Source organism: Frondihabitans sp. PhB161 (genome assembly GCF_003814635.1).
Lineage (GTDB): Bacteria > Actinomycetota > Actinomycetes > Actinomycetales > Microbacteriaceae > Frondihabitans.
This window is the reverse complement of the sequence record NZ_RKQW01000004.1, coordinates 1-55,860: the sequence shown is the minus strand read 5'-3', so window position 1 is coordinate 55,860 and position 55,860 is coordinate 1. Positions and strand designations below refer to the sequence as shown.

General features: G+C 67.8%; 56 protein-coding genes, 1 tRNA gene and 1 pseudogene. 26 read left to right on the top strand and 32 right to left on the bottom strand.

Annotated features, from left to right (window positions below):
• Positions 1–15: 15 nt before the first annotated feature.
• Both EDF39_RS14975 and EDF39_RS14970 read left to right on the top strand, forming a co-directional pair.
• A complete protein-coding gene (locus EDF39_RS14975) occupies positions 16–231 on the top strand; it encodes a hypothetical protein (RefSeq protein WP_123944350.1) in 216 nt (71 codons plus the stop codon).
• A complete protein-coding gene (locus tag EDF39_RS14970) occupies positions 228–767 on the top strand; it encodes a hypothetical protein (RefSeq protein WP_123944348.1) in 540 nt (179 codons plus the stop codon). Before EDF39_RS14975 ends, EDF39_RS14970 begins: the two co-directional genes overlap by 4 nt.
• Positions 768–911: 144 nt before the next feature.
• Here EDF39_RS14970 and EDF39_RS14965 read toward each other — a convergent pair whose 3' ends face one another.
• The 5 genes from EDF39_RS14965 to EDF39_RS14945 all read right to left on the bottom strand — a co-directional run bounded on the left by EDF39_RS14965 (position 912) and on the right by EDF39_RS14945 (position 5,055).
• Positions 912–1,262: a hypothetical protein gene (locus EDF39_RS14965; protein WP_123944346.1), complete on the bottom strand. Its 351-nt coding sequence runs from the start codon at positions 1,260–1,262 to the stop codon at positions 912–914.
• Positions 1,263–1,412: 150 nt separating this feature from the next.
• Entirely contained in the window at positions 1,413–2,510 is a 1,098-nt protein-coding gene (locus EDF39_RS14960) for a Gfo/Idh/MocA family protein (RefSeq protein ID WP_123944344.1), read from the bottom strand.
• Positions 2,495–3,199: a ThuA domain-containing protein gene (locus EDF39_RS14955; protein WP_123944342.1), complete on the bottom strand. Its 705-nt coding sequence runs from the start codon at positions 3,197–3,199 to the stop codon at positions 2,495–2,497. Before EDF39_RS14955 ends, EDF39_RS14960 begins: the two co-directional genes overlap by 16 nt.
• A 111-nt stretch (positions 3,200–3,310) precedes the next feature.
• Positions 3,311–4,525, bottom strand: a complete 1,215-nt coding sequence (locus EDF39_RS14950; protein WP_123944340.1) for an MFS transporter — start codon at positions 4,523–4,525, stop codon at positions 3,311–3,313.
• Positions 4,525–5,055, bottom strand: a complete 531-nt coding sequence (locus EDF39_RS14945; RefSeq protein WP_123944338.1) for a helix-turn-helix domain-containing protein — start codon at positions 5,053–5,055, stop codon at positions 4,525–4,527. Before EDF39_RS14945 ends, EDF39_RS14950 begins: the two co-directional genes overlap by 1 nt.
• 234 nt (positions 5,056–5,289) lie before the next feature.
• Between EDF39_RS14945 and EDF39_RS14940 the strand changes: the two genes are divergently transcribed.
• Positions 5,290–6,180: a neutral zinc metallopeptidase gene (locus tag EDF39_RS14940; RefSeq protein ID WP_123944336.1), complete on the top strand. Its 891-nt coding sequence runs from the start codon at positions 5,290–5,292 to the stop codon at positions 6,178–6,180.
• Positions 6,181–6,559: 379 nt separating this feature from the next.
• On the opposite strand, the gene EDF39_RS14935 is transcribed toward EDF39_RS14940, so the two are convergent.
• The gene (locus EDF39_RS14935) at positions 6,560–6,838 is read right to left on the bottom strand and encodes a GlsB/YeaQ/YmgE family stress response membrane protein (RefSeq protein WP_055959223.1); all 279 of its coding nucleotides are present in this window, start codon (positions 6,836–6,838) and stop codon (positions 6,560–6,562) included.
• A gap of 138 nt (positions 6,839–6,976) precedes the next feature.
• On the opposite strand from EDF39_RS14935, the gene EDF39_RS14930 reads away from it, so the two are divergent.
• Both EDF39_RS14930 and EDF39_RS14925 read left to right on the top strand, forming a co-directional pair.
• Complete coding sequence (locus EDF39_RS14930; RefSeq protein WP_123944334.1) at positions 6,977–7,666, top strand: response regulator transcription factor; 690 nt, start codon at positions 6,977–6,979, stop codon at positions 7,664–7,666.
• Between the two features lie 180 nt (positions 7,667–7,846).
• Positions 7,847–8,470 carry a DUF6518 family protein gene (locus EDF39_RS14925; protein ID WP_123944332.1) on the top strand — a complete coding sequence of 208 codons (624 nt, stop codon included), beginning with the start codon at positions 7,847–7,849 and terminating at the stop codon, positions 8,468–8,470.
• Between the two features lie 71 nt (positions 8,471–8,541).
• Here the strand turns inward: EDF39_RS14925 and EDF39_RS14920 are convergent, their stop codons facing one another.
• Entirely contained in the window at positions 8,542–9,291 is a 750-nt protein-coding gene (locus tag EDF39_RS14920) for a hypothetical protein (RefSeq protein WP_123944330.1), read from the bottom strand.
• 175 nt (positions 9,292–9,466) lie between these two features.
• On the opposite strand from EDF39_RS14920, the gene EDF39_RS14915 reads away from it, so the two are divergent.
• Positions 9,467–10,006, top strand: a complete 540-nt coding sequence (locus EDF39_RS14915) for a hypothetical protein (RefSeq protein ID WP_123944328.1) — start codon at positions 9,467–9,469, stop codon at positions 10,004–10,006.
• An 87-nt stretch (positions 10,007–10,093) separates the two neighbouring features.
• Here EDF39_RS14915 and EDF39_RS14910 read toward each other — a convergent pair whose 3' ends face one another.
• The gene (locus EDF39_RS14910) at positions 10,094–10,759 is read right to left on the bottom strand and encodes a TetR/AcrR family transcriptional regulator (RefSeq protein WP_158613244.1); all 666 of its coding nucleotides are present in this window, start codon (positions 10,757–10,759) and stop codon (positions 10,094–10,096) included.
• Between the two features lie 101 nt (positions 10,760–10,860).
• Here EDF39_RS14910 and EDF39_RS14905 point away from each other — a divergent pair, with 101 nt between their 5' ends.
• Positions 10,861–12,039, top strand: a complete 1,179-nt coding sequence (locus EDF39_RS14905; RefSeq protein WP_123944323.1) for an FAD-dependent monooxygenase — start codon at positions 10,861–10,863, stop codon at positions 12,037–12,039.
• 113 nt (positions 12,040–12,152) lie between these two features.
• On the opposite strand, the gene EDF39_RS14900 is transcribed toward EDF39_RS14905, so the two are convergent.
• Genes EDF39_RS14900 through EDF39_RS14890 form a run of 3 tightly spaced genes read right to left on the bottom strand, consistent with a single transcriptional unit; the run spans position 12,153 to position 14,907 of the window.
• Positions 12,153–12,755 (bottom strand): DNA-binding response regulator, encoded by a 603-nt coding sequence (locus tag EDF39_RS14900; RefSeq protein WP_123944321.1) that lies wholly within the window; start codon positions 12,753–12,755, stop codon positions 12,153–12,155.
• Entirely contained in the window at positions 12,752–13,915 is a 1,164-nt protein-coding gene (locus EDF39_RS14895; RefSeq protein ID WP_158613243.1) for a sensor histidine kinase, read from the bottom strand. Before EDF39_RS14895 ends, EDF39_RS14900 begins: the two co-directional genes overlap by 4 nt.
• Positions 13,916–13,971: 56 nt before the next feature.
• A complete protein-coding gene (locus tag EDF39_RS14890) occupies positions 13,972–14,907 on the bottom strand; it encodes an alpha/beta fold hydrolase (protein ID WP_123944317.1) in 936 nt (311 codons plus the stop codon).
• 382 nt (positions 14,908–15,289) lie between these two features.
• Here EDF39_RS14890 and EDF39_RS14885 point away from each other — a divergent pair, with 382 nt between their 5' ends.
• From EDF39_RS14885 to EDF39_RS14875, 3 genes are all read left to right on the top strand, one after another.
• The gene (locus tag EDF39_RS14885; protein WP_158613242.1) at positions 15,290–16,414 is read left to right on the top strand and encodes a DUF4232 domain-containing protein; all 1,125 of its coding nucleotides are present in this window, start codon (positions 15,290–15,292) and stop codon (positions 16,412–16,414) included.
• Between the two features lie 173 nt (positions 16,415–16,587).
• Entirely contained in the window at positions 16,588–17,172 is a 585-nt protein-coding gene (locus EDF39_RS14880) for an RNA polymerase sigma factor (protein ID WP_123944313.1), read from the top strand.
• A complete protein-coding gene (locus tag EDF39_RS14875; protein ID WP_123944311.1) occupies positions 17,172–17,957 on the top strand; it encodes a hypothetical protein in 786 nt (261 codons plus the stop codon). Before EDF39_RS14880 ends, EDF39_RS14875 begins: the two co-directional genes overlap by 1 nt.
• Before the next feature lie 25 nt (positions 17,958–17,982).
• On the opposite strand, the gene EDF39_RS14870 is transcribed toward EDF39_RS14875, so the two are convergent.
• Positions 17,983–18,624, bottom strand: a complete 642-nt coding sequence (locus EDF39_RS14870) for a maleylpyruvate isomerase N-terminal domain-containing protein (RefSeq protein ID WP_123944309.1) — start codon at positions 18,622–18,624, stop codon at positions 17,983–17,985.
• Between the two features lie 115 nt (positions 18,625–18,739).
• On the opposite strand from EDF39_RS14870, the gene EDF39_RS14865 reads away from it, so the two are divergent.
• The gene (locus tag EDF39_RS14865) at positions 18,740–19,015 is read left to right on the top strand and encodes a hypothetical protein (protein ID WP_123944307.1); all 276 of its coding nucleotides are present in this window, start codon (positions 18,740–18,742) and stop codon (positions 19,013–19,015) included.
• Positions 19,012–19,623 carry a hypothetical protein gene (locus EDF39_RS14860; RefSeq protein ID WP_123944305.1) on the top strand — a complete coding sequence of 204 codons (612 nt, stop codon included), beginning with the start codon at positions 19,012–19,014 and terminating at the stop codon, positions 19,621–19,623. Before EDF39_RS14865 ends, EDF39_RS14860 begins: the two co-directional genes overlap by 4 nt.
• Positions 19,624–19,877: 254 nt before the next feature.
• Here the strand turns inward: EDF39_RS14860 and EDF39_RS17645 are convergent, their stop codons facing one another.
• Both EDF39_RS17645 and EDF39_RS14850 read right to left on the bottom strand, forming a co-directional pair.
• Entirely contained in the window at positions 19,878–20,645 is a 768-nt protein-coding gene (locus EDF39_RS17645) for a hypothetical protein (protein ID WP_199726226.1), read from the bottom strand.
• 33 nt (positions 20,646–20,678) lie between these two features.
• Entirely contained in the window at positions 20,679–21,749 is a 1,071-nt protein-coding gene (locus EDF39_RS14850) for an NAD(P)/FAD-dependent oxidoreductase (protein WP_233573155.1), read from the bottom strand.
• A gap of 48 nt (positions 21,750–21,797) precedes the next feature.
• Between EDF39_RS14850 and EDF39_RS14845 the strand changes: the two genes are divergently transcribed.
• The 7 genes from EDF39_RS14845 (at position 21,798) to EDF39_RS14815 (ending at position 30,081) form a co-directional block, all read left to right on the top strand.
• A complete protein-coding gene (locus tag EDF39_RS14845; RefSeq protein ID WP_123944303.1) occupies positions 21,798–22,373 on the top strand; it encodes a helix-turn-helix domain-containing protein in 576 nt (191 codons plus the stop codon).
• Between the two features lie 323 nt (positions 22,374–22,696).
• Positions 22,697–23,728 carry a LacI family DNA-binding transcriptional regulator gene (locus EDF39_RS14840; protein WP_233573154.1) on the top strand — a complete coding sequence of 344 codons (1,032 nt, stop codon included), beginning with the start codon at positions 22,697–22,699 and terminating at the stop codon, positions 23,726–23,728.
• Between the two features lie 105 nt (positions 23,729–23,833).
• Positions 23,834–25,120 (top strand): extracellular solute-binding protein, encoded by a 1,287-nt coding sequence (locus EDF39_RS14835; RefSeq protein ID WP_370275195.1) that lies wholly within the window; start codon positions 23,834–23,836, stop codon positions 25,118–25,120.
• Positions 25,121–25,130: 10 nt separating this feature from the next.
• Entirely contained in the window at positions 25,131–26,066 is a 936-nt protein-coding gene (locus EDF39_RS14830; protein ID WP_370275194.1) for a carbohydrate ABC transporter permease, read from the top strand.
• Positions 26,066–26,899 carry a carbohydrate ABC transporter permease gene (locus tag EDF39_RS14825; protein ID WP_055959272.1) on the top strand — a complete coding sequence of 278 codons (834 nt, stop codon included), beginning with the start codon at positions 26,066–26,068 and terminating at the stop codon, positions 26,897–26,899. Before EDF39_RS14830 ends, EDF39_RS14825 begins: the two co-directional genes overlap by 1 nt.
• Positions 26,900–26,944: 45 nt before the next feature.
• Positions 26,945–28,009, top strand: coding sequence for a glycosidase (locus EDF39_RS14820; RefSeq protein ID WP_123944299.1), 1,065 nt, complete (start codon positions 26,945–26,947; stop codon positions 28,007–28,009).
• A complete protein-coding gene (locus EDF39_RS14815; RefSeq protein WP_199726225.1) occupies positions 28,006–30,081 on the top strand; it encodes a hypothetical protein in 2,076 nt (691 codons plus the stop codon). Before EDF39_RS14820 ends, EDF39_RS14815 begins: the two co-directional genes overlap by 4 nt.
• Before the next feature lie 134 nt (positions 30,082–30,215).
• Here EDF39_RS14815 and EDF39_RS14810 read toward each other — a convergent pair whose 3' ends face one another.
• On the bottom strand, positions 30,216–31,007 hold the full coding sequence (locus EDF39_RS14810) for a glucose 1-dehydrogenase (RefSeq protein ID WP_123944297.1): 792 nt from the start codon (positions 31,005–31,007) through the stop codon (positions 30,216–30,218).
• Between the two features lie 331 nt (positions 31,008–31,338).
• Between EDF39_RS14810 and EDF39_RS14805 the strand changes: the two genes are divergently transcribed.
• On the top strand, positions 31,339–31,953 hold the full coding sequence (locus EDF39_RS14805; protein WP_233573153.1) for an HAD family hydrolase: 615 nt from the start codon (positions 31,339–31,341) through the stop codon (positions 31,951–31,953).
• Positions 31,954–32,095: 142 nt separating this feature from the next.
• Positions 32,096–32,854, top strand: a pseudogene (gene lepB, locus EDF39_RS14800) (signal peptidase I).
• A 107-nt stretch (positions 32,855–32,961) separates the two neighbouring features.
• On the opposite strand, the gene EDF39_RS14795 reads toward lepB, so the two are convergent.
• The 11 genes from EDF39_RS14795 to EDF39_RS14745 form a co-directional block, all read right to left on the bottom strand.
• A complete protein-coding gene (locus EDF39_RS14795; protein WP_055959297.1) occupies positions 32,962–33,651 on the bottom strand; it encodes a GntR family transcriptional regulator in 690 nt (229 codons plus the stop codon).
• A gap of 61 nt (positions 33,652–33,712) precedes the next feature.
• Positions 33,713–35,305, bottom strand: coding sequence for an ABC transporter substrate-binding protein (locus EDF39_RS14790; protein WP_055959299.1), 1,593 nt, complete (start codon positions 35,303–35,305; stop codon positions 33,713–33,715).
• An 88-nt stretch (positions 35,306–35,393) separates the two neighbouring features.
• Positions 35,394–36,380: an ABC transporter permease gene (locus EDF39_RS14785; RefSeq protein WP_123944295.1), complete on the bottom strand. Its 987-nt coding sequence runs from the start codon at positions 36,378–36,380 to the stop codon at positions 35,394–35,396.
• Positions 36,381–36,389: 9 nt separating this feature from the next.
• Positions 36,390–37,250: an ABC transporter permease gene (locus EDF39_RS14780; RefSeq protein ID WP_055959303.1), complete on the bottom strand. Its 861-nt coding sequence runs from the start codon at positions 37,248–37,250 to the stop codon at positions 36,390–36,392.
• Positions 37,247–39,040 (bottom strand): ABC transporter ATP-binding protein, encoded by a 1,794-nt coding sequence (locus EDF39_RS14775; RefSeq protein WP_123944293.1) that lies wholly within the window; start codon positions 39,038–39,040, stop codon positions 37,247–37,249. The genes EDF39_RS14780 and EDF39_RS14775 overlap by 4 nt, the downstream gene beginning before the upstream one ends.
• Positions 39,027–39,953 carry a polysaccharide deacetylase family protein gene (locus tag EDF39_RS14770; RefSeq protein WP_123944291.1) on the bottom strand — a complete coding sequence of 309 codons (927 nt, stop codon included), beginning with the start codon at positions 39,951–39,953 and terminating at the stop codon, positions 39,027–39,029. The genes EDF39_RS14775 and EDF39_RS14770 overlap by 14 nt, the downstream gene beginning before the upstream one ends.
• A complete protein-coding gene (locus tag EDF39_RS14765; RefSeq protein WP_123944289.1) occupies positions 39,950–41,491 on the bottom strand; it encodes an amidohydrolase family protein in 1,542 nt (513 codons plus the stop codon). Before EDF39_RS14765 ends, EDF39_RS14770 begins: the two co-directional genes overlap by 4 nt.
• Positions 41,488–42,216 (bottom strand): aspartate/glutamate racemase family protein, encoded by a 729-nt coding sequence (locus EDF39_RS14760; protein ID WP_199726224.1) that lies wholly within the window; start codon positions 42,214–42,216, stop codon positions 41,488–41,490. The genes EDF39_RS14765 and EDF39_RS14760 overlap by 4 nt, the downstream gene beginning before the upstream one ends.
• Positions 42,213–43,130: a carbohydrate kinase family protein gene (locus EDF39_RS14755; protein ID WP_158613241.1), complete on the bottom strand. Its 918-nt coding sequence runs from the start codon at positions 43,128–43,130 to the stop codon at positions 42,213–42,215. The genes EDF39_RS14760 and EDF39_RS14755 overlap by 4 nt, the downstream gene beginning before the upstream one ends.
• Positions 43,123–44,322 (bottom strand): SIS domain-containing protein, encoded by a 1,200-nt coding sequence (locus EDF39_RS14750; protein ID WP_123944285.1) that lies wholly within the window; start codon positions 44,320–44,322, stop codon positions 43,123–43,125. The genes EDF39_RS14755 and EDF39_RS14750 overlap by 8 nt, the downstream gene beginning before the upstream one ends.
• A gap of 24 nt (positions 44,323–44,346) precedes the next feature.
• Positions 44,347–45,132 (bottom strand): BtpA/SgcQ family protein, encoded by a 786-nt coding sequence (locus EDF39_RS14745; protein WP_123944283.1) that lies wholly within the window; start codon positions 45,130–45,132, stop codon positions 44,347–44,349.
• Between the two features lie 167 nt (positions 45,133–45,299).
• Here EDF39_RS14745 and EDF39_RS14740 point away from each other — a divergent pair, with 167 nt between their 5' ends.
• Positions 45,300–45,986, top strand: a complete 687-nt coding sequence (locus tag EDF39_RS14740) for a GNAT family N-acetyltransferase (protein ID WP_123944281.1) — start codon at positions 45,300–45,302, stop codon at positions 45,984–45,986.
• A 150-nt stretch (positions 45,987–46,136) separates the two neighbouring features.
• On the opposite strand, the gene EDF39_RS14735 is transcribed toward EDF39_RS14740, so the two are convergent.
• Positions 46,137–46,209 (bottom strand) — tRNA-Lys (locus tag EDF39_RS14735).
• 104 nt (positions 46,210–46,313) lie between these two features.
• On the opposite strand from EDF39_RS14735, the gene bcp reads away from it, so the two are divergent.
• Positions 46,314–46,790: a thioredoxin-dependent thiol peroxidase gene (gene bcp / locus EDF39_RS14730; protein ID WP_055959323.1), complete on the top strand. Its 477-nt coding sequence runs from the start codon at positions 46,314–46,316 to the stop codon at positions 46,788–46,790.
• 135 nt (positions 46,791–46,925) lie between these two features.
• Here the strand turns inward: bcp and EDF39_RS14725 are convergent, their stop codons facing one another.
• The gene (locus EDF39_RS14725; RefSeq protein WP_055959325.1) at positions 46,926–47,327 is read right to left on the bottom strand and encodes a hypothetical protein; all 402 of its coding nucleotides are present in this window, start codon (positions 47,325–47,327) and stop codon (positions 46,926–46,928) included.
• A gap of 223 nt (positions 47,328–47,550) precedes the next feature.
• Here EDF39_RS14725 and EDF39_RS14720 point away from each other — a divergent pair, with 223 nt between their 5' ends.
• On the top strand, positions 47,551–47,799 hold the full coding sequence (locus tag EDF39_RS14720) for a WhiB family transcriptional regulator (RefSeq protein ID WP_055959328.1): 249 nt from the start codon (positions 47,551–47,553) through the stop codon (positions 47,797–47,799).
• 362 nt (positions 47,800–48,161) lie between these two features.
• Here the strand turns inward: EDF39_RS14720 and EDF39_RS14715 are convergent, their stop codons facing one another.
• Positions 48,162–49,661 (bottom strand): sensor histidine kinase, encoded by a 1,500-nt coding sequence (locus EDF39_RS14715; protein ID WP_055959331.1) that lies wholly within the window; start codon positions 49,659–49,661, stop codon positions 48,162–48,164.
• A 105-nt stretch (positions 49,662–49,766) separates the two neighbouring features.
• On the opposite strand from EDF39_RS14715, the gene EDF39_RS17545 reads away from it, so the two are divergent.
• Positions 49,767–50,039 (top strand): helix-turn-helix domain-containing protein, encoded by a 273-nt coding sequence (locus EDF39_RS17545; protein WP_055959333.1) that lies wholly within the window; start codon positions 49,767–49,769, stop codon positions 50,037–50,039.
• A gap of 118 nt (positions 50,040–50,157) precedes the next feature.
• Positions 50,158–50,661 (top strand): Rv3235 family protein, encoded by a 504-nt coding sequence (locus EDF39_RS14705; RefSeq protein ID WP_233573152.1) that lies wholly within the window; start codon positions 50,158–50,160, stop codon positions 50,659–50,661.
• 304 nt (positions 50,662–50,965) lie between these two features.
• Here EDF39_RS14705 and secA read toward each other — a convergent pair whose 3' ends face one another.
• From secA to EDF39_RS14690, 3 genes are all read right to left on the bottom strand, one after another.
• Positions 50,966–53,833: a preprotein translocase subunit SecA gene (secA, locus tag EDF39_RS14700; protein WP_123944277.1), complete on the bottom strand. Its 2,868-nt coding sequence runs from the start codon at positions 53,831–53,833 to the stop codon at positions 50,966–50,968.
• A gap of 134 nt (positions 53,834–53,967) precedes the next feature.
• Positions 53,968–54,669, bottom strand: a complete 702-nt coding sequence (gene hpf, locus EDF39_RS14695; protein WP_055959337.1) for a ribosome hibernation-promoting factor, HPF/YfiA family — start codon at positions 54,667–54,669, stop codon at positions 53,968–53,970.
• A gap of 138 nt (positions 54,670–54,807) precedes the next feature.
• Positions 54,808–55,536 (bottom strand): ComF family protein, encoded by a 729-nt coding sequence (locus EDF39_RS14690; protein WP_123944275.1) that lies wholly within the window; start codon positions 55,534–55,536, stop codon positions 54,808–54,810.
• Positions 55,537–55,860 lie beyond the last annotated feature (324 nt).

The following is a 55,860-nucleotide window of genomic DNA, read 5'->3' as shown; positions in this document are numbered from 1 at the left end:
CCTAGGCTCTCGACCATGGCCAAAACCGCAACCCGTACCACCGACACGACCATAATCCTGTTTGGAATCGGGGTGCCACTCGGCGTCCTCGGCCTCGTCCTCGTCGTCTCCACAGCCCTCGACGGCGGTGCGGTCGTCGACTCGATCCTGGGTGGCTCGGGCTTGATTGCGGGTGCAGTCCTGATCGCTGCGTCGGCCATCGTCGGCGCCATCGGCCGCATCCGCCAGTGACGCGGGAGGTGTCGGCAGAGGTGAGTGCGGCTCCGACCGAGCCGCGCGTCATCCGCTCCCCCGTCGCGACACTCGCCTTCCGGGGTGCCCTCGTCGGCGCCCTGAGCGCGTACGGCGTCCCGATGCTGTTCGCCGAAGGGGTGTTCGTAGCGACGATCGTGACGGACGACGGTGTCGCCGCCGCCGCGCAATGGACGCTTCTCTACGCGGGGTTCGGGGTCGTGGCGGCAGTCGTCTGGGGGCTGCTGGGGGCTGGTGCGGGGGCGGTTGCCGGATCCTCGTTTTCTGGTTTTTCGCGACGACTCCCACCCAAGTCGGCTCGTCTCGCCACGGGCGCTGTGGAGGGCGTCCTCGTGGGGATCTTTACGGGGGCTGGGATCGGCGTGTTCTTCAGCCTCGACGTGGTGTCGATTCTGGTCGTCGGTGTCGCGTCCGGGCTCTTGGCGACGGGGACGGCGGCCTCGGCGCTGCGCACCCGCGATGCCGCGGTAGACGCAAGAGAACTGCACGACGCCGCGGCGGCGCAGTCGCGCTAAGCGACGCGAATCGGCCAAAGCGACGCGGCGAGCCGTGCGCTAATGGCCGACCCGCGTCGCTTCGCCCGGCGATCGCGACGAGGTCGCGCGAAACGGCCAACGTCACAGCGCCGCGGCGCGCGAGGTCGGCCGATCCTCGTCACGTCAGCTTTCGTCGAGACTCAACGGCAGCACCGGCCCCCGAAGCTGGCCCCAGCCGAAGGTGCTTTCCGAGATGAAATCCTGAAGGCCGTTGTAAAAGCGGCGTTCGAACTCCTCGACCGACTCTGGCGCGAAAAGATACTGCCCGCACGCTTCGCCGAGCACCGTGACCTCGAGCATGAGCTCGTTCTCGCCAATCGGTGTCTCGCCGCTGACGTCGGCACCCTCCCAGTCGACGATTCGGATCCTGACCGAGGCGCGTTCCGACGGCGTCAACAACGTCGCTATTGCGGGAAGCACCGCCGACGGCACGATCTCATCGAAGAAACGCTGCACCGTCCACTGGCTCGTCATGAGCGGATCTTACGAGGTCGCGCGAATCGGCCAACGTCACAGCGCCGCGGCGCGCGAGGTCGGCCGATCCGCGCGAGGTCACCGACTCGAGGGCGTCCCTACAGCGCAGAGCCACCCAGCGCGACACTGCCGACGCACAACCCGCGCGCCTCACCACGTATCGGGGGCAGCACCGCGCGGCACCGGCTCCGGCCGCGCAACCGTGCTCGTCAGCTCGACGACCCGCTTCTCGGCGCTCGACCGGACAATCGCGTCCATCGCCTCCAGCACGTGGAACGCAAGTTCGCCCGAGGCCCGGTGCGGCCGATCCGTCTCGATAGCCCTGGCCATGTCGGCGAGCCCGTAGCCGCGTCCGGCCTCCTCGTAGCCGGCCGACACCGGAACCGCCTGGAAGGCGAGGTCGTCGACCGTCGACACCTCGACCGCGTCTGAGAACCGGTTGGGGTCGGGAACGGCGATCGTGCCCTGCGTTCCGTACACCTCGAATAACGGCGATCTCGTCGCCCGCACTTCGAAGCTCACGGTGAGGGTCGTTGTCACACCGCTCGTGTGCTGCACGAGCGCACTGACGTGAGTGTCGACGTCGACCGGGATCGGCGTGCCGGCGAGCGGCCCCGTGGCGACCGTCCGCTCCCGACCGGAGCGGGTCGACAAACCGGTGACGCGTTCAATAGGCCCGAAGAGCGTGATGAGAGCGGTCAGATAGTAGGGCGCCATGTCGAGCAGGGGGCCACCACCCGACTGGTAGTAGAAGAGCGGCGCCGGATGCCACGCTTCATGGCCGGGAGCCGACCAGTGCACCTGCGCCGCAACCGGCTCGCCGATCAGACCGGAATCGACAAGGTGGCGAGCGGTCTGCACGCCGGTGCCGAGCACGGTGTCAGGGGCGCTGCCAACTCGCAAGCCCTCCGACGCAGCCAGCTCGAGCATGGGACGCGCCTCGTCGGGCGTGAGACCGAGCGGCTTCTCGGCGAAGACGTGTTTTCCGGCGGCAAGGGCGCGCATTCCGATCTCGACGTGCGTCTGCGGCAGCGTGAGGTTGATTATCGCGTCGACCTCGTCGTCGGCGAGGAGTTCGTCGACGCTCAGCGCCCGCACACCCTGCTCGTCGGCAACCCGCCGTGCGCGAGCCGCGTCGATGTCGGCCACAGCGATGAGCCGTAGCCCGGGCAGCCGGTGGAGACTGTCGAGGTACTGCTCCGAGATGGTGCCGACTCCGATGATGCCGACCTTCAGCGCGCTGCCCACAGGAGCCCTCTTTCGATGATGGAGCGAATCGGATCCTGCTCGAGGATGTCGACCTGGTGGCCCGGGGTCGCGACGAAGACGCGCCCCTCGCCCCACTGCCGCGTCCAGATGGCAGGGCTCGTGACCTCGCGGTGAAAAGGATCCCACGGGCGGACTTTCTGGGTCGTCGTCGCCAAAACGTCGTTGTAGTCGTCGTGGAGCACCCAGTACTGCTCGGTGGTGAGCTCGAAATCGCGGACGCCGGCCGTGATCGGATGGGTGGCGCCCACCTCGGTGATCGAGACGGTGTACGGAACGTAGTTGTCGGCGGGCGTGCCGGTGCGTTCGCCGGGAGCCTTGCCCGGGTGGGTGGCGAACTGCCCGCCGACGAGGTGCAGGTAGTCGGAGTTGTTCCGGAACGAGTCGGCGATGCCGCCGTGCCAGCCGGCGAATCCTGCGCCGGCGACGACCGCTGATTGGAGGCCGCGGAACTCGTCGTCTGCAATGGTCGACATCGTCACCGATTGGACGATCAGGTCGACGGTCTCGAGGTAGTCCGTGTCGGCATAGACGGCGGTCGACTCCTCGACCCGCACCTCGTCGAAATGCTCGTGAAGGAACGGGAGGAAGAGGTTGGTCGCCTCGACCGGCTGGTGGCCGTCCCACCCGCCGCGCACCACGAGGGCCCGACGCGAATCTCTCTCTGACACGGTGACGGCCTTTCTCGAGGGGAGGCGACGCTGACCCTCCCGCGTACTCACCCTGACACGGCGACGGAGAGTCAGCGCGCAGCGACACTGGGGTTGCGCAACGCCCGATGGTCACGCCGGTGCGACGGGGGCATTCCTGATGCGCCAGATGCTCGGGACGCAGGCCACGGCGAGACTCGCCAGGGCGATGAGTGCGCCTGCGCCGAGCAGCACCGGCTGCGTGCCGGTGACTGCTGATAGCGGCCCGACGACGACCTCCCCGAGGGGGATGGCCACGAAGGATCCGACGGCGTCATACGAGTAGACCCGGGCCAGTTTGTCTCCGGGGATGTGCTGCTGCAGCGACTGGTCCCACGCGATGCCGAACTGCTCGATCCCGATCCCGCCGAGAGCGAAGCAGACGATCAGCCAGGGCACCGACGGGTGCAGAGCCAGCATCGTCACCGGGAGCGCGGAGATCGCTACCAGCAGCACGCCGATGCCGAGCGCTCGGGAGGGGCGCCATCGGAGGGCGAGGAGCGAGCCGAGCACGAGGCCCACGGTCTCGGACGCGATGATCAGCCCCCACGAGGCGCGCCCGAAGGTCTGGTCGGCAATGAGCGGTCCGAGCACGGCTATCGCTCCCACGAAGGCGGCGTTCACGACCATGAACTGGACGACCACGACCCACACCCACGTTCTCCGAGAGAATTCGCCCCAGCTCTCGCGCAGATCGTGCAGGATGCTCTGCCGCTCCTCCGGTGTCTCCGCCGGGCCGCGCACGCGGATCCGCGAGAAGAGCGCGGCCGCGGCGAGGAATGCGAACGCGTCAAAGGCGAGCCCCCACCCCGGGCCGACTGCCGCGATCACCAGCGATCCGATGGCCACCGAGATGAGGGTTCCCGCGTTGACGCCGAGACGGAGGATCGAGTTCGCCGAGCGCAGCTGGTCGGGCTCGACCGTCGAGGGAACGAGTGCGGCCGAGGCGGGGAAGCTCACGGCCGCGACGGCGCCGTTGACGACGCTGAGGCCTGCCAGCAACGGAATCGTCGCCGTGCCGCCAAGCACGAGGGCGGCGATGACCCCCTGGCTCAGCGCCGCTGCGATCGATGCCCCGGTCAGAAGGAGGGTTCGCGAGAACCGATCGGCGAGGACGCCTCCGAAGAGCAGTACCGCGACGTTGGCTACCGAGCGACAGGCGACGACGAGGCCCAGATCGGAGGCTGAGCCGGTCAGGTCGAGCACCGCGAAAGCGAGAGCGAGGGGTGCGACCGAGTTGCCCAACACGGTCGTGAAACGCGCCGCCGCCAACCACCGGAACGGCGGGGAGGCCAGAGGCCCGCGCATCAGGGGCGGTCCATCTGAAAGAGCGCCGCCGACATCGACACTCGGACGGCACCGGCCGTTCGTGCCGGCAGCGCCTTGGCATGCAGCCGCGCCGAGGCGTCTCCGACCGCTTGGACGATCGCGGCCCACTCCCCCGCATCCAGCCACAACTCGGCATCGGTCGACACGCGCGGTCCGTCTGCGGGGAACTCCGCCCGACGTTGCAGCTCAGCGGCGAGAACGGCGACGTAGTGCCGAAAGGAGGCCGGATCGACTGCCTGAGGATCCTCGGATTCGTCGAGGGGCACGAACGGCTTGGCCGACGACTCGTGTCGGTACCGCTTGGCGTCGCCTCCGCGCACCCTCGTTCGTTCGACCACCCGCACGAGGCCCGCTCGCTCCAGGAGGCGCAGGTGATAGCTGGCGTTGGCCTGGGTGACATCGAGCTCCCGAGCGACCTCGGCGGCGCTCAACGCCGCTGCGGTGACGAGCGACAGCATGCGGAGGCGAAGGGGGTGCGCCGTGGCGCGGAGGCTTTCGAGGGGGTCCACGCGTCCACTCTGGTGGCGCCAACCGCGACTGTCAAATAACTGTTTGGGGGTCGCAGCCGCGAGGCGCGGTGTGGCCCCTTGCAAATTTGAAGGAGAAACGCGCCCGGCCGAACGCAGACATCAAGATCGGCGGGGGTCGCCCTCGCGTTTCTCCTTCGAATTTGCAGAGCGCACAACGCACACGCGCCAGGCCCGCACCGGCCCCTCGCCGCGCCGGGCCGCTAACGTGCAGGCATGTCATTCAACGACGACGCGAGGATCGACAGCAGCAAGGTCAAGCGCCGTGGCCGCACGGCCGGGGTCGCGGGCGGAGGCATCGGGGTCGTGGCCATCGCGGTGTACCTGATCGCCCAGTTCACGGGCGTCGACCTGACGGGCGTGGTCAGCGACGGGAGCGGCTCCGGGGCAGGCCCGCAGCAGATCGAATCGAGCTCCCTCGACAGCTGCACGACCGGCGCCGACGCCAACGCCAACATCGACTGCCGCATGGCCGGTGCCGCCGATTCCCTCGACACCTACTGGAGCACCGAGGCGCCGAAACTAGACGTGCGCTACGACACCCCCGAGTTCTTCCTCTTCACCGATTCGACGACCACCGGCTGCGGCGCAGCCAGCTCGTCGACCGGACCGTTCTATTGCCCGCCCGATCGAGCCCTCTACGTCGACACCGCGTTCTTCGAGCAGCTCCGCCAGGACTTCGGCGCGACCGCGGGGCCCCTCGCCCAGATGTACGTCGTGGGGCACGAGTGGGGTCACCACATCCAGCAGGAGAGCGGCAGTTTCGACACTGCGGACCGCACCCAAACGGGCCCAGGATCCGACACCATCCGCCTCGAACTTCAGGCCGACTGTTATGCAGGGGCGTGGGTCGGTGCGGCATCGACGACCACCGACTCCACCGGTACCGCCTTCCTGGCACCGGTCACCCGAGCCGAGGTCGCGGACGCTCTCGATGCGGCCGCGGCAGTGGGCGACGACCGTATTCAGGCCGCCAGTGGCTCGGGCGTCGACTCCGATTCGTGGACCCACGGATCCTCGGCCCAGCGTCAGAAGTGGTTCGAGGTCGGGCGCGGCCGCGGGGCTGCGTCCTGCGACACGTTCGGAGTGTCGGCGGGGGCGCTGTAGGTTCGGCCAGGCCCCACGTCGCCTCGGGCCCGCTCCCATGCCCATGCCTGCCGCCCGCTTCCGAGTGCCGCCATTTGCACGCTCGGCCGACCCCGAAGCGACATTCGGCGCCACTCGCCAGCCGGCGCCGCCACCGAATGCACGAAAACGGCCCGCTCGACCAAGGCCGCGGGCCGAATCCGCACACTCGGCACCCACTCGCGCCCTCGGCAGCGGCGCGTCGCCCGTCGCGCGCCGGTGGCCCGCCGCGGTGAGTGTCGGCAAACGCCTTCCAGCCGGGCCTCGCAGCGTCATCTCGCGGCACTCGCCGAACAGTGCCGCCTCCCGGACACAGCCGAAGCTGCGTGCCCGGGAGGCGCGGCGCGATCGAGGATCCGGGTCAGCGGTTGACGGCGCTGCGTCCGACCACGCGGGTGTAGATGAACAGCACGATGATGGCGCCGATGATCGAACCGATGAGGCCGGCGGGCTGGAAGAAGCCGTCCATCGGGTCGTGCTGGAAGATCAGGAAGCCGAGGAAGCCACCGACGAACGAGCCGATGATGCCCAGGATGATGGTCTTGAGAATCCCGAGGTTCTGCTTGCCGGGGATGACGGCGCGGGCGATGAAGCCCGCGATGAGGCCGACGACGATGAGGGTGATGAGTAGACCGATCATGATGTTCTCTTTTCTCTCGGTGCACGCGGGGGCGTGCGGTGGTGGTGGTGCGGATGGGAACGCCAGTTTCAGCGATAGGTCGACTCAACCACCCCGGGGGGTGTGCCGTTACACCCCTGGGGGTGGGATGCTGAATCCATGACCACGACGACGAACGCGACGACAGGCGCGACGACCAGGCCCCTCACCGTGACGCTGGTCGACGACTACGACGTCGTACTGATGGGGCTGGCGCACATGTTCGATTCGTACCGCGATCGGATCCTCGTGTCCGAGATCGACGCGAACGCGGTCTTGCATGACTCGATCGACATCGTGCTGTACGACTCGTTCGCCCAACCGGAGTCCGACCACCACGAGATCGCCGGGCTCGTCGGCAACCCGCAGGCCCGTCATGTCGTCGTCTATACCTGGAACTTCCAGCCCGAGCTGGTCGAGACCGCTCTTGGCCAGGGCGTGCACGGATACCTGTCGAAGACCCTGCCCGCGCGCGAGCTCGTCGAGGCCCTCGAGGCTGTGGCACGCGGGGAGATCATCGTGAGCGAACCCGGTCGACGGGCGCCGAGCGCGGCCGGACTCGACTGGCCGGGGCGCCGCGAGGGCATCACCGACCGTGAGTCCGAGATCCTGGCCCTGATCACCCAGGGCAAGAGCAACGCCGAGGTCGCGACGCTGACCTACCTCAGCCCGAACACGGTCAAGTCGTACATCCGGTCGGTGTACCGCAAGATCGGCGCCGAGAGTCGCACCCAGGCGGTGCTCTGGGGCGTCGGGCACGGCTTCACACCCGACCACCATCGCATCGATCACTGGCTCGGAGGGCCGTAGCGAGTCAGCCCGTAGCGAGTCAGCCGGTTGCATGTCAGCCGGTTGCAAGTCAGCCGGTTGCGAGACAGCTAGTCGCGAGCCGGTCGCCCGACTCTGTTCCACCCCGCGGTGTATTTGCGCCCACCACGAGTCGTCCGCTGGGGCGACGCCCCCTCCCGTCGCCTCTGCGAGTGTGGACGCATGGGACGATCCATCGGATACACGCTCGCCTGGTGGCTGGTCGGAGCGGCGGCCGGTCTTCTGCTCGGCGGGGCGACATCATTCGGCCAGCAGTATCTGCCGGAGGGCGTCAGCTCGTTCGCCAACTCGAACAGCGGCTGGACTCTCCTGGCGTTCGTCGTAACCGTCGTCTGCACCCGCTGGAGCAGTGCACGTCGCTGGTGGGTCGCCGCCGGGCTCGGGCTCGTCGTCTTCCATGCGCTTCTTCAGGGCTACGCGGTCGTATCGACACTCCGCGGCTTTCCCGACTCCTACGGCCCCGGCGACTTCTACTTCACCGTGGCAACCCTCGCCGGGCCGGTCGTCGGGCTGGCCGGCTACTGGTGGCGTTCCCCCTCGGGTGCTCTTCGGGCCCTCAGCGGCGGCATCTTCGTAACCGTCATGATCGGCGACGGCGTCTCCGGCCTCCTGCGAGTGGCCGATACGACGGGGTGGCTCTACTGGGTCATCAGCATCCTGATCGGCGTGGGTGTTCTCGCATGGCTGCTGGCGCGCCGCGTCAGCCGCCGACGCGACCGTGGTCTCGCGGTCGCTCTCGCCGTCGCCGGAACCGCCGCATTCGTGTCGGCCTTCGCCGTCCTCTGACCCCTTGACCCGGGCGCGATGGCACGAAGGCAAGGCCGACGCCACGGCCCGAGCCCGTCCAGTACTCGGGCTCAGAGGTTTCGCGCGTCGAGCCCTTTCACAACCGCCGTCGTGAGCTCGGAACTCCAGAGACGGTGCACGTTCGCCCACGAGAATTCTTCCGGTCCGACCTGAGTCGCGGCGCCGGTGACTTCGGGAAACGGCACGTAGAAGCACTCGGGCATCGACATCGCGAGCTCCTCCGACGCCCGATTAAGACGGATGACCTGCTGCCTGATTCGCTTCCTACCGATTCGAGGCGTCTGCCGAAACCTGTCCATGGGCGGCAATCCGGCGAGGACGATCGGGCATGACGTGCCCGACCCCTCTCTGATTCCCTCCAGTAGACGACGGAGCTCTCTCGACCATGACCGTGCGGTTGTCATGAGGAGGACGTCGGAGTACCCGACCGCGACCACCGCGGCATCGATATCGCCGTGGCTCCGGAAGTCCTCGGTGAACCCGTCACGGGGCCGACGAACCGTGTTCCGCGGAAAAAGCCAGTCACACCGACGGTCGCGCCGCCTCTCGAGATCTCTCGCCACCTGAGACAGCGTCGACAGCTGCTCGTCAACGACGCCGAAACGCGCGGCTTCCAGGCTTCCGACGAAAAGGATCCTGTCACCGTCGTGAGTCTGCTCGTCTGGATCATCTGGCAGATAGAACCCGCCGGACACGAGGCGCCGGAAACGCCAGAGGCGCAGATAGAGGGCTGGCCGCAGCAGCCGCCATCCCCACGCCACGTCAGGCAGCGAGTGGGGAGGAGTCGATGAAGGCGTCATTGCCGATGCTTCCCGATCATGTTCCGATACTCGGAGGTTATCGACAAGCGGCCCGCGCCGACCGGGCCGTTCCCCCGAGTGCGTTACCTGTACATTTCGAAGGACTTGGTCGTGAACAGTGAGGAACCAAATGCCTTCGAAGTCGCCAGGTCCTTCCCCATCACTCCGACCGTCGGTGAGAACCGAGACCTCCTCCCCGGCCCCGCGGTCAGCTCTTCGTCGTGGCGCCGGCGCCCTGGGCCTCGTCCTGGCGTTGCCGCTCTTCGCCGTCGTCGTCGGCGTCGCCAATTTGGTCCTCGTTTTCTTCGCAGGCTTGAACGGTGCAACAGCAGTGTGGATAGGCCTCGGAATCACGGGCTCGTACTTCGTCGCGCGCCTCGTGAAGCGCAGAGGAGCGGCTGGTGCACGACCTGCCGCAGTCCTCTTCGCGCTATCAGCGTTTGCGTTCTCGGCAGCAACCGATGCCGATATCGTGCTCGGGGGCTATGGGCTCAGCGACGACGTCCCGACTCCGGGGCGCGCCCTGGCGAATGATGCCCTCGTCGTGGCCTGGGCTCTCGCGACGCTGGCATGGACCGCCGGTGTCGTCGTCACCCGTCGCCGTTACCGCGCTGGCCAGCCGACGCTCTTCTTCGCCACGGTCACAGGTCTGCTGATGGGCGCGCTGCTGATCGCGTCCTGGTTCGTTACTGCCGAATTCAGCAACGTCTTCTGAGAAAACCTGCGCTACGGCCTGCACGCACGAAGCGACGCGGATCGGCCGAAACGACGCGGCGCGCCAGGTCGGAATGGCCGAACCGCGTCAGTCAGCAGTCGTCGCTGCCGCCGCCGCCGCCGCCCGCGCCTTCGTGGCGCGAAAATTCTCGGAGGCATCAGTGAGTGCCACGTCGGCGTCTTCGTGGAGTGCCTGAGCTACCGCGGTGACGTCGGCCTCTTCGAGGATCGCCGCTCCCACCCGGTCGGTGATGGCCTGAAGCACTGTGACAAGTGCGGTGGCGTGGGCGCGTGCGACGAGGGGGTTCGTCTCAGGGTCGGTTTCGCAGATGGCCTCCGCGATCGCTTCGGCCTGCTGGTGACGAAAGTGCAACGCGTACCGGCGCAGCACTGGGCTCTCTACCGACTGGGCGGGAAATTCGCCTCGGGCCAGTTGCGGATCCTCGGTCACGAAATGGTCGATGTCGGCGTGAACCATGTCTCGAAGGGCATCAGCCGGAGTCACTGACTGTGACCGATCGGCAACCGCTCGCCGGGAACGCTCGAGCATGTCGTCGGCGAGGTCGAGCACGAGATCGGGTTTCGTCGGGAAGTGGTTGTAGACGGTCTGTTCCGCAACGCCCGCGGCCTGCGCCACCGATGCCATGGAGACGGCATCATACCCGTGCTCCGCGAAGAGCAAGGCCGCCGCGTCTGCGACGCGCTCCCGCATCTCCCTCTTTTTGCGCTCTCGGCGCCCCGGTTGCTCTGTCACGTGACCATCTTGGCACATTGTTGGGGTTACTACACGTTCGTGCTAGCCTCCGATTCGTGGGGTTACCCCACGATTCCGACAAGGGTGAAAGAAGACACATCATGGACATCACAACGACACCGGCACCAGGGCGGGTTCTGATCTCGGGCGCGAGCTTCGCGGGTCTGACGACGGCTATCTGGATGCAGCGCCTGGGCTACCAGGTCACCATCGTCGAAAGGGCCGCCGGGCTGCGCAAGGGCGGCACCCCGGTCGATCTCCGAAACGACGCGATGGTCATCTTCGACAGGCTCGGGCTCCTGTCGGCGGTTCGCGACAAAGCGCTGCCCGCACGCACGACCGAGTTCGCGCACGCTGATGGGACGCCTATCGCAAAAATGCAACCCGAGCCCACGGCCGACACGATCGTGATCGACGACTACGAGATCCACCGGCACGACGACGTCGAGATTCACCGCGACGACCTCCTCGCCATCCTGTTCGCCGAGTTCCAGAACACAGCTAAGGGGGAGAACGCAGGCGAAATCATCTTCAACGATTCCCTCACCGCGCTGACCGACACCTCCGACGGCGTCCGCGCCGAGTTCCGCAACGGCGTCGCTCGCGACTTCACGATGGTGCTCGGGTGCGACGGTAACCACTCCGGTGTGCGCGGTCTCCGGTTCGGCCCGGAAGCGGACTACAGCCACTTCCTCCACCACTACACGTCCGTCACTGTCGTCGACGGGGCACTCATCGCACCCTGGACGTCGCGGATCCAGAACACACCCGGCAAGACGCTGCTGCTGAACTCCTACGACACCACCACCGATGTGGTCTTCGTCTTCCACTCCGACCACGAGATCCCTTACGACTATCACGATCTCGACGAACAGAAGCAGCTCATCCGCGACCACTTCGCCCACGCCGGTGAGCCGTTCTCCGACCACATCGTGTCCAGGGCCCTGAACGCAGACAACTTCTACTTCGACAAGCTGAGCCAGAATCGGCTGTCGCAGTGGTCATCCGGTCGAATCACTCTCGTCGGCGATGCCGCGTACTGCCCGTCACCTGCCGCCGGCATGGGCGGCTCCGTCGCGATCCTGGGTGCGACCGCGCTCTACGACGCGTTCCTCAGGACCGGTGGCGATATCGCAAGCGCGTTCATCGAGTACGAACGCACCTTCCGACCTGTGGCCGAGAAGATCCAGACCGAGACCGAGGAGTTCAGCTTGCCCCTGATCTTTCCCGACACCGCCGAAGCGATCGAGGCCCGCAACGCTCAGCTCCTCGAGATGTGACCGCGCCCGTTCAAGCGGGGGGTCTCTCGCCGAAGGGCCGCCCGAGAATCCCGAAGAGAAGGATCCCCGTCCGGTCATCGACGCCGACAGCCTTCCCGCGCCGAATCCCCCGGTCAGATCCAGCCGTTGTCGTGGGCCAGTTCTGCCGCGGTGACCCGCGACGACGAATGGAGCTTCGACATCGCCGACGACAGATGGTTGCGTACCGTCCCATGGGCCAGGTGGAGCGCTCGGGCGATCTCCTTCGTGGGAAGGCCCGCCCGGGTGAGGCGGAGCACGTCGGCCTCTCGGTCGGTCAGTGGGCTCTCCGTCTCGGTGAGCGCCGCTCTCGCGAGCTGAACATCGATGTATCTCTCACCGGACGCGACCGATCGGATGATGGTGGCGAGCTGAGACGCCGGGGTCGATTTCGGCACGAAACCGCTGACCTGCGCGGCCAGGGCACGCTTGAGCGTGCCGGGTCGGGCATGTCGAGTGACGATGATGGTCTGACACTCGACCAGCGTTCGGAGTTCTCGAGCGGCGTCGATTCCATCGAGGTGCGGCATCTCCAGGTCGAGTAGAACGACATCGGGGCGGTGGGCCAAGGCCGCATCGACAGCCTCGCGACCGTCACTGACATCGGCAACCACCTCGATGTCGGTCTCGAGTGACAGGAGCGCGACGAGGGCTCCGCGGATGAGCTCTTCATCGTCGGCGATGACAATTCGAATCATGCGCCGTCCTCGGATCCTTCGCTCGTGGGGTCTGTGGGGATTCGGACGACCAGGGTGAAGACATCGCCACGCCGCCGGGTCTCCACCGTTCCGCCCCAGACCGTTACACGCTCGGTGATTCCCACCAGACCCGTGCCTCCCGACCGCAGGGCGCCCGCCCCGTTATTCGACACGGTCAGCTCGTACGGGCCGAGTTCGGACTGGGCCAGGTCGAGGGAGGCCTGCGTCGCGCGGCTGTGACGGAGGATGTTGGTCGTGGCCTCGCGAATGGCGACGGCCATGACCGCTCCGACCTCCGCGGGAAGACCGGGCACCTCGATGCGTGCCTCACAGTCGATGCCGGCCGAGCGGAGAACGGCCGCCGCGTTCCTGGCTTCGACGGCCACCGTCACGGTGCGGTAGTCGTTCACCACGGCCCGCGTGTCGTCGAGCGCGGCTTTGGCAATCGAGTGGATGTCAGCAAGTTCCTGCTCCGCGAGCGCGGGGTGGTCGGAACGAAGACGGCGTTCGGCGAGCTCTGCTTTTAAAGCAATCACCTGCAGGTGGTGACCCTGAATATCGTGCAGATCGGTGGCGAACCGAAGTCTCTCCGTTGCGACGGCGAGGTCGGAAGCGGTCTGCCGGGCCTCCTCGAGGCGCAGGACTACGCGAAGAACCCAGACGCTGCTCAGTGGCAGGACCGTCGTCAAGGCGAGCGTCCCGACGATGACCAGGGTGAATCCGTCACCGGGTGCGGTCGGCCCCTCGACTGAGCGCGATGATGAGGCCGCTGCCGACAGGCCGCCGAGAGCGAGCACAAAGAGGACCGCGCCCAACACGACGGCGCTCCACCAGCGAGCCACGAGGCAGCTGAGCATTCCCCCGGCGAGCGCGAAGAGAAAGCCCCACCCCCATCCGGCGAAGGGAGGTATGACTGCCAACCCCCATGTCACGCCGCTCACGGCGAGCAGGGCGACGACCATCGGGTTTCTCACCGATGCCCCCGTGAGAGGTCGCAGCAGAAACGGAACGACGACGAGAGCCAAAATCACAGACGCGCTCGTGGCGACGAGGAGCACGGTCGTCCGGAGCCCCGGTGTGCCGACGACACCGAGCACGATCTGGAGGTAGGCGCCGATCAGAACGAGCACCCAGAGCGTGGCCGCTGTCGAACCGCGCATTCGCCACAGATCTTGGGCGGGTCGGGGCGGGCTTGCCCTGGCCTCCGTCATCGTGTTCAGCGTACCGGGAGTGCGTCGAGGAATGCCGACGTGTCACTCGCCAGCCGTGCGGATTGCGTGTGGTGAAGGTAGTGGTCGCCGGTGAGGGTGACGACCTCGCCGTGGTCGACGCTCGCTGCCTGGCGCTCGTGCAGGCTGACCCAGCCTGCGTCGTCCTTCACCACGAACAGCAGTACGGGAAGGTCAGCGGGGAAGGTCGTGCCGCTGACGGACGCGAAGTTGACAGGGGTGCGATTCATCTCGTCGAGCAGCGTGGGCGCGGTCGAGTTCTTCGTGGTCAAGAACCGCATCTGGGTTTTCGTGCGCTCGTCGTACGGCATCCCGGCGAAGGGATCACCGGAGATCGCGGTGACGGCGCGCAGGATGCCCAGGTTGCGGAGTTCCACGAGCCCGGCGGTCGGGACGGGGTCGTCCGCGCCGGGCTGGTCGGGCACGCTGCTATCAATTCCGACGAACGCGATGAGCTCACTCGCGTACAACTTGCTGTATTCGAGCGCGTAGATTCCCGCGATCGAATGGCCCATGAGCACGTACCGGTCGACGCCGAGTTCGTGCAGTGCCTCGTGCACCTCCCGGGCGATGTTCTTCGCCGTGCGGGGCACGTCGGTCTGGTCGCTGAGCCCCGTGCCGAACGGCTCGACGGCGACCACAAGGTACTTGTCGTCGAGTTGCGAGATGAGCGGCTGAAAGTCGAGCCCCAGGGCGGCGGTTCCGAGACCCGGGAGCAGGACGATCGTCTCCGCTCCCGTGCCGCTGACGACCACGTTCATCTTCTTGCCATCGACCGACACGAGCTCGCCGTAGGGAGTGATGGCGGCCAGGTCGGATTTCGTCGCCACCGCATTCACAATCGAAGTCGTGGTGAGCAGTAAGACCGGCAGCGCGACGATGACGCCGATCGTCAGCAGGGTGATCTTCAGGGGTTTCCGCATGGTGTTCTCATCTCGGGCAGGGGGCGGCTCGGAAGTCCGCGGGGGTGTTCTCCCATCTCAGCGGAGGCGCGGTGCCCGGAGAAGTGCCGCGATGTCACGAGGCGGCATGACCAATGTCACGGTTCGGGGTATCACGTGTCACGTTGCGGTGCGGTGCGGTGCGAAAGGTGACGCGATTCGGCCGAGGTGACGCGGCGCGCCACGTCGGATTGGCCGAAGCACGTCACTTTGCGGAGGGGCGCCAGTTCACCTGCGAGAATCGTCGGCGATCAGGAAACGGGGGTCTCGAATGATCGCGACAGACGAGAGCACGGGGGCGGACAGACAGTCCCGCGCGTCTCGGCCGGCGGTAACCGCCGCAGCCGCCGCAGGGCTCTGGCTCGTGAGTGGAGCGCTGGCTGTCGCCGTCTCCTGGAGCGGTGTGCTGCCGAGCAGCGTCGGCGCGATCCTTCCGTCCACGAGCCCGTTCTCACCGGGGAGCCACCCCTGGGCCTGGGGTCTCGCCACGACTGTCCTCGCCGCTGCCGTGGTCGCCCTCGTCGTCCGGCTCGTCGTCCCGCTGGCGGACCGAGTCCACGATCGCACCGCGCGCTTCGTGATCGCGTGGTTCGCAGTCATCCTCGCCGGTGGTGTTGCCGGCCTCGCCCTCGACCTCGCGACGATCGTCGAGGCGCTTCCGGCCCCGCGCGTGCGCATGCTGCTCGACGGCCTGGGAACCGACGCGACGGTCGGCGCCTGGTGGGGAGTGGTGCAGGGATGGCTACCGGCGCTGCTCGTGCTGCGGCGTGCCAGGGCTCACACCGCCCGGGCTGCGGGCGTCTCATCAGCCACGCCGGGGTACGCCGCCGAGCCGGTGACGCGATCCCGCGCCCGACGCCGTCGAGCTGTCGTCATCGCGGCCGCCGTGGTCGCGGTCGCCGCTGTCGTCACGACGGGTGCCCTCGGACATCGTGCGGAACGAGTGGCCTCCGCGCACGAGGCGTCCCTCGCCGAGGGTGCCGATCCTGAGCAGGGAGCGCTCCCCGACCCGTATGCGGAGGGCACCCCCGTCCCCACCGTTTCGCCCGGTGGCGACCCCGACCGCGACCCCTCCTGGTGCACGGAGGATCAGGCGATGCTGCTGCTCGGCGACCCCGGCGCCGCGACCGGGCATCGCAGTCGGACCCTGCGTCTCATGAACTTCTCCGACGCCCCCTGCGTGGTCGAGGGCTACCCCGACGTCGCCTTCGCCGATCAGAACGGCAACGCGCTCGCTGCCACGGTGGAGCGGGGCAGCTCCTTCCTCGCCGAGGATCCCGGGAACGCCCACTTCGAGCTCCCGGCCGGCGCGTCCGCCGTAACGACGCTCGGGTGGGATGCGGGCGCAACCTCCGGATCCCTCGTCGCGCGCACTCTCTTCGCGGCGCCGTTCCCTAGCGACAAGCGCGGCTCCTGGCCCGTCACGCTCGACATCGTCGACGACTCGGTCGTGCATGTGACGGCGTGGGCGCTCGAGACGGGCAGCTGAGAACGCGTGCCCACAAGAGCGTGTAACCATTCTGAAACATCCTGTCGGCAACGTCATGGCCGATAGGCCCCTCAGCCGTTTGATCGCGCGCAGGGTGCGCGACGCACAAGATGCCAGGTCGCTCGGAGCCCGTCAGTTTGTAACGCGACTGCGCCGGCCGGACACTCCCTAGTGTGAAGGACGAACAGCACGATAACGACGACGGACCCCTCTGGGCTTTGGCGCAGCGCAATGATGGCGCCGGCTTCGCTGGGCTGTTCGATAGGCACCGACCGCGTGTCTACCGCCGCGCACTGAGCCTGGTCGCCGATCCGCACGACGCCGAAGACGTCACAGCGGCTGCCTTCTATGAGCTGTGGCGCAAGCGGAAGACTGTCACGCTCGTGTCGGAGTCCGTCCTGCCGTGGTTGTTGGTGACGACGGTCAACCTCGCTCGCAACAACCGCCGTGCCGCGGGCCGCTACCGGTCTCTTCTCAGCAAGCTGCCTCGCAGCGACGAACCCGCTCCAGCAATCGACGCGGAAGAGATCGAGATTCGCCAGAGGCTCCACGCCGCTCTTGAAAAACTCTCACCCACGGACGCCGCGCTTCTCGTGCTGACCACTTTCGAAGACATGCCCGTCTGGCAAGCAGCCCAGGCCCTCGGTCTGAAACCACCCGCGGCACGCGTACGACTCCATCGCACCCGCAAGCGACTCCGCGCCGACCTGCACGACCTCAACCCCTCGATTCGCACCGCACCGGAAGGCACGTTCTGATGAACACCGACATGCAGCCCGCCACGTCCGCCGCGATCCGCGCCGAACTCACCGCCATCGGCACCAGAGGCAGCGGGCTCCAGCGCCGGCAACGCCGCGCCCGCGTCACCGCCTCCCTCATCGGCGTCGCGGCCATCGCCATTACGACCAGCGCCGCCGCACTGGTCGCCGCGAACACCCCGGGATCCACCGTCACCGACGACCTGGGCGCAACCACCACCGTCACGCGCACGGGACCGGCTCTCGTCGACATCGGTCAGGCCCCTCCCCTTGCAAATGCCGTCATCGTGGACATCACCTGTCTCAGTACCAGCGGCAACGTCATGTTCGACACCCTGGGCGGAACTCAGTCTGGGGTCAGCTGCGGGATCGCCGATCCCGGAGACCACATGCGAATCTCAGACGCCGAGCTGCCGGCAAATGGCACGACGATCCTCAGCGTTGACGCCTCGCCGCAGGCCAAGTGGCGCGCGGTCTTCCACTACGCCACCTCCACCACCTCCGACTGGGGCGTCAATGCAAATGGCCAGACCTTCGGTGTGGAGAATTACAGGGGCCACCCCGATCTCGTTCGCGCCAGGGCAGATAACGGCCAATGGGGTTACGTCTTCTGGAAGGAGTCCGTGAAAGCTGAGCAGCCTGCGACCGTGAACGTCTATAAAGCTGACGGCCACACCCTCGTCGGCCGACAGAGTGCCAGTACCGCTACGGCCCCGGCTATCCCCTTCTACCAGGGGCTGGCCGACGACATCAACTCGGTCACGACCCCCACCCCCACCCGCTGAACGGCGAAGAATCCGCCCTCATCAGTCAGAGAAGCGAAAAACCAGACGACAAGGATCCCCGTCCGGTCAACGACGCCAGCAGCATCCCCGCGTCATCGTCATCCGCGTCCGCGAGCAGGCCGCTCATCACTCGCAGCGCCACGCGATTCACCGTGAGCGGAGCACCGCGGCCATCCTCGAGGCCGGTGGCTCGGAGAAGGTCGGCGGTGTGGACGGCCAACTCGAAGACCCGTGTCGGAAGGTAGGCGGCGAGAGTCCATTCCCCGACCGGCGTGACGACCCGAGCGTCCGCCGACTGGTGAGCGATGAGAAGCCTCACTCGTGCTGAAACCTCCCGGACAGCACCGGCAGCGTCATCGCCCAGATCCGCCGCAGACTGTCGACCCCGCTCGGCGACTGCTTCCGGATCAGAGCGCGACTCTCGGACAGCCTGGTAGTAGTCGCTCGTCGATGCCGTCGACGTCGATGGGCCCGGCCGAAGGTACTGCTCCACCGTCAGCAGGGCGCGCGATGTGTGGCCGACGAGATCGCGCACGGTCCACTCCCCGAGTGTCGAAACGTGCCACTGATCAGCACGGGTGTCAATGGCATCCACCGTCTGCTCGAACCAGCCGGCGGCAGCATCGAACGCCTGCTGCGTCAGTGCGAATGCGGTCGCGTCGGTCATGGCCCGAGACTACTGATTCATGTCGTTCACGCGGGGCCTGTCCAACCACCTCGTCAGGCAGTAGCGGACCGACGACCCCTTGCGCAGGAGCTCACCCGCAAGATAGCGTGCGGGCGTGCCCAGCCTGATTCAACGACGTATGGCTATCGACCGCCAGCGCCTGTCGAGCCTCTACTTTGTTATAGGCAGCGTGGTCTTCATTGTGCTGTGCGGCCTCAACGTGGTCGACCACAGGCTGAACGGCTTCGTCATCGCCCAAGGCCTGGTGGGTGTCGCCTGGCTGATCGTTGGTCTCGTCACGAGGCGGCGTGCTCGCAAGGCCCTAGCCGCGTTCGAGGCGGCCGAAGGTGTCGGCGCGGGCGTACAGCCCCCACGAAAGGCTGCTCGGTGAGCTCGCCATCTGACGTCACTTCCCAGCCCGACGATGAAGACCGTCGCTGGGCGGAGGCCACTCACCGCGATCAGCATCAGCTCAAGCACGGGCGACGCGTCCGAGGCATTTCCAATCAGCTCGCGCTGCTCCTCCTCGTCATCCTGTGCGGCGGGCTCACGGTCACCGCCCAGATCGGCACGGCGTTCACGCCAGTCGTTGCTCTACAGTTCGTCGCTGTCATTGCCGGTCTGGCCTTCACCACGCACGGGTATCGAAAAGCGAAACAAACCTCTCGACTCCTCCCGCAGATTCCTCAACCTCGAGCCGACCGGCCGCTCGCCCCGCTCCTACCCTCCGAGCGACGCTCGCTCAATCGACAGGTCCACGGAAGTGAAGCCGTCGCCCCTCGAGCGAAAACTCTCTTACGAGCACTGGCGAAAAGTGCGGAGGTCAACAACCGCGCGATCCTCCCCTCCCTGGTCGGATTCTTCCTCTTTCTCCTGTCGCAGACGCTGTTCATCGGATGGCCATGGCCGATTCTCATCGCGGCCTCAGCGCTCGTGGTGCTCGTCATGAGCGCGATTGAAAAGCGGCGTTGGTCAAGGGTGTTGGCAAGCGCGGAATAGCTCTCAGAGCTGGAACGGCCCACTCGCGTCGACTAGACGTCTCGTTTGCGCCTCTTCCTTCCGGGGGAAGGGCCCGTCGTCGAGGCGTTTTGGGCGCGATCAAATTCGACGTGGCGCAAAACGTCGCCAGGGCGGGACTGCCTCCAGCACGACCCGCCCCCGCGACAACGACAAACCCGCGCGAGAGCCCCAAGCCCTGCACGACCCTCCCTCCTGGCAGCGCCAAACCCGCGCAAGAGCGCCCAGCCCGGCACTCACGACACCGGCGTCACCGTCCACGTACCGTTCGTCTGGATCGCCAGCACGCCCGGCAGGTCGACCTCGAACGTCTTCGAGAACGCCCCGCTCTCGCCGAACAGCAACGGCTTGTCAGAGGTCGTGAAGGCTCGACCGGAGAACGACTCGCCCGCCTTGGCCGGCCTGAAATCGACCTTCAGCCTCGAGACGTCGTCCGAGAAGAACAGCACCGCCGGCCCCGTCCCCGATTGTGCTCCGGACACCGTCGGCAGATCGTTCCAGCTCTGCAGCGTCACCGTCCAGCTTCCCTGCGCGTCGACGATGAAGGTTTGCTTGACGGGGTCGTTTTTCAAGACGTCCATCAAGAAGGATCCGCGCAAAGGCGCTGCAGCCCGACCGAACGGCGACATCCGCCCCGCTGCGGTCACCGTCGCTACACCCCTGCAGGCGGAGCAGTTGAGCGCGACCACGACGGCGAATTCGCCCTTGCGCTCGTAGCTCACGTTCATCGGGCCGGTGCCGGAAGCAGTTGCCGTCACGCCGGACGCCACGACACCGGCCTTCACGGTCTTCGCCACGGGCTGGGTGACGGCCGGCGTGGTCGGCGTCGCACTCGGCGTGGGGGTCGGGGTCGGGGTCGGGGTCGGGGTCGGAGGTTCGGCCGAGACAGTGGGTGACGACGACGGAGCCGAGGATCCTTGGCCCCCCGTTGCCGAACACCCGCCCAGCATCAGTGCACCCGCAGCGATTACCCCGACGACCAGTGCCCCACGTTTCTTCCCCATGCGGCCAGCCTGCCACCGACGACGGCTAGCGAGTCACAACCCGTGCCGACGATCTCCGAGGATCTTCTCGCAGTTCGCGGCCTCCCGGGCAGCAGAGAAGGGCTCCTGCCGCTCCGTGACAGCCCGCGCCAGATCGGCCAGGGCGAGATCGCCGTGCACCGCGGCACCCACCATCACGCCCGAGGCCGCCGAGGCCGCGACCATCGACATCGCGTCGCTCGCGTTGCCGGTCGCCCACACCCCGGGCAGCGAGGTCACGCCGCGGGGGTCGGCCGTGATCTGCGCGCCGAACGGGGTCGGGGTCGCTTCGCCGCCGAGGGTCTCAAAGAGCTCGGTGCGGGCCACGAACCGCGGCGCGACGACGACCGCGTCGATCGGAAACGACCGGCCGCCCTCGACCTCGACGGCCTGCACCTGCGTACCGTCGACCACGAGTCGCTCGACCCGAGGCACGACGACCCGGACTCCGAGGGCCGCGAGCTGCTCCCACTGCTCGTCGGTCGGTTCGGGCGCCTCATGGAGGAGGAGGGTGACGTCGTCGCTGAGCTGGCGAAACAGGATGACCTGGTGCAGGGCGTTCTCGGTGCGGCCGAGCACGGCGATGCGCTGGTCGCGCACCTCCCAGCCGTGGCAGAACGGGCAGTGCAGCACGGTGCGCCCCCACGCCTCGGCAACGCCGGGCACGTCGGGAAGATCGTCGACGAGACCGGTCGCGAGGATCACGCGGCGAGCACGCACCGACGACGCTCCCCCGTCGATCTCGACGGTGAAATCGTCGACACCGCCGGATGCGGCCGTGACAAACCCGTCGACGATCGAGACGCCGTACGACTTCGCTTCGGCACGGCCGCGGACGAGCAGTTCGCGGGGCGACACACCCTCCTGACCGAGCACGTTGTGGGCCCCCTCGGCAGGAGCATTTCGCGGCTCGCCGGCGTCGACGACCACCACTCGGCGGCGCGATCGGCCGAGGGCGATGGCCGCGGCGAGGCCGGCAGCGCCACCGCCGATGACGACGACGTCGAAGGGAAGGGCCACGTCGGCCATCTCGAGGTCGGCCGGATCCTGAGCTGTGGCCGTTTTTGTCTTTTGTGTGTCGTTCATAGTCACCACGCTAGGCGACTCATGCCACTCCGACATAGACTCTTGCGTATGACGCAAGACGCGATCGACGAGGTCGTCCGGCAACGCATTCGCAGCCTGCGGGTGGCCCGGGGCTGGACCCTCGACACGCTCGCAGCTCGGTGCTACCTCTCGGCCTCGACCCTCAGTCGCATCGAGACCGGTCACCGGCGCATCGCGCTCGACCAGCTCGTGCCGATCGCGCAGGCGCTCGGCACCACGCTCGACCAGCTCGTCGAACCCGAAGGCGATGAAGACGTCGTCATCCGCCCCGAGCCCGAGATGCGACCGGGCTCCACCGTGTGGCTGCTCTCGCGCGAGCGCGACCGGCGCGGCGTGACGATCGCCAAGATGCGCATCACGGCCGAACGCGACGAGGGTGGCCCCGGCGTGCACCCCGGCTACGAGTGGTTCGCCGTGCTCAGCGGCACCGTGCGGCTGACACTCGGCGAGCGGACGATCCTCGTGCGCGAGGGGCAGGCGGCCGAGTTCTCGACGATGACCCCGCACTCGATTCACGCGCATGAGGGGCCGGTCGAGATCCTGACAATCTTCGACCACGACGGCGAGCGCGCCCACCTGCCGGGGCACCAGCACCCGCGCTGAGCCGGGCTGGATTCCGGCCCATCACGCGAGTGCCGCCGAATGCCGCCGGCGGCCGGCCACCCACGACATGTGGCGGCACTCGGCGAGAGTGCGCATATGGGCCCCCGGATCCTCGCCAGGCCACCGCCGCATCCCCACCGTCGAGTGCCGCCAAATGCAGTCGGTAAGCGGCAGCCGCGAGCATTCGACGGCACTCGGCACCGCCCACCCGCGCTACCCACCCGCGCCCCACCGTCGAGTGCCGCCCAATGCAGCCGGTCAGCGGCCGGTGCAAGCATTCGGCGGCACTCGCCTGCAACAACATGCCCGCTAGGGTCGACCCCGTGAACAACCGAGTGACCATCGTCGACGTCGCGGCCCGAGCCGGCGTGGCTATCAGCTCGGTCTCGAGCGCACTCAACGACCGGCCCGGCGTCTCGGAGGCCACCCGCAAGCGCATCGTCGAGGCGGCCCACGAGCTCGGTTTCGTGCCGTCGCTCCGGGGCCGCAGCCTGTCGTCGAAGCGTGCGTTCTCGGTCGGTCTGGTCGTGCACCGCGATCCGTCCGTACTCGAGTCCGACCCGTTCTTCGGCAGTTTCATCGGCGGCATCGAGACGGTCCTCGACGCGCAGAACTATGCGCTCATCCTGCAGATGGGCTCCGAGAAGATCGAGACCCTCGAGCGGTACCGCAGCCTGGCCGCGAATCGCCGGGTCGACGGCGTCTTCCTGTCGGAATTGGGAGTCGAGGATCCGCGGATTCCCCTGGTCAAAGAACTCGGCCTGCCCGCTGTCGGCGTCAATGCCGAACCCGATTTTCCCCTGCCCGCGGTCCGTCAGAGCCACGTCGAGGGCATCCGCGAGCTCGTCGACCATCTGGTCTCGCATGGCCACCGCCGGCTCGCCCTCGTGACCGGGCCGACCGAGTTCATCCACGCCGGTCAGCGCCTGAGGGCCTGGAGCGAGGCCGTGGCGGCGCACGGCCTTGCACCCGGTCAAGTCGTCGAGGGTGATTTCACGTATGAGGGCGGTGTGGCCGCGGCATCGCGTCTCCTCACCGACTGCGCTCCGGACGAGAGGCCGACGGCCGTGATGTGCTCGAACGACCTCTCGGCCATCGGGTTCTTGGCCCGGGCCGACGAGCTCGGAGTCCGCGCACCCGACGACATCTCGGTCGCCGGTTTCGACGGCATCGCGCTGGGCTCGTACATCCGCCCGTCGCTCAGCACGATCGCCACGACACCGCGTCTGCTCGGCGTCGAGGCGGCCAGGATGCTGCTCGCCGCCATCGCCGGTGAGCGCGTCGACGATGTCGACATCGCGCCCGCCCAGCTCCTCCCCCGCGGCTCCACCGGTCCGGCCCCCGCTCACAGCTGACCGGCCCTCCCGATCGAAGCTGTGCTACCGTCACCTCTACCGAAACGTTTCGGCTTTCGGTCGGCGAGCGAAGACGCCCGCCTGGTCACCACTGGAGGAGACATCGTGCAACGACGCACAAAGTTCATCGGCGCGGCCGTAGTCGCAGCAGCAATGATCGGCCTGACCGCGTGCAGCGGCGGCGGAAGCAGCAGCGGATCGCTCACCGCCAAGGGCCCCATCAAGATCTGGTACTCGAACAACGAGCAGGAGGTCGCCTGGGGCAAGGCGACCGTGGCCGCCTGGAACAAAGACCACCCCGACGAGAAGGTCACCGGCCAGGAGATCCCCGCCGGCAAGACCTCCGAAGAGGTCATCGGCGCCTCCATCACCGCTGGCAACTCGCCCTGCCTGGTCTACAACACCGCCCCCTCGGCCGTCGGCCAGTGGGTGAAGCAGGGCGGCATGGTCGACCTGTCGAAGTTCTCGGACGGCGCGAAGTACATCGAAGCGCGCTCAGGATCCCAGGCGGACCAGTACAAAGACGCCGACGGCGAGTACTACCAGTTCCCCTGGAAGTCGAACCCCGTGATGATCTTCTACAACAAAGACCTGTTCAAGAAGGCCGGCCTCGACGCCGACAACCCGAAGCTCTCGACCTACTCCGACTTCACGGCGACGGCGAAGACGCTCGTCGACAAGGGCGTCGCCCCGAACGCGATCCTGCCGGCACCGACGAGTGAGTTCTTCCAGATGTCGTTCGACTTCTACCCGCTCTACGCGGCGGAGTCGGGCGGTACGCAGCTCGTGAAGGACGGCAAGTCGACCTTCAACGACCAGGCCGGCTACGACGCCGCGAACTTCTGGCGCACCCTCTACGCCGACAAGCTCGCCGGTCAGGAGAAGTACCAGGGCGACGCCTTCGCCGATGGCAAGGCCGCCATGGCGATCGTCGGGCCCTGGGCCGTCTCGGTCTACAAAGACGTCAACTGGGGTTCCGTGCCCGTGCCGACGAAGAACGGCACCGCCGCCGACAAGACCTACACGTTCAGCGACGCGAAGAACGTCGGCATGTTCACCGCCTGCCAGAACCAGGGCACGGCGTGGGACTTCCTGAAGTTCTCGACGAGCACCGCCAACGACCAGAAGTTCCTCGAGACCACCGGCCAGATGCCGATGCGCACCGACCTGGCCACCACCTACGCCGACTACTTCTCGAAGAACCCGTCGTACAAGCTCTTCGGCGACCAGGCCAGCCGCACCGTCGAGGTGCCGTCCGGCCCCAACACCGTTGCCGAGATGCAGGCCTTCCGCGACGCGTGGAGCGACTCGGTCATCTTCGGCAAGGGCGACGTCAAGACCTCGCTCGACGACGCCGCGACGAAGATCGATCAGCTCGCCGCCGAGAAGTGACGGTGACCCGGTGACCACCACCACCGGCGCCACTGAGACAGCGCCCCCGACGCCGGCTAAGCGTCGGGGGCCAAGGGTCCTGGGCAAGCACCCGCTCGGCCTCCTCTTCAGCGCGCCGTACCTCGTGTTCGTGCTCGTCGTGTTCGCCTACCCCCTGGTGTACGCGGTCTACATCGCGTTCCACGACTACTTCTTCACGGCACCGGGAGCGGTCGTCGACCGCCCTTTCGTGGGGTTGGCGAACTTCGTCGACGCCTTCACCGATCCCGATGTGATCCGGTCGTTCGGCAACGTCGGCATCTTCTTGATCATCAACGTGCCGCTCACGGTCGTGCTCAGCATCGTGCTGGCGTCGGGGCTCAACAAGGTCACCCACCTCAAGGCGTTCTACCGCGTGGCCTACTACATCCCCTACCTGACGGCGAGTGTCGCGGTCGTCGCGGTCTGGCTGTTCCTGTTCAACGGCTCGGGCCTCGTCAATCAGATCCTCGGCCCGTTGGCGCCCAGTCCGTCGTGGCTGATCAACTCGCACTGGGCCATGCCGTCGATCGCACTGTTCGTCACCTGGAAGCAGATGGGCTTCTACATCCTGCTGTACCTGGCAGCCCTGCAGAACGTGCCGAACGAGCTGTACGAGGCGGCTTCGACCGACGGAGCGGGAGCGATCCGCAAGTTCTTCTCCGTCACCGTTCCCGGGGTGCGCCCGGCAACCGTCCTGGTGCTGCTGGTCTCGACGGTCACCGGCGCGAATCTCTTCACCGAGCCGTACCTCCTGACCAACGGCGGCGGGCCGAACGGCGCGTCGACGTCGCCCGTGCTGCTGATGTACCAGAAGGGCATCGAGCAGGGTCACCCCGACGAGGCGAGTGCCATCGGCGTCGTGCTGGTCGTGCTGGTGCTCGTGATCGCCCTGCTCCAGAACCGATTCGCGGGAGGAAAAGACTGATGTCGAAGTTTCAAGCCACCCTGCGGAGCGCAGTGCTCGCCCTCGGCGCCCTCGTCTTCCTGTTCCCCTTCTACTACATGATCATCGGGTCGCTGCAGACGAAGCAGGATGCCAGTCTCGGCGGCGCCTTCCCGCATCCGAGCAACATCACCGGGGCGAACTACTCCGCGATCAACGATCGAATCAACCTCTTCTCAGGGCTGCTCAACTCGGGCATCTTCACGGCCGGGGTGCTGGTCTGCACGCTGATCTTCGGTGTGCTCGTCGGCTACTCGCTCGCCGTGCTGCAGTGGCGGGGCCGAGGCGTCACCTTCGCTCTCGCCCTGCTCGTGCAGGTCGTCCCGTTCCAGTTGCTGATCATCCCGCTCTACGTGCTCATCACCCGCACGTATGGGCTGGGCGACAACTACCTGGGCATGATTCTGCCGTTCGCGATCAACTCGACGGCCGTGATCATCTTCCGCCAGTACTTCCTGCAGCTTCCCAAAGAGCTGTTCGAGGCGGCGCGGATCGACGGGGCGAACGAGTTCGTGCTCCTCTGGCGAATCGCGCTCCCCCTGGTGCGCCCGGCTCTCGTGACAGCGGCACTGCTGACCTTCATCGGCCCGTGGAACGAGTTCCTCTGGCCCTTCCTCATCACGAAGCAGGCCAGCATGCAGCCCCTTGCCGTCTCGCTCGCCAACTACATCTCGAACGTGGCCGCCACCGCGTCCAACCCGTTCGGCGCGACGCTCGCCGGCGCCGTGGTGCTCGCCGCACCCGTCGTCGTGCTGTTCATCGTGTTCCAGCGCTACTTCATCTCGACCGACGTGGGGTCGAGCGTCAAGGGCTGACAGGCCCGCTTCCGACGCTCGAATCCCACCCACCTGGAGAACCCCATGACCGATGTATTTCCCTACCGTCTCTCCCGCCAGGGCGTCGTGATGACGCCCGAGCCCGGCAACGCCCTCGAGGTCGAGGGCGTCCTGAACCCCGGCTCGGGCCGCACGCCCGACGGCGCCCTCCACCTCCTCCCGCGCATGGTCGCCGAGGGCAACGTCTCGCGCGTCGGCCTGGCCAAGGTCGTCATCGAAGACGGCGTGCCCGTCGCCGTCGAGCGCGAGGGCATCGTGCTCGAGCCCGATCGCGGGTGGGAGCGCGGTGCCACTCACGCGGGCGTCGAGGACCCCCGAGTGACGAGGATCCCGGAACTCGACCTCGACGTGATGACCTACGTCGCCTACGGCCCCCTCGGACCTCGCACCGCCGTCGCCGTGTCGAGCGACCTCCGCGAGTGGCGCCGACTCGGCCCGGTCACCTTCGACTACGACGACACCCTCGACATGGACCTCGGTCTGTTCCACAACAAAGACACCGTGTTCTTCCCCGAGCCGGTCACCGCCCCCGATGGCGTGCGCTCGTTCGCCGTGCTGCACCGGCCGATGTGGGACATCGGCGAGACCGCCCCGGGCGAGGGCATTCGCGTGCCCCGCGGCACCACCGACACCCGCCAGAGCATCTGGATCAGCTACGTCTCGGTCGAAGACGTGGCCCGCGACATCACGAACCTCACCCGCTGGGGTCAGCACCGATTCCTCGCCGGCCCCGAGTTTCCGTTCGAGGAGCTCAAGATCGGCGGCGGCCCCGCACCCCTCCGGGTGCCCGAGGGCTGGCTGCTCCTGCACCACGGCGTCACCGGCACGATCGACAGTGCCTTCGCGCAGCAGAAGAACGTGAACTACGCGGCAGGCGGAATGATTCTCGACGCCGCGGATCCTTCGGTCGTCCTCTCGCGCAGCACCGAGCCGCTCCTCGCTCCCGCCACCGCCGACGAGACCGGCGGCATCGTGCCGAACGTCGTGTTCCCCACCGCGATCGAAGAGATCGACGGCAGGCACTTCGTCTTCTACGGAATGGGCGATTCCAAAATCGGCGTCGCACTCCTCGAGCGGGTCGCCTCGTGACCGCGTCGCGCACGACCTTCAGGATCCGGGCCCTCGCAGCGATCGGCACGGTCGCCCTTGCCGCCGGGGCCGGGCTCACCTCCGCCTCCCCCGCGATCGCGAGCGCCCCGGATCCTCGTCCTGCCGCGAGCACTCCGACGGCGCGCCTCACCAATCTCGCGCACCTCGACTACCTGCTCGATGAGACGACGCCCCCGGCGACGGCGGGCCACACCACCTACGCCCTCGACTCGCAGCCGACGCTCACCATGCCGTGGGTGTACGCCGATGCACGGCCCGGCAACACGTTCGAACGGGTCGGCGGCGGGCCGCTCGACCCGGCGACCGGGCACTGGGGTCAGGGGTCGTACGACTCCGACGACGTGTCGCGTGCAGCCGTCGTCTACCTGCGCGACTGGAAGCAGACCGGCTCGACGTCGAGCCGAGAGAAGGCATACGAGCTGCTGAGGTCGACGGCGTACTTCCAGACGACCTCGGGGCCGGACGCCGGCAACGTAGTGCTGTGGATGCAGCCCGACGGCACGCTCAACCCGAGCCCGGTGCCCGTCGAGCTCCCGAACCCCTCCGACAGCGGCAACAGCTACTGGCTGGCACGCACCCTCTGGGCGTACGGCGAGGGGTACGCGGCATTCAAGTCGACCGACCCAGCGTTCGCCTCGTTCTTGCAGGACCGCCTGCAGCTCGGAGTGAGGGCGCTCGAACGCTCGACACTGGCCTCGTACGGCAAGTACGGAGTGGCCGACGGCGCTCGCGTGCCGAGCTGGCTCATTGTCGGAAGCGCCGGTGCCTCGGCCGAGGCTGTGCTGGGTCTCGCCGCCTACTCGAAGGCAGCACCCCACGATCGCCCGGCCCGCTTGGCACTCTCAGAGCTCTCCGAAGGGATCGCCGCGATGGGATCCTCCCGTTCCGCCGCGGTTGCCGTGCAGAAGTGGCCGTACGGGGCGATCCTGCCCGAGACTAAGTCGCGGTCGCAGTTCCACTCGTGGGCGTCACAGATGCCGGCCGCTCTCGCCGAGGCCTCGGTCGTGCTGAAGGAGCCGTCGCTGCTCCAGCCCGCCGTCACCGACTCGGTGGCGTTCTCGTCGACCCTGCTGACCTCGACCGGTCCGATCAACGGCTTCTCGCCCGCACCGACCGACACGACGCAGATCGCCTACGGGGCCGACTCACGGCTCCAGTCGCTCCTCGCCACCGCGGATGCCGCGCACAGCCCCGGCATCGAGCAGCTCGCCGGCCTCATGGCGAGCTGGTACTTCGGCAACAACACCTCGGGCAAGCCGACCTACGACCCCGCCACCGGCGTCACGTTCGATGGCGTGCAGCCGACCGGCTCGGTCAACACCGGATCGGGAGCCGAGTCGACTATCCACGGCCTCCTGTCGATGATCGCGCTCGATGCGCACCCCCGAGTGTCGGCCTTGGCGCAGTCGGCTTCGACCATCGTCTCGCGTGACGGACTCAGTGTCGTCGAGGCGGAGAAGGCGACCGCCACCACCGGAACCGTTGTCACCCCGACCTCGGCCTCCAACGGCGAGTCGCAGCTCAGCGGCGGCTCCGAGCTCGCGCTCGATCGGGGTGAGACGGCGACATTCGCCGTGCCCGCCGCGGCCTCGGGTGGTGCACGTCACATCGATCCGGTCATCGCGGCGCCGACGGGGTCTGCCCCGGTGGCGCTGTGGACGGGCTCGACGCAGCGAACGCCACTCGGCGTGACCCGTGCCATGGTCGGTGCGCAGGGAGTCACCCCCGTGCCGGGTGCTCTGCTGCCCGCGTCGCTGCTGCTGCCGCTGCGCGGATCAGCGACCTCGGTGTCGGTGCGTGCCCTCAGCGGGACGACGACCGTCGACGCCTTGCTCGTGCGACCGCTGGTCTCACGCGTCGTGCTCTCGGGCGCCGGTGATGCCCGGTCGGAGCTCGTCCAGTCGACGTCGCTGCTCCCCCAGCGCGCGACGATCGGCAGCCGAGGATCCACGGTGCGCACCTACGACGACAAGGGTCGCCTCAAGCAGACTCTCACGGGCGAGCGCAGCATCCTCCTCCCGGCCGGAGGCTTCGCCGTCGCCACCCGCTGATCGCCCCGGCGGCTCAGCGACACCTATTCCCCTACCCCCGACCCCGAGTGCCGCCAAATGCCGTTGCGCAGAGCCTGGCTCATGCATTTAGCGGCACTCGGCGGCTCTTCGTTGTGGGGGCCGGACCGGGGCTGTCAGTACTTGATCGACTGGCCGCCGTCGATCGGCAGCACCGTCGCGTTCACGTACGACGCGTCGTCCGACAGCAGGAACGCGACGACGGACGCGATCTCGTCCGCCTCGCCGTAGCGCTTCGTCGGGTTGATCTGAATGAACTCCTCGGCAGCTTTGCGGGGGTCGTCGGCGTTGAGCTGCTTCATCGAGTTCTCGACCATCGGGGTCCAGATGGCGCCGGGCGCGATCGCATTGATGCGGATGCCGAACTGGCCGTACTCGATGGCGGAGTTGCGGGTGAGGCCGACGACACCGTGCTTGGCGGCGGCGTAGCCCGATTGGTTGCCGATGCCGGTGATGCCCCCGACGCTGGCTGTGTTGACGACCATGCCGGATCCTTGTTCGCGCATGATCTTCAGCACCTTCTCGAGACCGAGGAACACGCCGCGGAGGTTGATCGCGACGACCTTGTCGAACTCGTCGGCGCTGAAATTCTCGGTGAGGTTTTGACGACCCTCAATGCCGGCGTTGTTGAAGAAGCCGTCGATGCGGCCGAAGCGCTCGAGTGTCGCTTCAACATAGGCGTCGACGTCGGCCTCCTCCGAGACGTCGGCGAGGGTGGTGAGAATCTCGGCCTCGGGCGTCGCCTCGAGGACGGCGGCCTTCGACTCATCGAGGCCCTTCTGCGAGATATCGACGAGGGCGAGCTTGGCCCCCTCGGCGGCGAGACGGAGGGCGGTGGCACGACCGAGGCCGGATCCGCCTCCGGTGATGAGGACGACGCGGTCGGTGAATCGGGTACTGCTGGGCATGGCTGTGTTTCTCCTGCTTCGACGATGAAGGGCTCGGAGCGGTGTGGTGCGGCGAGTCCGGCTCCCTTGTGGGGAGCCGCCTTTACGCTACACCTGTTGCCTTAATGCGGGATCGAGCCGCGTGGGCCGCAGGCTGCTCCATCGAGTGCCGCCATTTGCCTCCGCGGCCGGCCCCACCCGGGCATTTGACGCCACTCGGCGTCCGGCAACCGGCGCGCTCGGCATCTATTGCGCGAAAAAGGCCCCCGAACACCTCGCTGGCGGCCACTTCTGCGCACTCGGCCGCCGTCACCCGGCGTCCGTGCGAGCGCGACCGCGATAGCCTCCGCTGATGAAGTGGATTCTTTACGACATCGGCGGTGTCCTCGAAATCGTTGACGACGACGACTGGCCCCTCTCGCTGCATGAGCGATGGAGCGCCCGCCACGAACTGACTCTCACTGAATTGCGAGCTCGCCTCCACGCCGCCGAGCTCCCCGACATGGCTCTGAAAAGTGGTGTCGCAGACGAGTACTGGCGCAAGCTCGGAGCCGCCCTGGGTGCCGATAGTGCAACTATTGCGACAATGCATTCCGAGTTCTGGGATGCCTACTGCGGTAAGGCAAACGTCGAGCTGCTCGATCATGCGAGATCGCTGCGGGATCGCGCTGGCCTCGCCATCCTGTCGAACTCCGGCGATGGTGCCCGGGAAGAAGAGGAGCGACGTTTCGGCTTCGCCTCGCTGTTCGACCCGATCTGCTACAGCCACGAGCAAGGAATCGCGAAGCCCGATCCGGGCGCGTATCTCACCGCGCTCCGCCGAATGGGCGCATCGGCCGAGCAGGTGCTCTTCATCGACGACCACGAGGAGCCGGTGCGCGGGGCAGAGGACTGCGGCATCCGCGCCATTCTGCACCGTGATAACGAGACCACCATCGCGGCGATAGAGACCTTTCTCGCGACCTGAGCTAGCCATCGCACTCGGTTTTTTGATACTTCGCGGCGTCTACAGGACAATCCTGGCGAAGGCCGAACGCGAAGGCCCCATCGAGCCCAGCATGTGACCTGACCGACTGAGGTTGCGTCGTGCTTCCCTTACGATCAGATTCATGGGGGAATCTGCCACGGACGTCGTCAACTCGGGCTCGGCTCGGCGAACGCGCAAGAATCGCCACAGCACCGCACGGTTCGTCCGCGACATCCTGATCATCTTGCTGGCGGCGCTTCTGATCTCGTTCCTGATCAAGACCTATTTGGTCCGCTCGTTCTACATCCCATCGCCCTCGATGACGAACACGCTTCAGGTCAACGACCGCATCATCGTCAACGAACTCGTGCCCAAGGCGACTCCCCTCTAGCGCGGGGACGTCATCGTCTTCTCGGACCCGGGCGGATGGCTCGGAGCAAGCGACACGACGCCGAGATCCGATTCCACGAGCCCGGTCATCGGGGCCATCCAGACAGGTCTCACCGCTGTGGGCCTCGGCACGAAGGACAGCGACAATCACCTCGTCAAACGAGTGATCGGCCTGCCCGGAGACAAAGTCGCGTGCTGCAACGACTTCGGCCAGCTCGAGGTCAACGGCGTGCCCCTCAAGGAGCCCTACATCAACGTAACGGCCGGCCAGCGCGCCGACAGGTTCACCTACACGGTGACCGTTCCGAAGGGTGCCCTCTGGGTACTCGGTGATAACCGCTACAACTCCGACGACTCCGCAGCACACTTCACGCAGAAAGACGTGTCGCAACCGTTCGTACCGATCTCCGACGTCGTCGGACGAGCCATCGTCATCACCTGGCCGTCATCACGCTGGGGCACTCTGAGCAACTACCCCACGGTCTTCCAGGGCACCGACCCCACACACTGACACCGGGAGCCGTGCGAGACTCCAGTAGATGCGGGTGCCCGTCGACCACACCCGCAACGACTGGAGTCTCGCCGCCCGCGGCGGCTGGCGACAGCTGAGAGCGCGCCTCAGCGCGCCCCCGCCGCCCGCAACGCGGTAAACGACGGGATCCGGTCGCGCTCGATGTGCGTGTAGGCGATCGACTCGGCGACGCGCTCGTTGCCGGAGCGGATCGCCTCGGCGAGCGCCACATGGTCGTCGAACGCCTCGTCGACGTCGAGCTGCGAGGTCAGGTAGAACAGCCAGAGCACCCGGCCGGTGACGGAGCGCATCACCTGCTTCATCAGGTCGTTGCCCGACAGGTCGACGATCGCCTCGTGGTACCAGGTGCTGGCCTCGGCGACACGGTAGGCGTCGCCCGAGTGCACGACGTTCTGCGAGTAGTGGAGGGCTTCGTCGAGGGGCCCGGAGTCTCCACCGCGCGAGACCTCGCGGGCGGCGAATCGCGCCGCACCGACCTCGAGGTACAGGCGGAGGTCGAAGAGGTCGTTGACCGCCTTCTCGTCCCACACGGTCACGACCGCGCCGCGCCGGGGGAACGTGCGGACGAAGCCCTCCTGCTCGAGCTGCGGCACCGCCTCGCGGAGGGGCACGCGCGACATCTCGAGCTCAGCGGCGATGCGCGCCTCGGCGAGCCGCGAACCCTGGGGGTACTCACCGCGGATGATGCCCTCGCGGATGGCCGAGTACGCCTGTCGCGAGAGCGACGCGGGTCGGTCGACGGTGGTCGCGGATCCTGCGTCAGATGGTTCTGTCACGTCCGCTCCTCGCGGGTGAGGGCCCCGGGGTGCCTGACGCACCCCGGGGCCGGTGGCCGACCTACTTCGCGATTCCGAGCTTCGAGAAGTCGAGCTCGTTGGCACCGATGTTATGAGCCTCAGCGACTCCGGTGAGCCATTTCTGCGACACGACCCAGTCCTTGTTGTAGGAGAGGTTCATGTAGCAGCCGGTCGCTGAGTAGGTCTGAGCGGCCTTGGCGTAGAGCGAGGTGTCGCCGGTCGCGACGGCCTCGTTCAGGTCGGCGTCGGTCGAGGGGCTGTCGCAGAGGAAGTAGTTGATTCCTCCGGTCTTGTCCCAGAAGACGTGGCCCCACATGTACGGGCTGCCGCCGTCGGGGCCGTTGTTGCCGTCGATGAAGGCGTCGGGGCCCTTCGTCGGGTCGGAGGCCCAGCCGAAGACCTGCGAGGTCGGGTACCCCTGCGCGGTCGCCTTGATGCCGTCGTTCTGCAGGTTGGCAGTGACGATGTTGGCCATCGCCTGGGCGTTGGTGTTGTCGGAGGCGTAGCCGACGGTCATGGCCGTGCCGGCCGGGAGGGTCTTGGCGTAGGCGGCGAAGACGGTCGGGTCGTAGCTGATGTTCTGCTTGTCGGAACCGTCGGCGATCATGCCCTTGGCGTAGAGGGTGGTCGCGACCGAGGAGCGCGCGCCGAGCACCTCCTTGACCAGCTGCTTCTGGTTGATCGACTGCATGAACGCGGTGCGGGCCTCCTTGTTCGCGAAGAACTCCTTCGACGGGTTCACCGTGAGCAGAGCCGACTGGAGGGTCGGCAGGAAGTCGCTGTTGAACTTGTCGTTGCCGTCGTACTTGGTGAGGCTCGACGACGGGAGCGCCGCGACGATCGCCGACACGTCGCCGGAGTCGAAGGCGAGCTGGAGTGCCGACGCGTCGCTGTACACCGGCAGATCGACTTTGGTGAACGGCGACTTGGTGCCCCAGTAGCCGTCGTACTGCGTGAGCTCGTACTTGGTGCCCGTCTTGGCGCTGGTCAGCTCGTACGGTCCCGTTCCGAGGTCGTGGGTCTGCAGGTACGTCTGGGCGTTGTCGGATCCTGCGTTCTTCTCAAGGCCCGTGGGCGACTCCATCTTCGGGCCGAACGGCGACGCGAGGTAGTCGAGAAAGGCCGAGTTCGCCTTCTTCAGGGTGACCACGGCGGTGAGGTCGTCGGGGGTGGCGACGCTCTTGATGCCCGCGGTCATGTAGGCGGCACCGCCCTTGACGGTGTTGCGCCGGTCGAACGACGCCTTGACCGCCTCGGAGGTGAACTTCGTGCCGTCGTGGAACGTCACGCCCGAGCGGAGCGTGAACGTGTAGACCGTGTTGGCCTTGTTCACCGTCCACTTGGTCGCCAGGCGCGGCGCGATCTTCACGGTGTCGACGTTGTTCTGGTACTGCACGAGCCCTTCGTACGTGTTGAGCACGATGGCGAGGCCGTTGTTGGCGTAGTAGATGTCGGGGTCCGGTGGCTGGCCGATGTCGCCGAGGAGGCCGACGGTCAGCACCCCGTCGGTCGGGGCCGGGTTGGCCGTGTTCGAGCCGCCGGACGACGAGCAGGCGGCGAGGGCGAGCAGCGGGATCACGGCCAGGGCGGCGATGACTCCTCGCGTCTTCGTGGTGAGGGGTGCGTTCTTCACTTCGACTCCTTGCAGGGTGGACCGGAGAGGGGAGGCTCCGGCGGGAGGGGTGTGATGCAGGGATGGAGCGGGGTGGGGCTTCACGCCGTCACGCGTTGAGGCGCGGGTCGGCGAGGGCTTGGAGAACGTCGACGAGAGCGTTCGCGACGATGTAGATGATGCCGAGCACGAGCGTGACGCCCGCGATGGCCGGAAAGTCAGAGGTGGGGATGCTGGCCGCGAGGTAGTTGCCGATGCCGGGCCAGCTGAAGACCTGCTCGACCACGACGACGCCGGCGAACATGAAGCCGAGCTGGAGGCCCGCCATCGAGAGGCCGGGGCCGAGCGAGTTGCGCACCACGTGCTTGCCGAGCACGACGATCGGACGAAGGCCCTTCGATCGGGCGGTGCGCACGTAGTCGGAGGCGAGCGTCGAATCGAGACTGGACCGAAGGATCCGGCCGATCGAGATAGACGGAGCGATGCTGAGGATCACCGCCGGGAGCACCAGGTGCTGCACCCCCGCGACGAATTCCGTCGCGTCACCGCCGAGGATGCTGTCGATGAGCACGAAACCGGAGGGGCCTGACGAGTCGACCCCGCGACCGGCCGCCGGGAGCACCTGCAGCTGCGCATAGAACAGGATGATGCCGCCGAGTGCCAGGAGGAACGGCGGTGCCGTCGCCAGCACGAGCAGCGGACCGCGGAAGAACGCGCCACCGGGCCAGCGGAGCGACCCGGAGACGGCATACAAGGATCCGAGGAGGAGCGCGAGCACGAAGGCCACGGCCACGAGCTCGACCGTCGCCGGCAGGAAGTCGTGCAGGTCGGCCATCACCGGGCGCCGGGTGCGCAGCGACATCCCGAGGTTCCCCTGGAGGGCGTGCACGATGTAGTGGAAGTACTGCACGGGCAGCGGATCGTTCAGCCCGAGGGCCTGACGCTGGGCGGCGATCGCGGCGGGCGAGGCGTTGTTGCCGAGGTACGCCTTGACGGGGTCGCCGGGCGACACGGCCTGGAGCACGAAGACGACGGCGGTGAGCACGAGCACCAGCACGACGGCGGAGCCGGTGCGGCGAAGCAGGAAGCGGGTCATCGGGGCCTCCTAACGGCGTCCGGCGAGAAGATTGCGGATGGCGTCGCCGCCGAGGTTGGCGACGAGGCTGAGGAGCAGCACGGCGAGGCCCGGGACGACGGGCACCCACCACTGCGTGAGCAGCTGCTGCAGGTTGCGGGCGGTGTCGGCGCCGAGCTCGGGGGCCGGAGCCGCCTGGCCGAGGCCGAGGAACGACAGCCCGGCGAGAAGGATGACGACGTTGCCGATGTCGAGGCTCGCGGTGACGATCGCGGTCGGCACGACGCCCGGCAGAATGTGCCGGAAGACGACCCTCGTGCGGCTGATTCCGGCCAGACGCGCCGCCTCCACGTGGGGCCTCGCGGCCATGGCACGCGCCTCGCCGCGGATGATCCGGGCGTAGTACGGCCACCAGACGATCGCGATGCCGATCAGCGTGTTCTGCAGTCCGAAGCCGAGGGCGGCGACCAGGGCGATCGCGACGAGGGTGCCCGGCAGCGCCAGGAACAGGTCGGTGAGCCGCATGAGGAGGTTGTCGAGCCAGCCGCCCGAGACTCCCGCGGCCACCCCGATGATCCCGCCGATCACGAGTCCCGACGCGACGACCACGAGCGCCGAGAACCAGCTCGTCTGGATGCCGATGAGGGTGCGGCTGAGGATGTCCCGGCCGATGCCGTCGGTGCCGAGCAGATGACCCTCCGAGCCGAGGGGCAGGTTGAGAGCGCCAATCGGCTGGACGGGGTTGTCGGGAGCGAGCACCCGGGCGAACAGCGCGACCAGGGTGACGACGATCAGCAGGCCGACCAGCGCGAGATTGAGTCGACGACCGGCGAACCGCGCGATCGTCACCTGCGGAACCCCGAAGCGGCGGGCGGTCAGGTCGGCGCTCATCGGACAGCCTCGATCTCGGGGACGGACGCGAGCAGCGACCGCGTGTACGGGTGCTCGGGGTGGTGGATGACCTGGTCGGCGGTGCCGTCTTCGACGATGCGCCCCTCCGTCATCACGACGACCCGGTCGCCCATGAGGCGAGCCACCGAGAGGTCGTGCGTGACGAACAGCACCGTCATCGAGAGCTCCTCGCGCATGCCGCGGATCAGGTTGAGCACGCTGGCGGCGAGCGACGCATCGAGCGCGCTGGTCGGCTCGTCGCAGAGCAGCACAGCCGGCGGGATCATGGTGGCGCGGGCAAGGGCCACGCGCTGACGCTGGCCGCCCGAGAGGTCGGCCGGCCGCACCCGAGAGACCGAGGCCGGAAGGCCGATCGACTCCAGCGCGGTCTCGACACGGGCGGCCGTCTCCGTCTTGCCGAGACGGAGCGGGAGCAGGCGCTCGCCAAGGATCTCCCCCACGCTCAGCCACGGCGTGAGCGACGACCCCGCGTCTTGAAACACCATCTGCGCGCCGCCTCGAGCGACGTCGACGCGCCCCGAGGTGACGGGTGCGAGGCCCGCGATCGCTCGGAGCAGGGTCGATTTGCCGGATCCTGATTCACCGACGATCGAGACTGCCTCGCCGGCGCCGATCGTGAGGTCGATGCCGCGCAGGGCGTGCACCTCGCGCTTGCGGCCGCCGCTGCGGACGACGAAGCGCTGGTGGACGCCCTCGACCACCACGGCGGTTGCGGCCGACTCTGTCGACGAGCCGGAGACGAGGATCCGCGGCGCGTCCGATCGGGTCAGGGCGAGCTCGCGCACCGTCGCAGCATCGCGCCAGCAGGCCCGGACGTGCTCGGAGCCGTCCACCGCACCCGACCCGTCGACCGCCAGCAGCGGTGGCTGCTGCGCGCGGCAGGTGTCGTCGGCAAGCGGGCACCGCGACGAGTAGGCGCACCCGCGCATCCGTTCGGCGACAGTCGCCGTCTCGGGGCGGAGTGTCTGCAGCACGGTGTCGCGCGGAGTGTCGAGCGCGAGGCGAGAGTTCAGCAGTCCGACCGTGTACGGGTGGGTCGGCTCCCGGAGCACGACGTCGGCGGGCCCGAGCTCGGCGATGCGACCGGCGTAGAGAACGGCGATGCGATCGGCGATCTGGGCCGCGACGGCGAGGTCGTGGGTGATGAGCACCACGCTGCAGCCGAACTCGTCGCGCAGCTGACGGAGCAGGTCGAGCACCTGCGCCTGGACGGTCACGTCGAGTGCCGTCGTGGGCTCGTCGGCGATGATCAGCGACGGTCGACCCGCCGAGGCGATGGCCGCCATGATCCGCTGACGCAGACCGCCTGACAGCTCGTGCGGGTAGACGGTGAAGCGGAGGGCGGCGTCCTGGATGCCGACGGCGGACATGAGACGAAGCGCCTCGGCCTTGTCGCCGGTGGCCTCGGTGATCTGCCGACCGACGCGCATGGTCGGGTTGAGTGACGTCATCGGATCCTGGAAGATGACGCCCAGCTCGTGCCGGCGGACGGCGCGGATCTGCTGGGAGGAGCCGTCGATCATGTCGGTCCCCGCGATCGTGATGGTTCCGGCCGTCTCGGGGCGTGACGAGGTGGGCAGAAGGCCCATGAGCGCGAGGGCGAGCACGCTCTTGCCGGATCCTGATTCTCCGACGAGACCGACGATCTCACCGCGCTGGATCTCGAGGTCGACGCCACGGAGCACCTCGGAGCGGACCCCGTCGCGGGTGAGGGCGACAGTCAGATTCGCGATCGACGCGGCCGGGGCCTTCTCGTCAGTTGCCGACATGGTCGACCTCCTCGGTCGTCGCGTGCGCTCGAACCGCCTCGTAGATGTCGTGGGGCTGCGTGAACCAGACGTCATCGCGGTGGGCCGCGAGATGCTCGAGCGCCCGGGTGAGCTGGCGCAGCCGGAAGGGCACACCCGAGATGAACGAGTGCACGACGATGCTCATGACGAGCGGCTGATCGCCCGCCGCGTCGAGCAGCTCGTCGAACTCGTCGATGAGCATGTCGGCGAACTCCGACGCCCCGACGCCGCGGCCGATGATCGACGTGGAATCGTTCAGTTCGAGCGCGTAGGGAATGGCGAGCAACGGCTCGGCACGGGTGGTCAGCCAGATCGGCTGGTCGTCGAGGCGCAGATCGAGCAGGTAGCGGTAGCCGCCCTCGCCCAGGAGGTCGACGGTCGACTCGGTGTGAGTGAGCCACGGGCTCGACCAGCCGAGAGGCGCCGTGCCCTCTTCCGCTTCGATCCGCGCTGAGACGCCGCGGAGGTAGTCCGCCTCGTCGGCCTCGGTGAGCCCCTGGAGTGAATCCGAGTTCGAGACGCCGTGCCCCACGATCTCTGCGCCGAGCGACCGGGCGTGGGCGAGCAGCTCGGGGGCGGTGTCGTAGACGGCCGTGTTGAGCAGGATGGTGGCGGGGATGTCGAGGCCGCTGAGCCGATCGAGCAGGCGGAACGCGCCGACCCGGTTGCCGTAGTCGCGCCAGCTCGTGTTGACGAGGTCGGGGGCAGGAACGCCCTCGAGGAGGTTCTCGGTCTGGCCGGCGCCGAAGTGGTAATCCTCGATACCGATGGCGACGTAGACGGCGAGCTTCTTCCCTCCCGGCCAGGTGCCTCCGCGGCGCCCGGTGATCGGCGAGTAGTCGTAACGGTCGTGCGAGTCGAGCGTCGCACCGGTGTCTGCGGTGGTCGTCATGAAGGGGTTCCGATCCATCTGGTCATTCCGACGTCGGTGCGGGCCGCTTCGGCGATCATCGCGTCGTAGTGGGGTCTGAGGGCGTCGGCCTCGCGATTTGCCCGCTCGATGACGGGGAGCTTGTGGGCGAAGACCTCGCGGGCCTCGGCGAGGAGGGCGGTCTCGTCGACCGAGGTGACGCGGGAGCCGTCGAAGACCACCCGGCCGGCGACCATGGTGAGTCGCACGTCGGCTCCGTATTCGCAGTAGACCAGCTGGCCCCGGAGGTCGTTGAGCGGAGTGAACGCCGATCCGTGGAGGTCGAGCATCGTGATGTCGGCCTCGAACCCCTCGCGGATCTCGCCGAGCCGATCGCTCTGCAGGAGGGCGGCCGCTCCCCCGCGCCAGAGGCTGTCGAGCACCTCCCGCGCGGTCGGCCACTCGTCGCTCGGTCGTCCGCCGACGTTGTGGATGAGACCCGCCGTCTTGACGACGCCCCAGAGGTTCGCGGAGTCGTCGCAGATGGCCTCGTCGATGCCGAGTGCGACCGGGATGCCGAGGTCGAGCATGCGCCGGTAGGGCGCGACGCCACTGCCGAGGCGAAGGTTGCTCACCGGGTTGTGGGCGATCACGGCACCGGCGTCGGCGATGAGCTCGAGGTCGCGGTCGTCGGTCCAGACCGCGTGGATCACATTCATCCGGTCGCTCAGCAGACCCAGGTCGGCCGTGTACTCGACGAGCGAGTGGCCGGCGAACCGCTGCTGCTCGGTCGCGAGCGTGCGCTGCACCTTCGTCTCGAGCATGTGGGCGAACAGCGGAACCGAGTGCCGCCGGCTGAGGTCGTCGATCGCCTCGAAGTAGGGCACGTCGACCCGCTGAGGCGCCGAGATCGACACCGCGGCGGTCAGGCGACCGTCTTCCCGTCCGTGCCAGGTGCCGAAGAGGTGGTCGTAGTTCTCGAGGAGTCCGGCCGCCCCGAGAGGCGCCTCGGCATCGAGCGCCGCCTGCACCGCCTCGTCGTCGTACCCGCCGATGAAGGGCAGCTTGTCGCGCTCGGTGAGTGTCGGCTGGTCGAGAGCGACACTCGCCCGGATGCCGCTGTCGGCGTAGGCCTGCATCACGGCGTCGATGATGTCGGGCGTCGGGTGCGGCATCAGAAAGGCGTCGTCCTGCACCGTCGTCGTGCCCGTGCGGAGCATCTCGATCGCGGCGAGCATGGTGCGCAGGTAGGCCTCACGAGGGGAGGGACGAAGACGAGGATCCGCCGGCGACTCATACAGCATGAAGCTCTCGAGCGGCAGACTCGGCAGCAGCCCCTTGAGGTGATTCGCCGGCGAGTGATAGTGGGCGTTGATGAGCCCCGGCACCAGCACGTGGTGTGCGCCGCCGTCGATGCGGGCGTCGCCCTCTCGGGCCTCGGCTGCGGTGAACTGCGCCGCGGCTTCGGCGCCGATGCGGCGAATACTCGTGCCCTCGACGAGCACGTCGGTCGGGCCGAACATCCCGGCCTCGCTGTCGGCGTCGTAGACGTAGACGTCGGTGAAGAGCGTGCGACTCATGCGGCACCTCCGGAGGTGGGGCGGGACCAGGTGCTGATCCGGGACGTCCCGAGTCCCTGGGCGAGAAGGCCCTCCGCGAGCGAGACCGCTGCGGCCACCCCGTCGATCACGGGGACGCCGAGCGCCTGCCCGAGCGGTTCGACGAGGTCGGCCAACCCGGCGCAGCCGAGCACGATCGCCTCGGCGTGGTCCTCGCCAAGCGCCCGGCGCCCCTCGGCGACGAACAGGTCGAGCAGGTGCAGGGAGGAGTCTTCGACGGCCGCGACCGGTTCGTCGATGGCACGGACGACTGCGCGGTGACCGAGCCCGAGGGCGCGGACGACCCGGTCGGACTGCTCGCGGGTGCGCTCCGGCATCGTGATGATCGTGAAGCGGTGGGCGAGCTGCGTCGCGGTCACGAGGGCCGCCTCGGTCATGCCGACGACGGGGCCGCGGGCAGCCTCGCGCGCACCCGGCAGGCCGGTGTCGCCGAAACAGGCGATGACGTAGGCGTGGGGGCGCTCCGCGTCCGGCAGCAGTTCGAGTCGTTCGACCTCCGTCAGCACGCTGACGGCTCCGTGCACCTCGTCGACGTGGCTCTCGATGCTCGGCACTCCACTCGTCGGCGTGATGGCGAGCAGGGTCGTGTCGGGCCGAGCGGACGGCGCGGCCGCGGCGACGACGCGGTCGGTCATGGCCGAGGTCGTGTTGGGGTTCACGATCGCGATACGCAACGGGCCGGTCACGGGCGCACCTCCGCGGAGAGACGCAGAAGACCCGCGATACCGAAGTCGGAGATCGCGACTCGGGCCGCCTCGGATCCTCGGTTCGCCGCCTCGACGGCGTCGCCCGAAAGCAGGTGCGCCGCCGCGAAGGCGCCGCAGAAGGCATCCCCGGCGCCGGTCGAGTCGACCGCATCGACCAGGGTGCTGGGCACGAGGGTCACGACGTCGTTCTGCAGCACAAGCGACCCCTTGTCGGCGCGCTTGATGACGACGACCGACGGCCCGAGCCCGGCTAAGAAGCGGGCGGCTCGCTCAAGATCGGTGGTCTCGGCGAGGGCCACCGCCTCGATCTCGCTCGGCAGAAAGACGTCGCAGACGGCCACAATGGCGAGGAGAGCCTCGCGGTTGCCCTGGAGGTAGTCCTCCTGCAGGTCGAGGTAGAGGGCGGCCTCCGAGTTCTGGCGGAGCCACGGCGTGAGCGCCAGCTGCGACTCGAGACTCATCGCCGAGAGGACGATACCGTCGGCGTCGAGCACACTGCCCGGCACGTCGGCCGGATAGACCGACAGGGCGTCGAAGTGGGCGTCGTCGTCGTGCATGGCCCAGGTGCGCGAGCCGTCGTCGTGGTACGTCACGGTGTTGCGGACGGTGGGCAGGTCGCGCTCGGGCAGATCGTCGATGGCGATGCCGGCCGCAGACAGCTGGTCGAGCACGGTGGCGGGCAGATCGTTGCCCACGGGCGCAAGCATGGTGACGTCGCGCAGGATTCTTCTCGCCGCCAGAGCCGCGTAGGCTGCGTCGCCGCCCATGGCCGGCTCGGACGGGACGCCGCCGTGCACCGCCTCGTCGATCGTGAGGTTGCCGATGCAGACGAGCGACTTCCACGTCGACTCAGGCTTCTCAGTCGACCCAGCCTTCTCGATCGGGTCAGGCATCGCGCTGCGCCTCGGCGGCATGCACCTCTGCGGCATGGAACTTCGCCATCCCGAGGTGGTAGCCGATCATCTGGGCCGGGATCACGGTGACCAGGGGGCTGAGCGCCTCTGAGACCACGGGCAGGCGCAGGATCCCATCGGCGAAGTCGTCGAATGCCCCCTCGCCCTCGGACGTGACGACGTACAGCGTGCCGCCGTAGCGATGCGCGTCACGCCCCGTGTCAACACTTCGCGGCACCGACGGCCCCGTGGGCGCGAACAGGAACATGGGCTCGCCGGGCTTCTGGCTGTTGTAGTGGTGGAACTCCTCGACCTGGATCTCGACGGCGTGGTCGGGGCTCGTCTCTTTGACCTTGGCGGCGCCGATGATGGCGGCGGCCCAGCTCGGCCCGCCGGCCGAGAAGAGGTACATGGTGCGCTCGGCTTCGATGCGGGCGATCTCGGCGATCGGCTCGTCGAGGTCGGCCAGCACTCCGGCGATCACCTCGGGCAGGGTCTCGAGCTCGGCGCGCAGTCGCGGTGCCGCCTCGACGCCCCGGTACAGGCCGACCTCGGTCGCGAGCAGCAGCAGCAACGACAGAGCGGTCGTCGACGACTGCGTGGGCCAGCCGACGCGGGTCGCCTGCAGCAGCAGCGTGTTCTCGCTCTCGACGTCGAGGGTCGAGCCCACCGTGTTGGTGAGGGCCAGCGTCAGCGCGCCGGCGTGCTGGGCGACCAGGAGGGCTTCGACGGTGCGGGTCGTCTCCCCCGAGCTCGATAGGGCGATGACGAGCGAGTCGGACGTGACGAGGTGCTGCTGGTAATAGGCGAATTCGAGGGCCTGGACCGGCTCGCACGGCACGCCGAGCATCAGCTCGAGGGTGCGGCGTGCGGCAATCATGACGGCGAGCGAGTCACCGGCACCAACGAGGAACACCCGATCGATCGTCTTCTCGGCGATGCGCCCCGCGACCCTCGGCAGCATGTCGGCGTTCCGCTCCCAGGTGGCGCGGATGGCTTGCGGCTGACCGAGCATCTCCCCGCGAGTCGCGTCGACGCGACGACGGCGCTCGGGGTCCAGCGGGTCGTCGGTCGGCAGGGCCAGGATCCCGGCGCGCTCCTTCGCGGAGACGCGCTCGACGACGGCTTTCTGGCGGTCGTCGAGCGGGCTTTCCGGGGCGAGGAGCGGGCTGTCGAGAGCGGTGGAGTTCATGAGGCGCTTTCTGGTGTCAGGAGTTCAGGCGAGGTGGCCGCGGGCGGCGTCGCCGAGAGAAGTAGCGGTGGTCGGGTCGATTCGGGCGTCGTAGCCGTCGCCGTCTTTCAGAACGCTGCCGAGGATCGCGCCGTCCGAGCCGCCCACGGCGGTCGCCAGATTCGAGCCGTTCACGCGCCCGCCGATGTAGACGGGCACGTCGGCGGCAACGGCACCGCTTGTACGCAGAGCGGCGATGTCGGCCACCGCATCGGCGACGCCGGAGTCCCGAGTGACGATGACCGCATCCGCACCGCCGAAGTCGAGGGCCTGAGCGGCCGCCCAGGCGAGATCTCCGCTGAGGGCCAGGCTCGTGGCCTCGTGCAGATCCGCCCAGATCTCGACGTCGCTGCCGAGCAGGCGCTTCGTGTGGGCGACCTCGATCGAGCAGCCCTCCATCCACCCGGTCGGTCCGATCGAGACGCCGGTGAGCACCTTGACCCGCACGAACGAAGCGCCGACGGCGTGCGCGATGGCGACGCCCGACGGTCCGTCGTTGTGGCCGACGACCACGCCGAGTCCGATCGTGGTGGCTGCGCGCACGGCGGCTCCGACGACGGCCAGCGCTGCCACCGTCGCGGCGCCCACGAGAGTCGGCTGGGGTTCGTCACTCGCGTCCTGGATCATGACGTCGGTGAACCCGGCCGCCTCGAGGATCCGCGCGTCGTCGGCAGCGGCAGAAGCGATCTCGGCGACCGGGCGTCCCTCGTAGTTGGCCGCGCCCGGCAGGGGCGGGAGGTGCAGCACGCCCACCAGTCGGAACCCGCTCATCGGCTTGTCTCCAGCGATACGGTGTCGTTTCGGCTCATGTCAAAACGGTATACCGTTTGGTGTTTCGGCCACGTTTCCGCGTGTGAAAAGCATGTTAACGGGCCACACGGTAGACCGTCATCGACCTCGACGGGGAATGTCTTGCAGGCCGCTAGCGTTGACGCACCATGAACGCGCACCCTCTCGACGACCCGATCGGCCTCGCTCTCCGCACGCGCCACGCCCACCACGCTCTCGCCGAAGGCGCCGCCCTGCGCTATCCGAGCGACGTGGCACCGTTCGGCTCCATTCCTTTCGACGCGACCGACGACGACTGGGCCTCCCTCGCGACGATCGCGGGCGCGGACACGATCGCCATGTTCGTGCCGTCCGAGTTCGACGTGGCGCACGGCTGGCAGACGCACCTCGACCTCGGTCTCACCCAGCTGACCGACGACGACGTCGACACCTCCGGAGAACGGCTCTCCGACATCGTCGACCTCGACGAGACAGACGTTCCCGAGATGCTCCGGCTGACGGCACTGACCCGTCCGGGGCCGTTCCTCCCGCGCACCGTGGAGTTCGGCGGGTACGTCGGCGTCGTCGAGAACGGGCGGCTCATGGCGATGGCGGGGCGTCGCCTGAGCGTGCCCGGGTGGGTCGAGATCAGCGCGGTGTGCGCGGATCCTGAAGTCCGTGGCCGCGGCTACGCCAGGCGTCTCATCACCGAGGTCGCGCGGGGCATCCGGCGCGACGGCGATCGCGCGTTCCTGCACGTCGCCCACGGCAACCCGGCGCGGGGTCTCTACGAGGCGATGGGTTTCGTCGTGCGTCGCGACTCGAAGGTGGTCGACGTGTCGCCCTCGCGCGCCTGAGTCGCCGCCGCCGGGACTGCCTTGCCGGAGGCACGTCCGCGGAGCGGACCCGTCCGTCCTTGCCGAAGGCACGTCCGCGGAGCGGACCAAACCAGCACAACGAAAATCCCGGGGAAGCGGCTTGCCGCGAACACCCGGGATTGATTTTCGTGCACCCCCTCGGACTTGAACCGAGAACCCACTGATTAAGAGTCAGTTGCTCTGCCGATTGAGCTAGAGGTGCAGTGGCTGTGGAAACCAGAGTTTCCCAACCGAGGAACAACATTAGCATGAGATTCGCCAGGCCCCGAACACATGCCTGCCGCATCCGATCCCCCAAGGAGAACCATGTCTGAACGCCTCGAGAAGGGTGCCGCGGCACCCGACTTCACCCTCCCCGACGAGTCGGGCGCACCCGTTTCGCTCAACGATTTCCGGGGCCAGAAAGTGATCGTCTACTTCTACCCAGCCGCGTCGACGCCGGGGTGCACGACGGAGGCCTGCGACTTCCGCGACAACATCAACTCCCTGAAGTCGGCCGGCTACCAGGTGCTCGGCGTCTCGAAAGACGAGGCTCCCGCGTTGCAGAAATTCCGAGACGAGCAGGGCCTCAACTTCCCGCTCCTCTCCGACACCGACCTCGAAGTGCACAAGGCTTATGCCGCCTATGGCGAGAAGTCGCTCTACGGCAAGACCGTCACGGGCGTGATCCGCTCCACCATCGTGGTCGGCGAAGACGGGTCGGTCGACCTCCCGCTCTACAACGTCAAGGCCACCGGCCACGTGAAGAGCCTGCGCAAGAAGCTCGGGCTCGACGCCGGCTAATCCGGGGCTCCTCCGAATTCGAAGGAGATTCTCGCGCCGGCCGGGCCGGATCCTTGATTTGTCGTCACGGGGGCGCGGTTTCTCCTTCGAATTTGCAAGCGCCCTCAAACGACGAGCCCAAGCACAAGGATCCGGCTACCGCGCCGTTGTAGCCCTGACGACCGGGGGCGACACCAGCAAGATCACCACGGCCAGGGCCGGCAGCACGAGCGCCCACCCGGCGGCCGGCGTCGCCGTGAACCCCTGGAAGCAGCCGACCCCGACGGCGAACATGATCACCTGCCAGACGATGGCCGCCCCGCGCATCCACGCTCGCCCCCGAGACGCCGCGACAACGATGAACCCGAGCCAGACCGTCGCGATGACTCCGAGCACAAGAATCGCGATGCCGCCCGCGAGCGTGTCGGCCTCCGCCCGGAACAGCGCCACCAGCATCGCGATGGACACGATGGCCATGGCAGCGAATTCGAGCGCGAGAAGCACGACGAGGAGGAGCAGAAGGGGGTGTCTACGGGCCGACACCTGTTGTGTGGGCATTTCGACTCCGTGTGGTTCAGCTGATTCGGTCACGCTCAAAGCCTCCGCTTAACCCCTTGATTTGGTCACACCAGTATGCGACCATATTTGAGGTTGAAGTGACGCTTACATTGCCGTGCGCGCCTCCCGAATTCTTTTTCTTTCCCCCCACGGAACGCCCGGTGTTTTGCTGTGCCCTCAGCAGGCAAACTTCGGCGTTCAGAGTCAAAAGGAGTACCACTAGATGGATTGGCGCGACAAGGCCGCCTGCCTCACGGCAGACCCGGAGCTCTTCTTCCCCGTCGGCAACACCGGCCCCGCCGTCGACCAGATCGACAAGGCCAAAGCGGTGTGCGGCCGTTGCTCCGTGACCGAGACGTGCCTGCAGTACGCCCTCGAGACGTCGCAAGACTCCGGCGTCTGGGGTGGCCTCAGCGAAGACGAGCGTCGCGCCCTCAAGCGTCGCGCAGCTCGCGCCCGCCGCGCTTCCTGACCGCCGGCCTCACACCACAACTTCACACGCTGACCCGCCGTTCTCGCGGGGTCGGCATCGCCCGGGGGGCGCGTTCCTGCACAGGAGCGCGCCCTTTGGTGTGTCGTCGGCGCCCGCCAGGCGCCGCTGCCGCTGACCCGCGGCTGCGAGTGCCGCCAATTGCCCTCAGGGCCGGCCCGCGCACTGCATCTGACGGCAATCGGCACCTCCGCCTGCCGAGATGGAGGCCCGAGTGCGCAGAATCGGCCCCTCGCCGCCGGCCCAGGGGAAGATTGCGCACACTCGACCGGCCGTGCCGCAGAACTCTAGGATCCGCGGGCCCGCCGCACCCACCCACGTGGCAGGCGCACACGACCGCGCCTCTAGCGCTCCATGTTCTCGATAAACCGCAACGGCACCTCGATCGTCACCTCGGTGCCCGACCCGACCAGCGTGTGCCAGTCGATCGTGCCGCCGAGCTCGCCCTGGATCAGCGTGCGCACGATCTGCGTACCGAGGCCCGAGCCGACCTTGCCCTCGGGCAGGCCGACACCGTTGTCGCGCACCTTGACGCGCAGCTGCTCTTCGGTGCGCTCGGCGTTGATCTCGACGTCGCCGTCGCGCCCGTCGAGCCCGTGCTCGACAGCGTTCGTGACGAGCTCGGTCAGCGCCAGGGCGAGCGGCGTCGCATACTCGGTCGGGAGCTCCCCGAAGCTGCCGGTGAACTGCGGACGCACGGTCGTGTTGTGACTCGAGGCGACCTCGGCGCTGAGCATGAGCACCCGGTCGAAGACGGTGTCGAAGTCGACGTTCTGGCTGAGGCCCTCTGACAGGGTGTCGTGCACCACGGCGATGGAGGCCACGCGCCGCATGGCCTGGTTCAGTGCATCGCGGGCGACGTCGGTGTGAGTGCGTCGGGCCTGGATCCTGAGCAGCGAAGCCACGGTCTGCAGGTTGTTCTTGACCCTGTGGTGGATCTCGCGAATGGTCGCGTCTTTCGTGATCAGCTCGCGCTCCTGGTGGCGGAGCTCGGTCACGTCGCGGCAGAGCACGATGGCCCCGACGCGCTCACCGCGGTCGCGGAGCGGGATGGCGCGGAGCGACACGGTCACACCGCGCGCCTCGATGTCGGTGCGCCAGGGTGCACGCCCGGTGACGACGAGCGGCAGCGACTCGTCGATGACGATCTTGCCGGCAAGCAGGCCGGTGGTGACCTCGGCCAGGGACTCCCCCTCGAGCTCGCCGACGAAGCCCATCCGGTTGAAGGCCGAGAGGCCGTTCGGGCTGGCGAAGACGACTGTTCCGTCGACGTCGAGGCGAAGCAGGCCGTCGGAGGCGCGCGGTGCACCACGGCGGGGACCGGTCGGGGCCCCCAGGTCGGGAAAATCGCCGCCCTCGATCATGGCGAACAAGTCGTTGGCGCACTGGTTGAACGTGAGCTCTTGGCGGCTGGGCGTGCGCGCCTCGCTCAGGTTGGTGTGGCGGGTGATGACCGCGACGGGTCTCTCGCTGATGTCGGGCCGCCCGGCGCCGAGACGACGGAGCACGGGAACGGCGCGCACCCGCGTCGGGGTCTCTTCGTACCAGTCGGGGGCGGCGGAATCGACGATGTGCGCGGTGTCGAAGGCCTGCTGCACCTGCGTACGCCACTCGGGGCGCACCTCGTGGCCGACGAAGTCGCGGTAGAAGAGCGTCGCCGAACTCGACGGCCGGGCGTGGGCGACGGCGACGAACGAATCGGAATCGGTCGGCACCCACAGCACCATGTCGGCAAACGCCAGGTCGGCGAGCAGCTGCCAGTCGCCCACGAGCAGATGGAGCCACTCGATATCGGCCTCACTGGAGCGGCCCTGGGCGAGAACGAGATCACTGAGCGTCGACACCCTTTTAGCCTATCCGCCCCGTCCGACAAGACCCGAACCGAGGATCCGACGCGTGCGCACCCGACACGGCTCACGTTCGCACTCGTCCTGACGGATAATCGAGGCATGGAGCCAGCACAGGAGCCCCCGATGCGTCGGTTCTACACCTCCGAGCGAGTTGCCGAAATGCTGAGCCTGCCCCTCGACGACGTCCTCGCGCTCGTCGAATCGGGAGAGCTGCGAGCCGTGAAGCTCGGCGTCGTGCCCTCGTGGCGGATCGAGGAGTCCGAGTTGAATGCCTACCTCGACGACCGCTACGAAGACGCGCGTCGGACGGCACTCTTCAACGGCTTCGACTTCGGCAGCATTGCCGACGTCGACCCGGATCCTCGCCGCTGACAGACGAGTTTGTCCACAGGTTGCTCCCGCTCGCGTGTCGCTCCCTCGAAATGTCATATGTTGATGCTACGCCCGCTGTGCGGGACGCTCATTCCGTTCACGAGCGAGAGCAGCCGACATGCCCCCCTCTTCAGCCGCGCGCCGTCGCGACGATCCGATCACCAACGACGGTGGTCAGCACTCCCCCGCACCCGCCGGGTCACCGCCGCGCCGGTCCGGGCGACGGCTTACGCCAGCAGTCGCGGATGCGTTCTTCGAACCGCAGCCGACGCTGCGGAGTGCGCTTCCGGATCCTGAACCTCTTGCTCGAAACCTCGCCCGGAGCGTCGTTGAGATCCTCGCGGGTGCTCGCGAGATCGAGCAGATCACTCGCTGGGTGACGGCCGACGTTTTCACGCACCTGTTGAAGCGGGTGAACCTCGCCGCTCGCGCTCGAAGCGCTCGGGGCGAAGCGGCTCGGCGCCCGGCCGTGAGCGTCGGCAGCGTACGGATCGACGAGCCCTGCGACGGCGTAGTCGAGGCGGTCGTCGTGGTGCACGGGCGGGCGCGGAGCCGAGCGGTGGCGCTGCGGCTCGAGGGGTTCGACCATCGGTGGCGTGCCACGGCGATCCACGTGCTGTAGCTGTCGTGGGTGCCCCGGCTTCTTCGCTCGGGCCGCTTCGCTCGGGCCGCTTCGCTAAGCGTTTCACGCAACGCTCACCGATTAATCGGTTAACCGTGCGTGAAACGGTGTGCGACGCCTCGCCCGCCACCGCCACCGACGCCGAGCCCGACGCCGATTAGTCGCGTTTCGCAGGTCTAGTCGCGGTAGAGCGCGACTAAACCCGCGAAACGCGACTAGACCCGGCCCGAAGCGGCCCCACCACGCACAAGCCCCGACCCGCGCAGTGCGCAGGCCGGGGCCGATGTGGTGCGGGACGGAGCCGCTACTTCTTCTTCTGCGAGCGACGCTCGGCGCGGTTGATCGGAGCGGCGTCGTCGGAGCCACCCGAGGTCGACTGCCCGAAGGCGCCTCGGCCTGCGGGGAGCCCGTCGCCACCCGAGGCCTCGGTCGAACCCGACGTGGCGCGGGCGGCCGCGATCTCGGGATCGGCGAGCTCTTCGGTGATCTGCTGCTGACGCTGCGCGCGGGCGGTCTCGGCCTTTTCGATCCGGCCCCGTTCGTCGCGAACCTCGACCTCGCCCTCGGTGTTGGGAGCCGAGAAGTTGAGCACGGCGTCTTTGTTGTCGCCCTCGCCGAGACCCTTGGCCGCGATGATCGGACCGTGGTCGTGACCCTCGTGCCCGACCTGGCTCTGCACCTCGACTTCGAGGTTGAACAGGAAGCCGATCGACTCTTCTCGGATCGCGCCCATCATGTTCTGGAACAGTGCAAAGCCCTCGCGCTGGTACTCGACCAGCGGGTCGCGCTGAGCCATGGCTCGGAGGCCGATGCCGTCTTTCAGGTAGTCCATCTCGTAGAGGTGGTCGCGCCAGCGGCGGTCGATCACCGAGAGCACGACCTTGCGCTCGAGTTCACGCATGGCAGAGTCGCCCAGCGACTCCTCGCGGGCCTCGTAGGCGACACGGGCGTCGGAGAGGATCTCTTGGGCGAGGAACTCGCGGGTGGCCTTCGCCTTGGAGCCGGCCTCGGTGATGACCTCGTCGATGGTGATCGAGATCGGGTAGAGGGTGCCGAGCTCCGTCCACATGGCGTCGAGATCCCAGTCGTCGGGGTTGCCGTCTCCGGTGTGGGAGTCGATGACCTCGTTGACGACGCTCGCGAGGAACGACTCGGCTCGCTCGCGCAGGTCGTCACCCTCGAGGATGTGACGGCGATCGCCGTAGATGGCCTCGCGCTGTCGGTTGAGGACGTCGTCGTACTTGAGGACGTTCTTGCGGATCTCGGCGTTGCGCCCCTCGACCTGTGACTGCGCTGAGCGAATGGCGCGGCCGACGATCTTGTTCTCGATCGCGAGGTCGTCGGGCACGTTGCCCCGGCCCATCAGGCTCTCGGCGGCACCCGAGTTGAACAGGCGCATGAGGTCGTCGGTGAGCGAGAGGTAGAAGCGGCTCTCACCCGGGTCGCCCTGGCGACCTGAACGACCGCGCAGCTGGTTGTCGATACGGCGCGACTCGTGACGCTCGGTGCCGAGCACGTAGAGGCCACCGGCTTCGATGACCTTCTCGGCCTCCTCCTGCACGAACGCCTTCTGGTTCGTGAAGACGTCGTCCCAGGCGGCCTCGTACTCGTCGGGGGTGTCGACGGGGCTCAGCCCACGAGAGTTCATCTCGGCGACGGCCAGGAACTCGGCGTTGCCTCCGAGCATGATGTCGGTGCCTCGCCCGGCCATGTTGGTGGCTACGGTGACAGCGCCGAGGCGACCGGCCTGCGCGACGATGGCGGCTTCGCGAGCGTGGTTCTTCGCGTTCAGGACCTCGTGCTTGATGCCCTTCTTGGCGAGGAGCTTCGAGAGGTACTCGCTCTTCTCGACGCTAGTGGTGCCGACGAGCACGGGCTGACCGGCCTCGTGACGCTCGGCGATGTCTTCGGCGACCTGCTCGAACTTCGCGGTCTCGTTTTTGTAGACGAGGTCGGTCTGGTCGACCCGCTGCATCGGGCGGTTGGTCGGGATCGCCACCACGCCGAGCTTGTAGGTCGACATGAACTCGGCGGCCTCGGTCTCGGCCGTACCGGTCATGCCGGAGAGCTTCTTGTAGAGGCGGAAGTAGTTCTGCAGCGTGACGGTAGCGAGCGTCTGGTTTTCGGCCTTGACCTCGACGGCTTCCTTGGCCTCGATCGCCTGGTGGATGCCCTCGTTGTAGCGGCGGCCCGACAGGATGCGACCGGTGTGCTCGTCGACGATGAGCACCTCGCCGTTGATCACGACGTAGTCTTTGTCGCGCTTGAAGAGCGCGTCGGCCTTGATGGCGTTGTTCAGGAACGAGATCAGAGGCGTGTTCGCCGACTCGTAGAGGTTGTCGATGCCGAGGTAGTCTTCGACCTTTTCGATGCCTGGCTCGAGCACACCGACGGTGCGCTTCTTCTCGTCGACCTCGTAGTCGATGCCGGGCTGAAGGCGGCGGGCCAGGGTCGCGAACTCGGCGAACCACCGGTTTGCCTCGCCGGACGACGGGCCCGAGATGATGAGCGGGGTGCGGGCCTCGTCGATGAGGATCGAGTCGACCTCGTCGACCACGGCGAAGAAGTGACCGCGCTGCACCATGTCGCTGGCCTGCCACGCCATGTTGTCGCGCAGGTAGTCGAAGCCGAACTCGTTGTTCGTGCCGTAGGTGATGTCAGCGGCGTACATCTCGCGCCGCTCGGCCGGAGTCTGACCCGCGAGGATGCAGCCGGTCGTCATGCCCAGGGCGCGGAACACGCGGCCCATCAGCTCGGACTGGTAGCTCGCCAGGAAGTCGTTGACCGTGATGACGTGGACGCCGCGGGAGGCGATGGCGTTCAGGTACGCGGCGGTCGTCGCGACCAGCGTCTTGCCCTCACCGGTCTTCATCTCGGCGATGTTGCCGAGGTGGAGCGCGGCACCACCCATCAGCTGCACGTCGAAGTGACGCATGCCGAGGGTGCGGCTGGCGGCCTCGCGCACGGCGGCGAACGCCTCGGGCAGGAGGTCGTCGAGCGACTCGCCGCCGGCGTAGCGCTCGCGCAGCTCAGCCGTCTCGTTGTGAAGCTCGTCGTCGGTGAGCGTCTTGAAGTCGTCTTCAAGGTCGTTGACCGCTTTGGCATAGGCCTTGAGGCGGCGAAGGGTGCGACCCTCGCCGACGCGAAGGACTTTCTCGAGAACGTTGGCCACGGAAACTCCTGGTAAATGGTGGGCTGTGACGCCGGTGATGCGTTACCAGCCCGTGATTTTAGCAAGCCTACTGGCCGAACCCCTGGGAAGGAGCGCGAGCGCTCCGACCCAGGGGTCCGTGGTCAGCTCCTGATTCAGCCGACGAGGCCGCCCCGGATGGCCATCTCGGTCTCCTGATGCGTCGGCGCCTGGTCGTCGAGGGCGATGACACCGTAATCCCAGCCCTTGCGGCGATAGACGACACTCGGTCGGCCGTCGTGGGCGGAGTCGGTGAACAGGTAGAAGTCGTGCCCGACGAGCTCCATGTAGTAGAGCGCGTCGTCGACGGTCATGGGCGTCGACGCGAACGTCTTCTCGCGGATCACGACCGGGCAGTACTCCTCTTCGACCGCAGTCTCGTCGGGTGCGACCGTGGCCACTGCCCCGGTGCGGACCTGCTCGAGCGTCTCGGCTGACGCCGGCACGATTCCGGCCCGACTGAAATCAACGGCTGCTGCCTCGTGCAGCGACGTTGGCCGGTGCTGGCCTCGGTGCACCTTGGTTCGGTCTTTGGCTCGTCGCACTCGTTCGAGCAACCGGCCTATGGCCAGGTCGAAGGCGACGTATTTGTCGGAGCCACTCGATTCGGCTCGGACCAGAGGGCCGGGGCCGATGAGTGTCAACTCGACTCGGTCGTCGCCCGCGCTCCCGGAGGATTTCTCGTTGTGCCTCGTCAGCTTGATCTCGAGCGCCAGTGCTCGAGGGGCGAGGCTGCCGACCTTCTCGGCTTTCTCGGTGGAGTACTCGCGGAATCGATCGGTGATGCCCACGTTTCGACCCGTTACGGAAATGTCCATGACGTTCCTCCAGCCACTTCAGCGTGCCGCCGTTCGTGTAGGCGGTAGTGCTTTCACGCCTCGTGTGCTTCACCGTATCGACCCCGACGCGTGCGTGTCACGCGCTGTTCATCTTTTCGTCACGGTCTCTCGCGCTTCTCACAGCCTCGCCGATCGCAGTGGCGTCGAGGCGAGGCAGCACGCCCCGAGCACGATCGCGCCCGCGGCCCTGGCCGCTCGCACGGCCTCTTGGAGGGTCGCTCCCGTCGTCGTGACGTCGTCGACGATGACGACCCGCGCACCGGCCCATCGCCCCGAGCATCCGAGCGAGCCCAGGCGCCCCGACAGGCGCTCGGCCCGCCCGCGAGACTTCTGCTGCGCCGACGACCGCAGGATCCGAAACCCCGGCTTCGACACCCGCACCCCCGCTGCTCGCACCAGCAGGTCGACAGGGTCGTAGCCCCGTCGCCTGCGGCCGGCCCGCGAGGGTGGCACTGCCAGCACTGCGACGGCAGCGGCATCGGCCGGCTCTCCCTCCGACGCCGCCGCTACCGCTTCGACCGGCGGCCCCTCCGCCGCGAGCCGCAGAGCGGCCGCCAGCGGCGGTCCGAGGGGCTTGGCGAGTCGCCACCGACCCGACTGCTTGAAGGCCAGGATCACGTCGCGGACGGTGCCCTCGTAGTCGAGGCCGGAGACGAGCGGCGTTCCGTCGGGAAGAGCGGCGACGAGGGGCCGAGGCTCGAGCCGACGGCGACAGTCGGCGCAGAGCTCGATGTCAGGGGCGCCGCACCCGGCGCAGTCGGCGGGCGCGACGAGGGCGAGAGCGGCGCGGAGGGCGGAACGGACGTGCGGCACGGGGCGAGCGGCGGCGGGTGCGAGAGAAGGCATGGGTCGATCGTGGCGGCGCACGGATCCTTGATTTCGTTCGAAAACCGATCTGGGGAGAAGTCGTCACCGCTGCAACCTGTGGACAAGGGGTCGGGGTCGAGTCGGCGGGTGTTACTGAGAGTCGGGGGGGGGGGGGGCCCCCCCCCCCCCCCCCCCCACCCACCCCCCCCCCCCCCCCCCACCCCCCCCCCCCCCCCCCCCCCCCCCCCCCACACACCCCCCCCCCCCCCCCCCCCGCGCCCCCCCCCCCCCAACCAAAACAACACAACCCCGCCCACCGCCCCGCCCAACCCCCCCCCCCCCGAGACGGAGACAAAGAAAAGC

Coding starts and splice junctions, on each gene's coding strand:
- EDF39_RS14975 (WP_123944350.1), top strand. CDS start 16: ATGGCCAAAACCGCAACCCGTACCACCGACACGACCATAATCCTGTTT.
- EDF39_RS14965 (WP_123944346.1), bottom strand. CDS start 1,262: ATGACGAGCCAGTGGACGGTGCAGCGTTTCTTCGATGAGATCGTGCCG.
- EDF39_RS14950 (WP_123944340.1), bottom strand. CDS start 4,525: ATGCGCGGGCCTCTGGCCTCCCCGCCGTTCCGGTGGTTGGCGGCGGCG.
- EDF39_RS14940 (WP_123944336.1), top strand. CDS start 5,290: ATGTCATTCAACGACGACGCGAGGATCGACAGCAGCAAGGTCAAGCGC.
- EDF39_RS14935 (WP_055959223.1), bottom strand. CDS start 6,838: ATGATCGGTCTACTCATCACCCTCATCGTCGTCGGCCTCATCGCGGGC.
- EDF39_RS14930 (WP_123944334.1), top strand. CDS start 6,977: ATGACCACGACGACGAACGCGACGACAGGCGCGACGACCAGGCCCCTC.
- EDF39_RS14925 (WP_123944332.1), top strand. CDS start 7,847: ATGGGACGATCCATCGGATACACGCTCGCCTGGTGGCTGGTCGGAGCG.
- EDF39_RS14920 (WP_123944330.1), bottom strand. CDS start 9,291: ATGACGCCTTCATCGACTCCTCCCCACTCGCTGCCTGACGTGGCGTGG.
- EDF39_RS14905 (WP_123944323.1), top strand. CDS start 10,861: ATGGACATCACAACGACACCGGCACCAGGGCGGGTTCTGATCTCGGGC.
- EDF39_RS14900 (WP_123944321.1), bottom strand. CDS start 12,755: ATGATTCGAATTGTCATCGCCGACGATGAAGAGCTCATCCGCGGAGCC.
- EDF39_RS14895 (WP_158613243.1), bottom strand. CDS start 13,915: ATGCGCGGTTCGACAGCGGCCACGCTCTGGGTGCTCGTTCTGATCGGC.
- EDF39_RS14890 (WP_123944317.1), bottom strand. CDS start 14,907: ATGCGGAAACCCCTGAAGATCACCCTGCTGACGATCGGCGTCATCGTC.
- EDF39_RS14875 (WP_123944311.1), top strand. CDS start 17,172: ATGAACACCGACATGCAGCCCGCCACGTCCGCCGCGATCCGCGCCGAA.
- EDF39_RS14870 (WP_123944309.1), bottom strand. CDS start 18,624: ATGACCGACGCGACCGCATTCGCACTGACGCAGCAGGCGTTCGATGCT.
- EDF39_RS17645 (WP_199726226.1), bottom strand. CDS start 20,645: ATGGGGAAGAAACGTGGGGCACTGGTCGTCGGGGTAATCGCTGCGGGT.
- EDF39_RS14850 (WP_233573155.1), bottom strand. CDS start 21,749: ATGAACGACACACAAAAGACAAAAACGGCCACAGCTCAGGATCCGGCC.
- EDF39_RS14845 (WP_123944303.1), top strand. CDS start 21,798: ATGACGCAAGACGCGATCGACGAGGTCGTCCGGCAACGCATTCGCAGC.
- EDF39_RS14825 (WP_055959272.1), top strand. CDS start 26,066: ATGTCGAAGTTTCAAGCCACCCTGCGGAGCGCAGTGCTCGCCCTCGGC.
- EDF39_RS14820 (WP_123944299.1), top strand. CDS start 26,945: ATGACCGATGTATTTCCCTACCGTCTCTCCCGCCAGGGCGTCGTGATG.
- EDF39_RS14810 (WP_123944297.1), bottom strand. CDS start 31,007: ATGCCCAGCAGTACCCGATTCACCGACCGCGTCGTCCTCATCACCGGA.
- EDF39_RS14805 (WP_233573153.1), top strand. CDS start 31,339: ATGAAGTGGATTCTTTACGACATCGGCGGTGTCCTCGAAATCGTTGAC.
- EDF39_RS14785 (WP_123944295.1), bottom strand. CDS start 36,380: ATGACCCGCTTCCTGCTTCGCCGCACCGGCTCCGCCGTCGTGCTGGTG.
- EDF39_RS14780 (WP_055959303.1), bottom strand. CDS start 37,250: ATGAGCGCCGACCTGACCGCCCGCCGCTTCGGGGTTCCGCAGGTGACG.
- EDF39_RS14775 (WP_123944293.1), bottom strand. CDS start 39,040: ATGTCGGCAACTGACGAGAAGGCCCCGGCCGCGTCGATCGCGAATCTG.
- EDF39_RS14770 (WP_123944291.1), bottom strand. CDS start 39,953: ATGACGACCACCGCAGACACCGGTGCGACGCTCGACTCGCACGACCGT.
- EDF39_RS14765 (WP_123944289.1), bottom strand. CDS start 41,491: ATGAGTCGCACGCTCTTCACCGACGTCTACGTCTACGACGCCGACAGC.
- EDF39_RS14755 (WP_158613241.1), bottom strand. CDS start 43,130: ATGCCTGACCCGATCGAGAAGGCTGGGTCGACTGAGAAGCCTGAGTCG.
- EDF39_RS14750 (WP_123944285.1), bottom strand. CDS start 44,322: ATGAACTCCACCGCTCTCGACAGCCCGCTCCTCGCCCCGGAAAGCCCG.
- EDF39_RS14745 (WP_123944283.1), bottom strand. CDS start 45,132: ATGAGCGGGTTCCGACTGGTGGGCGTGCTGCACCTCCCGCCCCTGCCG.
- EDF39_RS14740 (WP_123944281.1), top strand. CDS start 45,300: ATGAACGCGCACCCTCTCGACGACCCGATCGGCCTCGCTCTCCGCACG.
- bcp (WP_055959323.1), top strand. CDS start 46,314: ATGTCTGAACGCCTCGAGAAGGGTGCCGCGGCACCCGACTTCACCCTC.
- EDF39_RS14725 (WP_055959325.1), bottom strand. CDS start 47,327: ATGCCCACACAACAGGTGTCGGCCCGTAGACACCCCCTTCTGCTCCTC.
- EDF39_RS14720 (WP_055959328.1), top strand. CDS start 47,551: ATGGATTGGCGCGACAAGGCCGCCTGCCTCACGGCAGACCCGGAGCTC.
- EDF39_RS17545 (WP_055959333.1), top strand. CDS start 49,767: ATGGAGCCAGCACAGGAGCCCCCGATGCGTCGGTTCTACACCTCCGAG.
- EDF39_RS14705 (WP_233573152.1), top strand. CDS start 50,158: ATGCCCCCCTCTTCAGCCGCGCGCCGTCGCGACGATCCGATCACCAAC.
- hpf (WP_055959337.1), bottom strand. CDS start 54,669: ATGGACATTTCCGTAACGGGTCGAAACGTGGGCATCACCGATCGATTC.
- EDF39_RS14690 (WP_123944275.1), bottom strand. CDS start 55,536: ATGCCTTCTCTCGCACCCGCCGCCGCTCGCCCCGTGCCGCACGTCCGT.